We start from the raw sequence: 57,024 nt of genomic DNA on the forward strand, positions 1-57,024 counted from the left end.
TACAACGAAAAGCGGATCAAGATCTCCCTTGGCTCGCTCAGCCCCGTCGAATACCGGGGGAGCCTTGGACTTGCGGCATAAAACCAGTCCAAGTTTTTATCCGCACCCCCGCCGGGTCAGGATTGCATGGAACTCAACAGCGAAAAGCTGCTTTTGCTGTGGCAAGAAGAGTTGCAATGCTTCGGCGACCATGGCTACCACTCGCCATGGCTGCGACGCCCTCGGCCGCACTGGATTTCGTTCTCGCGCTGAGCGCGTGCATGCGGGTGTCGTCTTTCGTGTTCGCGATGGACCTGGCAGCTTTCACGGGCTGGACTTTGGAGACTTCACGCTCCTTCATCTGCTGGAAAGCCAGAGCGATGGTTGGCTTCCCACCCATGTGCTCGTGCGCATGCTCGGCCTTTCGGTGTTCGAACTGGTTCGCAGATCGTCCTCCTCGAGAAGACCGGCGTTGCGCCACGAGTGCCTAGGCCCGCCCTCGTCACGTGGTGCTGCGCCACGCAGGATGCCAACTGCTGCGGAGCGCCATGTGACCGTCGACGCACACTTCGAGGAACCGGGCGAGAGGTCTATGCGTCTGACCTGGCTTCCCCACATGCGACCCTGCTCTGAATGGCCGCTGACATGGACACGGGCGCGTGAGCGCTTTGCAAAGGTAGATGACCCGCTCACTTTCTCGGCGAAGCAATGAAGCGCCCGCGACGTTGTGCGTCTGCGGAGGGGAGCCGAAGTGATCAGAAGGCGACCACCGCTGGAACGTCGCCACGGCTCTCGGTCACCCCGTCAACCAGCCGACCATAACGGACTGGGGGGCGCGCCTCCCGAGGCGCCGAAGACTCATCCGCTCTTGCGAGAGAGGGCAAGGCTCACCAGTGGCGTTGGAGCGGATTGGTTGACAGCCGAGACCGGCGGATCCGCATCCCATACACTTCTCCCCATGTTCGCGTTCGTTTCGGAAGACAAGTTCGCCGCTGCCGGTCCCGCGGCCGCCGCCGTACTCCGGCACCGCGCGACCGACCCGGAGATCAAGGACGGCGCCTGGAGCTTCGATCGGGGTACCGCGTCCAGCGACGGCAGGTCCAGCGCCTGGGCCAAGTTTTCGCATGTCAGCGAAGAGGGGTGGTACCGCGACATGCTCTCGATCGTGGCGAACGAGCACAAGGGCGGGTGGACCGTCACGCACACCATCGTGCGGGCCAAGAACGCGTAGGCTCCGCGCAAGTCCGTTGTTCGTTGAACCGCCCTTTCTCGCATCAAATTGCGCTCTTGATGCCGGGATGGGACTGAATCAACGCGTTTGTCGCCTCGTTGCGTAGATTGGCTCGATTCGAACGCACTGCTCTCGCGCGGTGTCCACCGAACGGGTCGAGGAAAGCGCCTTCTTCAGCATCGGGCCCTCCATCCCCGCCCACGCTTGCTACGTCAACTGGCCGAGGCGCTTCACCCCATAGGGCGAAGTCCGAGGCCACCGGCCCAAGGAGAAGTCGCACAGCCGGTCGTGCATCGACTGGTCGGGTTTTTCGATGGCGAGGTGTGCCAGCAATCGTGAGGCTTCTTGCGGAGCCTCAGCCCTGCCACTGCCCACGCAACTGACATGCCTGCCTGGGGTCGGGCGCGATCGGACGCGTGGTTTGTGCCGCAGCGACGGCGCCTCCGCCTACGCCCGGCATCTATGGCGGCAAGCATGGTGAGTGCATGACCGATCCCCGCAATGTCGCGCACGACAAAAAAGTGCAACAGGAAAAGAAGCATCGTGGCGAGGAAATCGCTCCGCTGTCCGAGCACGCACCGCAACCAGGGCAGAAGCCAGCACTCAAGCCTGATGCGAGCAAGGATGAGACGGCCGATAAATCAAGCTCGCGAACCTGACGAGCGGCCGTCGAACCGCTGCTTCCGCACATCGAGCCCCACGACTGAGATCGTCACACGGAAAATGGAAGACGAGCTGAGATCCGCCTTGCTCTGGAGGCCCTTGGACGCCCCGTCAGTACCGGCGTAGCCGGGCCGTGCGAAAACACCGACCAAGCGCTTAAAAGCATCCGTTACCGCGGCGGCCGCAATCGGGCAAAGAACAGCGTCTGACCCTTCGCCCGACCGACCGGACTTGATTGATCGACAGCATTGCACCCCGTGAGCAGACGGCGAGCCACCTGTGTCGCCTGACCGCCAGCAGATTCAATCTTCGAACTGAAGCGAAGGGGGCACCTCGGCTCGCCCGCTCAATACCGCAGCCCAGGACCGCACCTCCGGCATAACGTAGACCAAACCCGGCCCTTTGCCCAGAGTCGGCTGGATGAAACGGTCATAGAAGGTGACAGGCACGTTGATACATCCGTAGGAGATGCGGTTGTCTTCCGTCGTCGGCGAGGCCAAGCGTTGCAATCGTCGCTCGGCCGAATTGCTCGTGCGGACGCGATGCATCGAAACCGCGGCGTCGTAGTCGATCCAGACGATGTCTTCGTTCTGAAGGTTTGTGCCGGGCTCTGTGACAAAGCGCCCGGCCGGTGTGGTGCGCTCATCCGGCCGGATATCCGCCATCTTGCGATCGCCGATGCCAGCAACGGAATCGTCACCTTTTGCCAAGCCGAGCAGCACCGGCGACGAAGCCTGCTCATTGCCCTGACCGTCGAAGAGGTGAACGCGCGCGGCGCGCTTGTCCACCACCACGAATGCCTGGCCATGGTTGTCGCCGGTCGCCTGGACCCAGGCCAACAGGGTACCGAGAGGCTCCTGAGCCTGAGCCTGAGCCTGAGCCGCTCCGGCCGCCGAGACGGCAAGAGCGGCGAGCCAGACGTGGACGCGACGAACAGGGCTTGGAACCACGGGCAAACCTAGTTCCGATCAGCGCGCGCCATGCGCGCGGTGCCGGTGCCGCCCGTCGAATTGTCGTTCGCCATCGGCGTGCTGGGCATCGCACTAGGCATCGCACTCGGCATGGCAGCTCCAGGTACTCCGGCGCCCGACGGAGTTGAGATCGAACCGGTCCCCTGCGTGGAGGGCAACGTGCCGGTGGTGCCCATCGGCGTGCCGGTCTGGCTCTGCTGGCCTGCGGCGGTTGCAGGGTTGGGGGAGGCGGTGTTGGGCGGCGTGCCCTGCGCCGACGCCAGCCCCGAGATCGAGATCAAGGCGAAGGCGCTCGCCGAGGTGGCGAGAATGCGCAAAATGGGTGAGCGATTCATGAAGTAGTCTCCGTTGCGTGTTGCACCTGACTGGCTGTCAGGCGACTCCACGGTAGGCGCTTGAGGCTGGCACCCCTGTCAGGAACGAGCGCGTGCGCAACCGGTTCTCAGCCTGCACTGCGTGATCCATCAACGATGGTCCAGGGCAGCTTGCGCAGCGAGCGCAACATGAATCGTCCGGACGAGCTCGTGGGAGTTCAATTTCCTCTTGGTCCTCTGAACTCTCGCGCTTGTGGCTGACATCACCGTGGCCGGAATCGACATAGGCTTTACTTGAACCACGCGCCGTCGCGCGAAACCGTCCATTCCGAAGTGGCCGGCTTCACTTCACCATTCCTGGACGAATATGACCACCGAAGCCTTGATCTTGTCAGCCCTCGCTCTGCTAATCGCAGGCGTTTGGATTTTCGACGCCATGACCCACCGTCCCCCTCCTACGCGCAAGCAGCGCCTGGCGGGTCAGATCAGACGGGCGAGAACCGCCGTTCCCGCCGACTGACGTCCTTGCTCCCACGCGTGCCATTCGAATGGCAGACGCCGCAATGGCTGAACGCGACGACCGCCTTCACCATTTGCGTATCGAACTTGTCCGGGCGGGGCTCGCGGTAGAGCCTTGCCGATGTCTCAATGCAGGCGCACCGATGCGCGCATTCCTCCACCTTTCGCATGGCACCGCAGTCGACATCGCCGGCACAGTTCGCTGATTCTTTTTGCAATGGGGGTGAGTGCGTCCAGCAACCGGCGGGAAGTCCCACTCAGGGCGAGACCGCGCGTCTGCGCGGCGTCAAAAAGGCCTGATCCGAACCCCTCCGTCGCCCGCGCAGGTTGCCGTCCTACAAATGGGCGGATGACCCTCTGCCCCAATCGGCGCGAGCACGCCTTCGTCGCGATTCACAACCGAGCGCCTTCGGCGTACCACGATGTCGCTCAAAACGATCCTTGTCGAGGACAGCGAGACAATTCGCGAGAATCTCATTCCGACCTTGGCGGAGATGGCCAACGCGCATGTGATTGCCGTCGCAGCGACCGCTTCAGAGGCGGTCGACGCACTGGATCGGCACGCGCAGGCGTGGGACCTGGCCGTCGTGGATCTCTTCCTGAAGGAAGGCACCGGGCTGACCGTGTTGCGTGCCGCGCGGGACCGGTTGGCGCACCAACACATGCTGGTGCTGACCAACTATCCCACTGCTGAAATTCGTCGAAGATGCCTGGATCTCGGCGCGGATGGCGTTTTTGACAAGTCACCGAGCTCGAAGCTTTCTTTGATCGCTGTTGTTCGTATAGCGCATAGCGACGGACCTCGAGTCGGGATTCCGGGGTCCATTTCGCCCGCGCAGAGGCCGGCCGACGCGCATTGCGCGATCGCCTTCGCGAACCCGATTCCCGACCCGATTCGTCCTGACCTGAAGCCATCGCCACTATCGGAGCGCGCCGTCGAGCGGAGCGCAAAGAGAGGTGCCAGGCTGTTCGGATGCGCACCGCCAGCACCGGGGTTTTTCAATCTCGCTGGCGGGCCCTTCGACACGGCTGGAGGCGGCGGATCTCGGGTCTGGCTGGCGGCCCCACCCGACCAAGTGGTGCGGCGCCCACCTGTCGCAGCAACAGTGCCATCTCGCCGGACATCTTCGGGCCGCCGCGCCCCACCGATCGACTCGGCGGATCGATTCCATATGGCCCTGACGTGAAAGTATATGTTCGCTACCGAACAGACATGCGCCCGAAAACTGGGTCTACTCGAGGTATTGCAGTGGGACCGCCCGTGTTCCCGTGGCCCGAAAGTGGAGTTCGTCGATGGTGCCCGTCTCAGATGTCGAAAGAAATGACCTGCTCGCGGCACTCCCAGACGCCGAGCTGAAACGTTGGCTGCCCCTGCTCGAACCGGTCGACCTGCCACTCGGCCACGCGGTGTATGAGTCGGGCGCCACGCTCAGCCATGTGTACTTTCCGACCACTGCCATCGTCTCGCTGTTGTACGTGCTTGAGAACGGTGCCTCGGCGGAAATCGCCGTGGTGGGCAGGGAAGGGATCGTTGGCATCTCCATCTTCATGGGAGGGGGGTCCACGCCCAACCGCGCCGTGGTTCAAAGCGCCGGCAAGGGGTTTCGGCTCAGCGCCAAAGCGCTGCAGGACGAGTTCAATCGGGCCGGACCGGTGTTGCACCTTCTGCTGCGGTATACGCAAGCGCTGATCACCCAAATGTCGCAGACGGCGGTCTGCAATCGCCACCACTCCCTGGACCAGCAGCTGTGTCGATGGTTGTTGCTGAGCCTGGACCGCCTGCAGGGCAACGACCTGGTGATGACCCAGGAGCTGATTTCCAACATGCTCGGCGTCCGGCGCGAAGGGGTGACCGAGGCCGCGGTTCAACTGCAGGCTGGCGGCCTCATCCGATACTCGCGGGGACGCATCACGGTGCTGGACCGGCCGGGACTCGAAAAGCGGTCCTGCGAGTGCTATGCCGTGGTCAAGAAAGAATACGACCGGCTCCTTCCCGCCAAGGAAGCGAAGTGACCGAGGCAATGCAATGACGGGCTGCGGAGCGCATACTGGATCACCCATCGAAACGGCATTTGACCCAGCGCTCCATTCAGTTCGCCCCGTCAATCGGAGGAGAACAACAGGAGAGAGCCGCTTGCCCGCCTTCGAGAACCACCTCATCGAGCTGCTACCCCAGGGTGATCGCCGCAAACTCTTGGCCCGCTGCGACGCTGTGCAGCTGGTCTTATCCGACGTGCTCTGCCTTCCGGGTGAGCCCACGCCGTACGTCTACTTTCCCGTCGACGGCTTCATTTCACTGGTCACGACGATCGACGGCAGCCCCGGCCTGGAGGTCGGCATGGTGGGCAGGGAAGGCATGGTGGGCGCGCATGTGGCATTGGGCGTGGAAACCGCACCGCTGCGAGCTGTCGTGCAGGGATCTGGATCCGCCTGGCGTGTCGCCGCGGACGTGTTCAAGGAACAAATCACGGGCAGCACGGCGTTAAAGCGCGTCCTGGACCGCTACGTCTTCGTGCTGATGGCCCAACTCACCACGTCGGCGGCGTGCCTTCGCTACCACGAGATCGGGCCTCGCCTAGCGCGGTGGCTGCTCATGAGTCAAGACCGCGCGCACTCGGACCGCTTCAGAATGACGCACGAATTTCTCGCCTACATGCTGGGCGTGCGCCGCGTCGGCATCACGGCGGCGGCAGGCGTTCTGCAGCACAACGGGCTGATCGAATACGCTCGCGGCGATCTGAAGGTGCTCGATCGCACCGGACTCGAAGCGGCGGCCTGCGGATGCTACGCGGTCGATCGAAAAAGTTATGCCGATCTGCTCGGGTAAGTCGTCGTGCGCCCGAACGGCGGTCCTCCTGTCGACTTTTCCGAGGTATGTGCGCTGCCGCACAGCACCGCACGCGCCGTGGCGATAAGGTGAGCCCTTCACTACTTGAAGGGAGGTCGGCGATGAACGAGAAAAACGGGCTGGCGCACTCTGATGGCGGGGAAATGCCCGCGCCGTCGGAGCAGCCGGCCACGATGAGCTTGCCTGGATGGACGACGCGCGTGGAAGCCGCGGCCGTCTGGAGCGACGGCTCGTGCTACCACGCCGATGTCTCGCGCAACGGCAGTCTCCTGTGCCGCGTCTCCGTGGCAGGATCGTTCTCAACGCGCGAGGCAGCTGCGTCGGCCCTCGAACGCAAGTTGTGGTGCTGGATCGCCGAGTTCGAGGCGCGCGACCACATGGGCAGCAACGCCGCCATGCTCCGGGCCACAGCGTGATCTTCGTCGTCGACGATCATCCGTTGATGCGCGACGCCATGACCATGGTGCTGGGCAGGCTTCGGCCTGGGGAAGAAATCCTAGAATTTGCGTGCCTGGGCGAACTCGCAACTGGCTTGCTCGCCCGCGGGTGTCCCGATGCCATCTTTCTGGATCTGAATCTCCCCGATGCATCTGGATATTCGGGCGTCCGCCAGGTCCGACGACAGTGTCCCAGTGTGCCTTTGGCCGTCTATTCGGCGACCCCCGCCGCCGAAGCGCAACACGAGTGCATCGAAGCCGGTGCCAACCTGTACATCGAAAAAACCGTGAATTCGCAAGGGCTCGCGGCTGCATTGGCGCATCTGCTCAAGGCAACCCAAAGGCCGGCGCTGGCCGAGCGCACCACTGACAGGCAGCATGCGCATTGGCGGCTCGCCCAACCCTGGGCTAGCTCCGCCGCCTGAAGCCAGGCCTCATGCCCCAGCGGACGCCGGTCGAGCGCCTGCGCTCGGCCGCATCGTTCATCCAACGGGTGACCGCTGTCGTCGGCGTCCCTGTGGAGCGCGAGACCGCCTTTACTTCGCAGCGAAGAGGGGCTGGATGGCCCCGCATCTTCAAGCGCTCGCAGAATGCAAGCTATACCCGCCGCCAGACTCGCCACAGCCGTCGAGCGTGCGACCGCAGCGCACCCCGCGCGTCAGCAATCCGTCGAGGAGGGCGTTGCGCGCCGCGATGCTGCCTTGGTGCGCGTGAGCTGCCCCTTCGTGGGGTCGCCGGCGGGCTTCCCCTCACCGCGGCGACCTGGTGCTGCACGCAACCCATCGGGCGCAGCGGCCCTCACCACCGATCATTCTTCACGCGCGCCTCTTCCGGCCGCTCGCGGTCCTGGTACGGGGAACTGCCGTCATGGCCCGATTCACCCACGCCGGCATCGCCGGGGCGTTTGCCCCGGCGCGGCGGGGCGCGGCTCGGAGCGGTCTCCGCGACACCACCGCTTTCGGCATCGGTTTTCGAGAACTGCTTCATCGCGTTCTCGGCCGGCGTCGGGCGCCGCGCGGCAGCGGCGGGGTCTGGGGTTTTCATCGGCTCGACCTCTTCCTCGTGACCGGCCCATGCCGGTCGGCTGCCAGATCAAACACCGTCGCGCCGGACGCAGTCCTGGTTGAGGCGGCCGGTTTTTCGTCGTTCATGTTGGCCCCGCCGCCGCGGGTGGCCGACCGCGTTCCGTCTCCGGTTCCTGTTAGCGAGGGTTCGCGCATTGAAAGCCCTTTCGACCATGACATCACCCTCCGCCCGCCTTGAGTGTCGCCCACGGGCGCGGGCTCGAGGCGCGGCGCCTTGTCAGACCGGAGGATGCGAGGGTTCTCGTTTCACCTTTCTCACCCTGAGGTTTTCGGCGTGGGCACGTGCTGCAGAGTCCTGAACGTCAAAACCACATAGGGCGGATGTGCGCGTCCCCGCTCGACGGATCCAGCGCCCTGTCGCGCGTCGCGACGGGCGCGACAGCGAACCGGGGGCCGTGGAGAATGCCGGGTGGTCCTCAGTGGTGCACTGCCGGGACCAGGACGGCGCGATGCCGACGCCCTGGCTCCACGAAGGTTCACCGTGACTGTCCGGACACGAGGCGGTGGAGGTACGTCGCGAGGCGGCCAGTGCCAATCAGCGACGCCGTGGACGCAAAGCCAGATAGGCAAGGCCGAGCAGGGCAGTGCAGGCCAGCACTTTTTTTGCCGCTCCCATGGGGTTGTGCCGCAGTTCAGCTGCTCCCCCCATCTCGCTGTAGACACGTGGCAATTGGCCGCTCGCCAAGTCCTCGATCAGGCCCTCACCGACGTCCACCCGATCGGCAAGAAGCAGCATCAGCCAGTGGCGAAGGTCGTTCTCGCTGAAGCCGAAGGCGCGTCGACGGATCGTGCCGCTCAGTCCCCGGGGAGGACACGTCGTTCCGAAGACCGGCGTTATCTTCGGACGCTCATTGGAAAGAAGGATCTCGACGCCTCGTCGTTGAGGCTCCGGTGGGTCCGTCCAACGCAGGGGACCCAAGCGGGGCGGCGTGCGTTCCATCGGGTACGCAGGGCGCTTCGTCCTGTCCAGATCGGCGCCCCAGCCGACGATGTGTGCATGGTGGTTCTGCATTGTTGCTCCTTGGTTCACGCAGTTACGCCTGGTGGAATCAGCACGGTCTTGATGCACCCATCGAGTTTGCTCGAAAACAGGTGGTAGGCGTCCGCGACCTCTTCCAGTGGCATGACATGAGAAATCACCCGATGAGGTTCGATGCGCCCCGCCTGGATATGTTCAATGAGCCGGGGCAGGTGGCGCTTGACGCTGGCTTGGTTCATGCGCAGGGTCAATCCCTTGTTCACCGCGTTGCCTATGGGCACTGCGTTGAAGGTCGGACCATAGACGCCGACGATCGAGACGTTGCCACCTTTGCGCACCGAATTGATGGCCCAGTGCAACGCGGTCGCTGACCCGCCCTGAAGCTTGAGCTTGACGCCCGTCAGGTGCTGCAGAGCACTTCCGGCGGCCTCACAGCCCACGCAGTCGATGCACACATCGGCGCCCAGCCAATCGGTCATCTTTTTGATGTGGAGGGCCATGTCCTTGACGGACTTGAAGTCGACCGTCTCGCATTGCGCGAAGCCCCGGACAAACTCGAGGCGGTACTCAACGTGATCAACCACGATCACCCGTCCCGCGCCCATCAGCCAAGCCGACTTCGCGGCGAAGATTCCGACCGGGCCGGCACCAAAGACGACGACGGTGTCGCCTTCCCGAATGTCGCCCATTTCGGCTGCCTGATAGCCGGTCGGAAACGCGTCGGTCAGCATGACCGCGTCTTCGAGCAGCAGCTCATCGGGAATCTTTGTCGGGCCGACATCCGCAAACGGCACGCGAACGAACTGGGCCTGCCCCCCCGCATAGCCACCGGCCGTGTGAGAGTAGCCATAGATCCCGCCCACCGCCGTCGCTTGTGGATTGGTGTTGTGGCAGTTCCCGTAGAGCTCGCGCTGGCAAAAATAGCACGTTCCACAGAACACGTTGAAGGGCACAATCACCCTGTCCCCAAGCTTCAGGTTCTGCACCGTGCTCCCCACCTCGATGACCTCACCCACGAACTCGTGACCGAAAGTGGTCCCGACTCGCGTATCGGGCACCAAGCCGTGATAGAGGTGAAGGTCCGAACCGCAAATGCAGGATCGAAGCACTTTGACAATGGCGTCGTTGGGGTGTTCGATGACCGGGTCAGGCATGGTCTCGGCGCGGACCCGATAGGGCCCTCGGTAGTTCATCGCAAGCATTTCGAGTTCCTTGTAGAGTGGCTTCTCTTTAGTTACAGATTGCACCGCTGCCGTACGCGCGCCAACAGGCGACGGTCAGGTATTCGGCTCACCGTTCTTGTTGCTCTTGGCAACAAACTTGCTCACCGTCACGGAGACCGGGTCGCTGGCGGGAAACGATTCCTCGACCCCCGAGTCCAGCGCGTCCTCGGAGGGCTCCACGAGGGTGGGTTTTTCTGGAAGAGGAGGGAACGTGTGGGAGGCAGCAGTCGGAAACGGCCAAGGGCTTTGAGGTGCTTGAGTCATGAAGGCTCCTGTTCGGTATGGGAAGTGACGCCCTGCAGGACGTGCCGTCGTGCACGCCATCCTGATCGCAATTCCATATCTTCAGTGCGACGCGCCACAGACCAAGCCCGCGTTGTCGCGACCGCACGTAGGTCAGCGATGACGCAACCTTATTCAAACCAAACGGGAGGTCCGCGTGGAGGGCCTGGGGCCAGCACCGACACAGGCGGTAAGCCAAGCCTTTCGAGAACGCCTCGATGCGATCACGCCGATTCGTCCGTCAGGTTCCGCGGCACGCCGGAAGTGACCATGCCTTCTTCGACATGCCGATGGACAAGGACGTCGGAGATCGCTGAAGCCAGCGATTCGAGCAGGACCTTGAGTGCCTGGAGGAGCCATGGGCGTTGAGGTTGGAATCGGCATCGCGAGTGTCAAGCCGCAGCGTCGATTCAGACCCAACGTTTCTGGTTCGATGCTCTCTCCTCAGATTCAGATTTTTCCTCGCGAGGGGCGAAGCCCGACAGGCGGAGAATTCGCTGGAGGCGTGACCAGGCTCCAGTGGACGCCAAACGGCCCCTCGGCCGTGAGGGTCAACCCCGACCGTCGCGGAAAGCCATCCAGCAACCCTCCTCCGGACCAAGGACCCGGCGCGCCGAGGTCGCATGGCGCCCTCCCCACAAAAAGAAAAAGATAAGGTGGGGTACCTGATTCAGCGCCAGATCCATCTTTCCGCGCTGGACGTGCAATCGGGCGCGAATGCACAGCTGCCGAAGGGCCGTTCGACGCGCTCTCCTATGACGTCTCGACCGACAGCAAGACGATTGCCTATTCCCGTTCGCGGAGGGGCTGTTTGCCCATGCCAGTGACTTGTGGCTATGCGATGTCGAACCCAAGACCCACCGCAGGCTGACTTGCGGGCACGCGTTCGTGATGCCGCCGACCTGGTCTCCGGACCAAAGCCATATCGCCTTCACCGGCCTTCCCGCCGCTGAGTCAGGGGCCTGGCCACCTCTTCCAATCGATGATGTCGCCCAACTGTCGGTGCCTGGCCCGTTCATCGCATTCACGAGATGGCGGTGCAGGACCGGGTGCCCTGTGCAGCTCCACTGACGTCGGAGCCCGGATTCCCTTGTCGAGTGCCGACAAGGCCCTGGTCAGCGCTAGCGGGCTGACTCCGCGGCTTCCCCCTCGATCGCGTCGCGGATGAGTTCGGCCCGTGCCCACCGCGCGAGACCGTGCTTTCCATCGGATCCCCATGCAAGTAGGGGAAGAACTACCAAACCAGCGCGTGTTGCCCGTTCAGCGCCAGCGAGGCGCTTCGGAGGGGATCATTGCCGCCGTGGCCCTGGCTCAACGGCGCGGGGCAGTCGGACCGCAAAGGTCGTACCTTGGGCGTCGGTCGAAGCCACGTGTATCGCCCCCCCGTGAGCCAGTGTGGTCTCTCGGGCGATGAACAGCCCCAGGCCCAGACTGGTTCGCGGTCGGCCAGAGTGCTCCCCCTCAACCGGCAGCTGCACCATGGCATTGAAGATCGTCTGGAGCGCGGCGGGGGGAATTGCAGGACCAAAGTTGGTGACCGAGACCACAACCTCATCACCCGCGCCGGCGACATTGAGCAGGACGCTTGTCTCCTTGGCCCGGTATTGAGCTGCATTGGCGAGCAGATTCACCACCACCTGCTGAACCCGCACGGGGTCGAAGATGCCCGAGAGATCACCGTGCGAGGCGTACTCGAAGACGCATTCGGGATTCGCCGACGCCGCGTCGTCCAGGGCTGCCTTTGCGATCTCTCCCAGGTTCGCCGGCACCGCCGAGATGGGCATCTTGCCGCCAAGCTGTGTCCGCGAGTATTCCAGCAGGTCGTTGACCATGCTCGACATCGTGGCAGCACTGCGGGTCAGCCGCTTGCCTATCACGGCATTGGCTTCCACCGACTTCGATCTGACAAGAAGCGCGCCCGTCATGCTGATGGCGGCGAGGGGCGTGCGCAGGTCATGACCGAGAATGGCAAGGAAACGCTCGCGCGTCTTGTCCGTGTGTTCGGAATAGGTCGCGGCCGACTCGGCCAAGGCCTGATCCACGGCTTCGTTGAAGCGCACCAGCTCCTCGTGCACCTCTTCATTGAACTCGCCGATCGTTGGCAGCCAGAGACGCAGCACACTTGCGCGCAACGCTCGGAACTCCGCCGTGAGCTGGACCAAGGAGAAGCCACTGACTTCGCGCAGCGTGCCGTGGACGGACGCTGCGCTCTGTGGCAGCCGGGTGGGGCCATCGCCGTGCGACTTGGCGATCTGCTCCCGCTCGCTTTGAACGCTTTCTATATCCAGCGCTATGGCTTTGATGATCTGATGCGCGTGGTCCCGCAGTGCGTCATTGGACATCAATGCAGCAGCGGGCTCCAGGGTCTTCGCGAAGGCCTCCCACTGCACCAGAATGTCCTCGGCGTTCTGTCGTAGGAACTGGGAAAGATTCATGTCGTCCCTTTTTGGCTGATCTGATGTGCTCCTGTGGATGCGGTCGCTGCGCCAATGGCCTGCCGCTCCGCGCATCTTCGATCATTTCGTGCGGTCCTGCCCGGACCGGATGTGCGTAGAACCGGTCCCGCAGCGTGAATGAAACCGAGTTTGCCCACAGCAAGCCAACACTCCCGGCGAGACGGCACAGCCGTTTTGCCGGAGCTCGACGGATACCAACGACGGTCGTTCACCCCAAGGGGATTGCAACCGATTGGGAGTCCGAGCGCTGGACCGGAGAAGCCCGTGCCCTCTATGCGACAGTCTTGGCCGCAGCCGCCCCCAGGGTCCGCACGGGTGCCTAGTGCGGTGGAGAAGAAAATTGCGCGCTGCCATTCGTGGCCGCATGTGGCCTTCGATGCGTTTCGAAGAATCCCGGGAACCGCGCAACTTCCACGCGGACCGATTCACCGAGTTGCTGCGTCGCTCTGAATCTCGCAATGAGGCGCCTGCCTCCGCATAGAAATGAACCAAGCAAACGAAGCAAATGCTGAATTGCTAGGCAAAGTGGCGGACAAGTAAAACGCAAGCGCCTGCAACGAGAGCGAGCACCGCAAAATTGCGCTTCCATCCTGCGACGAATTTCTCTTGTTGGAGTTGCTGCCTTTCGGTGGCCAGTTGCTCGTGCCGACGGGCTGAGGACCATTGGCTTTCGTGGCCGTTGAAGCTCTGTTTCATGTCATACATCGTTACGTTCGAGCTTCAGTATAGGTAAAAGGTATTCAATTGTGTCTGTGGGTTGTGTCCTTGTCAGCGCGAAGGCGCTTTCTCACATCTTTAGCGGTTCGAGTCGTCCTGTCGTGATGGCGCCCGGCAAGCGTGCGGCGCGCCAAACGCGAGGGACGTGCAGCTCGACGCGACGCGGTCGCCCAACCCTCCTACCCGTTTCGTGCGGCTTCGAAGGCGCGCGCCAGCATGGAATCGGGATGTGATGCGACGCAGTCTTGACGGGTCTGTCGCAGACCTACAAGGGGAGGGCGTCGCGGCCTAGCTGTCGCGCCGTACACCGGTACTACAACGTGAGGCTTTCGGATCCCAGCACGCCCGCTGCCCGTTCGCCAAAAAGGTCATCGCCCATGTCTCCTTCTTCCCCGTCCGGTCGCACGGTCTTGAATCTCGCACTGCAGGGCGGCGGCGCCCACGGGGCGTTTACTTGGGGCGTGCTCGATGCACTGCTCGATCGGCCCGACATCGAGATCGGCCGCGTGAGCGGCACGAGCGCAGGCGCGCTCAACGGCGCTGCGCTTGTCACCGGGCTGGTGAACGGAGGCCGCCAAGCCGCGAAGGACAACCTCGAACGCCTCTGGCGCAAGGTGGCCGAGGTGGGCGCGCCAATGACCTTCCTGATGCTGCCCTTACGCAAGCCCGGCCTGGGTATCTGGGACGACGCCCTGCCGCTATTGTCGCCTTACCAGACCAACCCGGTCGCACTCGCGCCGCTGCGGCACGTCCTTGGCACGGTCGTGGACCTGGAGGCATTGCGCACCCGCTCCGACCATCCACTTTTCGTCAACGCGGTCAACGTCCACTCGGGCTTGTCGCGCGTGTTCGGACCCCAGGACATGTCGATGGACGCGATCCTGGCCTCGGCCTGTGCCCCGTTGATGTTCCAGGCTGTGCAGATCGACGGCGAGTCCTACTGGGATGGAAGCTACGCGGGGAACCCCATGCTGTGGCCGTTGTACCGCGAGGCGCTCGACACCGACATCTTCATGGTCGAACTTACACCGCTGCACCGGGCAGAGACGCCGACCACGGCCAAGAACATCCTGAATCGCATCAACGAGGTCGCGTCGATCAACGGGCTGCTCGCCGAGCTCCGTGCCCTGGACACGCTCAACCGCACGGTAGCGGAGGCCGACATTCGCCTGCACGTGCTGAGCCTGCCGGACGCGGGCAGCGCCCTCGAGGTCGAGCCGTCGATCAAGCGCGCGGTCGGACCGGCGCTGTTCGAATCGTTGCGGCGCACCGGGCGAGCCGCCTGCGAGATCTGGCTCGAGGAGCACCATGGGCAGCTCGGCCGGCGCGCCACCGTCAACATCGAGCGCCGCTACTTGGCGCCGTACGCGCAACCCGGAGTAGCGGCGTGAAAAAAAGGGAAAGCGAGTCGGTGCAACTACGCCTGGCGACCGTCTTGCCGCCCGGGCTCCAACGTCGCGGCACGCGCAACGTCGACGGCGCTCAGTCGCCGTCCGACCGCCAACCGCTTTTGCTCGACTACAAACTCTGGATGGCGTGGACGGCGAAGGTGCTCTCCCGGCATCGATGACTTGTCCGATGCACGACAGGGGAACTATGGGTTTCCACTCAGAGGACGAGCGGACCCCGACAGCTGAACGGTGATCGAGTTCGCAAGTTTGTGATCGTACAGTTCGGCGTCGTGTGCCCCTCGCACATGCAACGTCGGCCCCCACTGAACAAGAGGCCGCGCCCGTGAGGTTCCGCTTGCCTGCAGCCAATGCTGTCCGCGCCCTGTCGGCTGTTCGTAGGCCCGCCCCGGGGTGGTCTGCGCAAACTCACAGCTAAGCGCGCGTGTGTGTTCACAACGGTTCGCCGAGAGACGTCGTCGTAGGCGACGATGCGCCCCGCGAGCCCAGGGCGGAGGGACGTCACCGCCACGTCCTTACTCGCGAACGTCGCTATGAAGCTGCCGCCCCCGCCACCTCTGCCATCAGTTCTTCCTTGCGGGTTTCAAGCTGCTCGCGCATGCCCACGAGATCGAGTCCGCGTGCCGCGCGTGCCTTGACGAACATCTCGTTGCGCTCTTCTTTCACGTGGTGGTCGATGTACTCTCCCAGCACGATCACCTTGGCGTCGAACTTGTCGTCCACATCGCTCGCTTCCTGAATCTGGGCGATCAGGTCCTTGGCACTGGCGTGCTCGACCTCGGCTTCGTCCAGCAAGTCGGTGTCCTTGATCGCCTGGCGCAGGGCCGGGTAAAAGATCTCTTCCTCGATCTGCGCGTGGATCGTCAGTTCCATGCAGATCTCGTTCGCGAGGTCGCGCTTCTTCTGGGAAGCGCTGGCGGCCCGGGAGCTTGTGAGCTCCTCATAGGCCTTGAACATTTTCTTGACGTTGCGATGGTCGGCGTCCAGGAGACTGCAGGCATCGGGTTCGGCGCGTTTGGTTGTGGCCATCGTGGGCTCCAGTGAGGTTCGTGGGAAAGCAAGATTGACCTTCGGGACTCCGGTAGCACGTAGGATGAAGCCGCCCAGACACAAAGGCAAAGCATGACGCGCACAGCTTTCGTGAGTTCTCGAACTCTGAGCGCGCACGAGTCGCCGCTGACCTGCGAGGGCGCCGACCTGCCGGTTGCATGCGCAGCGCCGGGTCTGGGCAGACATGTCGAAGGTTGACGCTCTTCGTGGATCGCGGGGCTCGAATCTTCACGGGACTGATGCACAACGGCCGACAAGCTTGAGAAGGCGCGCCACCGAAGGCAGGCGGGCTTCACGGTTCTGTACACGGGTGGCTCGCTGCCAGCCGCAAGTTGCGCGCCTTCAAGGTCCGACTTGTCGAACATGCGGGGCCAGGGCTGGCACCCATCGCGCCCATGCACCGAAGGCCAGGGCACCGCTCCGATGGGAGTCGGCGTGGGCGGCGCATTGATCCCTGGCCGACAGCGCACGCCTTCCCTGGCCGCGCGTTCGGCGGCGACTTGGTTCGGACAATCAAGTCCGCTTCTTCTTCCTCACCAGACGCGTGCGACGCTCGATCAGTAGGTTGCCGATCGCCAACGCGGCCAGCAACGCAACCCGTCGCACCAGCGTTCTGAAGGCATACGAAACGCGTCGGTCGATCTCTCTCTGGGTTTCGGCGGTTCGCGCGATGGCTGAATAGTCAGGCACATCCTGAGCGCCGAGAGGCACGCCCGAACGTGTCCCTTGGGGAGGCTCGCCTCCCGAGCGCTCCGACGAGACGGGCTTCCCTTCGCGCGCGGAAGCCGGCGCCAAGGAGCCGTGCTCGTCCGCATAGACTTTGGTGAACTCCGCACCTAGCAGAAAGATTTGCGCGGCGTAGTAGACCCAGGCCACCAGGACGACAAGCGAGCCCGCGGCGGCAAAGGATTCGGTGACGCCGCTCTTTCCCAGGTACAGTCCGATGAGCAACTTGCCCACCTCGAAAAGCACGGCGGTCACCGCCGCGCCGATCCACACGTCCCGCCACGCAATCGGGGTCGAGGGCATGAGCTTGAAGATCATCGCGAACAGCAGGGTCAGAATTGCGAAGGAGATGAGGATGTTCACCCCTTGGAGCAGCACCTCCCACCCCGGCAACAGTCCACCGAACCAGCCGTCAAAGGCCGACAGTCCCGCGCTCACCAACAGCGAGACCATCAGCAGGAAGGCGAGCCCGAGGATCAGCCCGAAAGAAAGCACACGCGCACGCACCACGGCCCAAATGCCAGACGGCTTCTCTTTCTCCGGCACCTGCCAGATGCGATCCAATGCACTCTGCAGCTCGGCGAACACCGTGGTGGCACCGAGAAGGAGCACGCCAAAGCTGATGATGCCGGCGATCAGTCCCTTGTCCGTGTCGGATGCTGCGCGCAACATGGCCTGCACGGCACTGGCACCCTCATCGCCCACCAAGCCGCCGATCTGACCCACGATCTGGTCTTGGACCGCATCGCGCCCAAACACCGCACCGGCGACCGCAATCACGATCACCAGCAAAGGCGCCAGCGAGAAGATCGTGTAGTACGAGATCGCGGCACCCATACTGGGCGCATAGTCGTCGACCCAGGTCATGACGGCCTTGCGGCAGAGTTCGAACAGGTGTTTCGGGGTCATGGCTGCTGGCCTCCTTGGAGCCGGGTTGGGGGGTCGGCCTGCCTGGCGCACGGGACCCGACACTTGACGCTGAACCGCGCCGCAGTCCGTCTCGGCGCCCGCGCTGCGTTGCTGAAATAGACGTCCTTGATGCGGATGGTCGGCGTCACCCCGAGCATCACGTGCAGGTCGGACATCCGGAGCTCACGTTCGGTCTTGCTGGAGATGTAGCGCTCAATCGGCGGCCGCGCCCAGTTCCAGTCAAACGGAAGCACGAACGCGATCAGCACGACCAATGCCGCCAACGCCGTCCAGATCGGTTGGCGCCGAACCGGGCCGTGAGCCTGTGAGGCCATGGAAACCTTCAAAGAATGAATGCAAGCGTCGAACGGCGGGCGATGACTGTGGAGGGATCCTCGCGTTTCCAGCAAGTCGACATGTCAGACAGCGCGCTGTCCTCGGGAGGCGGTTCCCTTACTCACCCGCGTCTGCCTCTGCGCCGCATCCTGACCCCGAAGAGGGGCACGTTGCCAACGTCCCCTTCCCCTGCTCGTCGAGATCGATTCCTCCGCCGGGGCGGGGCGCAGGATCCAACCTCGGTATGTAGGGGAGGCGGCGCGTGCGCGAGGTCGATAGCACATTCAAAGACTGCAGCCGTCGTGGCTGCGAACTCGTCGAGTCGTTCGATGGGAAAGGCGGCCGGTGTTAGCCGCAAAGGGCACGACGGGACCACGTCCGACGCGTTCGATCGAAGGAATCGGCTACGCTGCGCAGGCCTCACGTACCCCCATGCCGAACAGATTCAACGAGCCACCCGTGCCCAGCCCGGCCACCCCACCGCCGGACCGCTGGGCCGTGTCCGACGCGGACTATCGCGCTATGGTCGACGCCGTGCTCGACTACGCGATCTTCTTCCTGGACCCGACGGGACACATCCTGACCTGGAACGCTGGCGCAGCGAGGATGAAGAAATACACCGCTTCGGAGATTATGGGACGCCACTTCTCCCTGTTCTATCCCCAAGAACTGCTGGACAAGGGCTGGCCTGCCCATGAACTCAAGACCACCGCCGCGGAGGGCAGATTCGAGGACGAAGGCTGGCGACTGCGAAAAGATGGCACGCGTTTCTGGGCCAGCATCGTCCTGACTCGCCTCAACCATCCCGACGGGTCATTGAAGGGTTTCCTGAAGATCACCCGGGATCTGAGCGAGCGGCAACGGCATGAAGAGCGACTGCGAGCGAGCGAAGAGCGCTTCCGACTCATCGTGGATGGAGTCAAGGACTACGCCATCTTCATGCTGGACCCGGCGGGCTACGTGGTGAGTTGGAACACCGGCGCGCGCGCGACCAAGGGATACCAAGCGGCGGAGATCATTGGCAAGCATTTCTCCGTTTTTTATCCACCAGAGGTGGTCGCCACCGGGTTTCCAGATCGAGAACTGAAGTCGGCTCTGGAGGCCGGACGCTTCGAAGACGAAGGCTGGCGTGTGCGCAAAGACGGCACACGCTTCTGGGCCAGCGTCGTCCTGAGCCCGCTGTTCGACAAGACCGGCCAGCATCGCGGTTTCGCCAAGGTGACGCGAGACCTCACCGACCGCCGTCGGATCGCCGCTCTGGAAGACGAGGGCCGGCGGATCTCGACCTTCCTGGCTATGCTGGGACACGAGTTGCGAAACCCGCTCGCACCCATCGCCAACGTGGTGGCGATACTGCAACGTCAGTCCGACCCTCAGGTCAAACGGTTGATCGGCGTGGCGTCGCGACAGGTCAGGCAGATCACGCGCCTCGTCGACGATCTCCTCGACGTCGGACGCATCGCCAATGGCAAGATCCATCTGGAGCTGAAGCCGCTCCGGCTCGCCATCGCCGTGAGGGAGGCCATTGAAGCGACGAGGCCCATTGTGGCAGTCAAGCAGCACGTGCTCGATGTCGAACTCGGGGATGAGCTGCTGTGGGTCAGCGGAGACCACAGCCGCTTGGTGCAGGTCGTTTCCAACCTGCTTCACAACGCCGCGAAGTTCACACCCAGGGGCGGGCGCATCAAGGTTCGGCTCGAGGCGGGGCCTCTGGGCGCGAGCATCAGCGTGTCCGACAGCGGGCCTGGCATCTCGTCGACGCATCTGCCAGAGATCTTCAATCTGTTCGCTCAAGGCGACCAGGACATCGCCAGGACGCAAGGCGGCTTGGGCCTTGGCCTGACCCTGGTGCAAAGCATCGCCGTGCTTCACGGCGGCGAGGTGAGTGCCTTCAGCAAAGGCGTTCCGGGGGAAGGGGCTGAGTTCATCGTCAGTCTGCCCACCATCACTGCGCCGCTCGAGGTTCCCCGTGAGACGGGTCCCCAGGCCGGCAGGCGCATCCTCGTTGTCGACGACAACCGGGACGCCGCCGAGACCCTGTCGCTGATGGTGGAGGCGTTGGGCTACTACCCGACCGCCGTGTTTGACGGGGAAGCCGCGCTCCATGCTATCAAGTGCGCAAGGCCGGATGTCGTGTTGATGGATATCGGGCTGCCCGGGCTGAGCGGTTGGGAAGTCGCCCAGAAGGTCCGCAGCGAAATCGCAGATCCTCCGCCCTTGATCGCCGTCACGGGGTATGGCCAACCGTCCGATCGCGCGAAAAGCCTGGAGCTGGGTTTCCAGGACCATTTCACCAAGCCCATCGAGATCGAACAGCTCACCGTCACCTTAAGCCGCCTGCTTGGGCTGGCCTGACCGGGCATCGACTTTTCCGAGATGCGGCGAGATCCTTTGCATGCAAACGTTGGCAACGCTGAAGTCGACAAGCGGTCGCAGCGATGGCACGTCGTTTGCATGACCCAGCCAGCAGACGCTCATCGAGCGGCGCCTCCCGAATGGTGTCTCCTCCACCCGTGAGGGTGGTTGCTCCCGGGGCGCAAGCCTCGGGAGCCTTTTTCTCTACGGTCACGACGATGGAATCTAGCAGGGCCAATTGCGACTACGCCGCTGAACGGACAACCCCGCAGGGGGGGACGGCGCGGCCGCGCCGTGACCTTCACACTGCCGACCTCCTCGCCCGTTGCCGCGACCGGGCCGAGCTCCGTCCGAAGCGATTGATCAAGGGCTTCCCCATAGTGACGTGCCCCGCGGGCGACCGCTCAACAGATCTTTGATTTGTCCGCAGGATCTGCGCCGACCGATGGTCGCCGTCAGGTCTGGTTCAGCCCCTGACGGCGAGTTGCGGTTCTGATCGCGCTGCCTTTCGGCCTCTCCCGGCTGCGTCGTTCTGAACGGGCACCGAGCTTGCTCTGCTGCCATCGCCGTCCAGATCGCCTTCGGTGTCTTCCTTCGCGCGCCGGCTGTGCGGCCAAACGCGACCAGTCTGCACATCCGTTGCAACCACGCCCTCACCGTGGACGCTCGCAGCGAGGAAGCCAGCGCTTGGCACATGAAACTAAGACGCATCGTCAGCGCCGCGTCCCGCGCTCGCTGGCCGTCCTCGATGCGCCGACCCGGAAGACCGTTGGGTAACGGCCCCCTCAGCAGGCTCCCGTACGTCGCGATCATCGCGGGAGACAAGCACCTTGCGCCCCGGAATGGCGAACTCCACACCCAGGGCCGCGAATTCGCGCAAGAGCTGGAGGTAGAGCCGTTGTTGCTCATCCATGTAAAGTCCGTAGTTCGGGTCGGTGACGAAGTAGACCACTTCGAAATCGAGCGAGTTCGTACCCAGCGACTGGAAATGGACACGGTCCAGGCGCAGCGCGGGCCGCGATTCGATCAGTCGGCGCACGATGCCCGGGACGGCTTCCAGCTGCTCGGGGGTGGTGTCGTAGCTGACGCCGAACTTGAAGGCGATGCGCCGCTCGCCCATCCGCCGGTAGTTTCGAACGACCTGCTTCAACAGATCGGCGTTGCTGATGACGATCTCCTCGCCGCTCGTGCTGCGCACCCGGGTGGTTTTCAGACCGATGTGCTGCACCGTGCCGAAAGGTCGCCGAATCCGATCGCATCGCCGACCTCGAAGGGCTTGTCCACCGCGATCGACAGCGACGCGAACAGGTCGCCGAGGATGTTCTGCACGGCCAGGGCGATGGCGATGCTGCCGACGCCCAAACTCGCCACGAAGGCCGTGACGTTGACGCCGAGGTTCGAAAGAATCGCGAGTGCCACCACCGCCCACACGGCTGTTCGCAGCGTCCAAGACATGAGCGTTGCCGAAGCGCTGACTTGGGTCATGCCGGCGGAAGTGTGGCGCTCTTCGTAGCGGCGCAGGCCGATCGCAAAGGCCCGGTTCAGCCATAACCCGAGTTGCAGGGCGAGCGCGACGAACCAGAGCTGACCAACCCGAGCGTTCCAGCGATCGGAGAGATCGAGCATGCCCAGACCGATCAGCAAGGCGGCCAGCACCAGGAATGCGCGGTTGGTGCTGCTCAGCACGTCGATGGCGAGGTCGTCTACGCGATTCTCGCTGCGCTCGGCCAGCGACCGCATGCGGCTCAGTGCAAGGCGCAGGAGCAGGCTCATGGCCAGGAAGGCGAGCACGGCGGTAGCGAGCGCGAGGGTCAAGTCCGAAAGAGGAAGCCCAAAGAGCGTGGAGTCGTCGAAAAAGTCGAACACTGTGGAACACCCAAATGTTGTCGATGGCAGAGGCAGACCGGTATACCTGGCGGTCGTGAGGCGTGCGTAGGCGACGTCCTAACGATCCTGTGGGGCGCGCATCCTCGTGCAGGCCGATGGGACGCCAGGGGCCTGCTACGACGGGGACGCGCGGGCCCAGCCACCTGGGCCCTGCCTTCCCGGCGAGCGGCTTCGAGGTGTCGTAGGCGCAGCCTTCCGGGAAGCCGAGCCCTTCACGGGACCGCAACAGGAGGCGCATACATGCTGCACTGAAAGTTCACGAGCTACTTTCAGAAAACTCACAAGACCCGATCCTTGTCCAGGAGCGCGCTGCTCGCGCTGAGCATCGCCAACACGCTCGCATTGGGTGCCTGAGTAACCCCATCGTCGGTGACCACGGCGAACAACGAACCGGATTCGATGATCGTGCTGGTTCCAGTTGCTGTGCCGCGCCGTTGTGCATGCTGGGCACCTGGGCCGGCCCCACCAGCGTCAGCCTGTCGCCTTCGAAGTTGCGCTGTGAAGACCGGGGCGAGCAAGCTCAGCTGCAACTGACCACGCCGGGCGCAGGTCGCCGGCGTCGCATCGCAGGCGAGCGCCAGCCTTCGACGCGTGCGTCCAACACCCGCCCCGCCGGCTGTCGAGTGGTCATTCCGACCTACACCAGCCCGCACTGCCATCCTTGACAATCTGTAACCAAGGCTCCCTGACCGCCTTCCACAACGCCAACGCCAGTCCTTTACCGTGTCATCTCCCATCGATCCCCGAGCCCGCGTCGATGCCTTGCCGTCCCTGCCAGACCCCCAGGCGTTCCTGCGGCACGGCGGCGTGATGGGCGCGCGCATTGCCGAGCGCGACTGGTCCGCAACCTCGCTCGGCCCGGCCGCGGACTGGCCGGGCGCCATCAAGTCGGTGTTGGCCAGTTGGCTGGACTCTCCGCAGGCCATGTTCGTCGCCTGGGGACCCGATCTTCGCTTCTTCTTCAACGACACCTACCTTCCGTTTCTTGGCGCGCGCGGAGCCGACGTCGTCGGCCAACCGTTCCAGGAGGTCTGGCCGGACATCTGGAATGAGATCGAGCCGATCGCGCGTCAGGCGCTGGCGGGGCAGGGCCAGCGATTCGAAGAAATGCCGCTGTTGACGCAGCGCAACGGCTATCCCGAAGAGACCTGGTGGACCTTCACCTACATGCCGTTGCGCGACGAGCGTGGGCGGGTCCTCGGCATGATGTGCACCGCGTCCGATGCCACGGCCTCGGTCCTCGCGGCCCGCAAGGCGGAACAGCATCGCGCCCGGCAGAACAGCATGCTCCAGCAGATGCCGGGCTTCGTCGGCCTGCTCGAGGGCCCTCGGCATGTCTATGAGTATGTGAACGATGCCTACCGCGCCATCGCGGGCGAGCGCGACTACCTGGGACGATGCATCCGTGACGTCCTGCCCGAACTGGAGGGGCAGGGCTACTTCGAGCTGCTCGACCAGGTCTACGATTCGGGAACGTCGTTCATTTCCCATGCCATGCCGATCCGCTTTACCGGCGAGGACGACAATCGTCATATCGATCTGCTGTTCCACCCGCTTCGCAATGAGAGCGGCCAGGTGAGCGGCATCTTCGTGGGCGGCTACGACGTCTCGCGCCGCGTGACGGCCGAGCGCGCGTTGACCTCCCTGAACGAGTCACTCGAAAAGCGCGTGGACGAACGCACCGTGGAGTTGATGAGGACGCAGGAGGCCTTGAAGCATTCGCAGAAGCTCGAGGCCATCGGCAAGCTGACCGGTGGCGTGGCGCATGACTTCAACAACCTCCTGACCGTGATCGGCTCGTCGGTTGAGTTGCTGCGCCGGCCCCAACTGGCCGAGGACCGACGCAAGAAGTATGTTGAAACCATCGCCGAGACGGTGCGGCGTGCCGCGAAACTCACGAGCCAGCTGCTCTCGTTCGCCCGTCGCCAGGCGCTCAGACCCGAAGTGTTCGACGTGGGCCGGCAGGTCGAAGCCATCTCCGAACTGATCCGTCCCCTCACGGGCCCGGAGGTGGCGATCGAGATCGCGGCGTCCGAGGAGGCTTGGCTGGTCGAATGCGACGTCAACCAGTTCGAGACGGCCATCGTCAACCTGGCCGTCAATGCCCGCGACGCCATGCCCGCGGGCGGCCTTCTCACCATCGAGATGTCCTGCGCGGAGGGCATTCCGGCGGACGGCAGCCATGCTTTTCGCCCCGGCCCGTTCATTGCGGTTGCGATGCGCGACACCGGAACGGGAATTGCCCCAGAACACCTGGAACTGGTATTCGACCCGTTCTACACGACCAAGGAGGTCGGCAAAGGCACGGGCCTGGGCCTCAGCCAGGTTTTCGGCTTCACCCGGCAGTCGGGCGGCGACGTGCGCGTGACCAGCACGCCGGGGCAGGGCGCGACCTTCACGCTGTACCTGCCGCAGGCCGGCCCAGTGGGGGCGGGCGTGCCGACGGCCGCCCTGGGCGCCAGCGCCCTGTCTGACACACTCGCACTCACCATCCTTGTCGTGGAGGACAACACGTCCGTCGGTCGCATCTGCACCGAGGCGCTCAACGATCTCGGCCACACGACGCAGTGGGCCACCGACGCACAGCAAGCGCTGAGCATTCTCGAGCGCGGAGAGCTTCGTTTCGACCTGGTGTTCTCGGACGTAGTCATGCCGGGCATGAACGGCCTCGAGATGGCGCAACTCATCCGTTCGCGTCACCCCGGCCTGCCTGTGCTGTTGGCAAGCGGCTACAGCGACGTCATGGCCGACGTGGGGGTCCAGGGCTTCGAGTTGGTCCAGAAGCCTTACTCGGTCGACGCACTGGTGCGGTTGATGCGCAAGGCCCTGGAGCGGCCCGCCGCCTCGTCCATCCCCTGACAGTCGTGCGGCCGCGGAAACCGCGGCCGAGGGTGGGAGCGGTCCTACTGCGCGCGCGACTCTCCACCGACGCGGGCGCTACATTTTCGTCGCGATGCTGAACCGCACCGGGCGTTGTGCGTACCAGCAGCCTCCGGCCGCTGATCCTTTCCCACACGCTGCAGACAGACAAGAGGCCTCCCCATGGATATGCGCGCCAAAGCTCCGCCCGAACCCGTGAACACCCATTTTCCGATCACGCTGCGGGTCAACGGGTTCGCCCAGGCGCTTCGCGTCGAGCCCTGCGTCACCCTGCTGGATCTGCTGCGGGAGCAGTTGCATCTCACAGGCACCAAGAAAGGTTGCGACCACGGACAGTGCGGCGCGTGCACCGTGCTGCTGGATGGCCGGCGCGTCAACAGCTGCCTGCAGCTGGCGGTCAGCGTGGACGGGTCCGCCGTGCAGACGGTGGAAGGGCTGTGCGATGAGCACGATGCCGAAGCGCTCGACCCGCTCCAGCAGGCCTTCATGGACCACGATGCCTTCCAGTGCGGCTACTGCACCCCGGGCCAGATCTGTTCCGCGCGCGGCCTGCTCTCGGAGGGCCAGGCGAAGACCCGCGAGGAGGTTCGCGAGCTGATGAGCGGCAATCTCTGCCGTTGCGGCGCCTACACGAACATCACCGATGCCGTGATGTCGGTGCTGGGGCAAGAGGCGGCGAAATGAATCGGTTCGAGTACGCCCGGGCCAGCGATGCGTCCGAAGCCGTTCGATGGGCCGCCGCCAGCGGCACGCGCTTCCTCGCCGGAGGCACCAACCTCGTCGACCTGCTGAAAGAAAACGTCGAGAGACCTGTGAAGGTCATCGACATTCGCAGGCTCCCGCTGTCGGCGATCACGAACCTTGACGGCGGGGGACTGCGCATCGGTGCGCTGGCCACCAACGCCGAGACCGCCTATCACGCCGACGTCCGGGCACGCTATCCGCTGCTGTCCTCGGCCATCCTCGCCGGCGCCAGCGCGCAACTGCGCAATGCCGCCACCAACGGGGGCAACCTGAACCAGCGCACCCGGTGCTACTACTTCTACGACACTGCGGCCGGCTGCAACAAGCGAGAGCCCGGCAGCGGGTGCTCCGCGGTGGGGGGCGTCACACGCATTCACGCGATCCTCGGCGCGAGTGAGGCTTGCATCGCCACCCACCCCTCGGACATGTGCGTCGCGCTGGCGGCGCTGAACGCGACGGTCCGCGTGCAGGGCCCCGGCGGCGAGCGCCTGATCCCGTTCGCCGACTACCACCGCCTGCCCGGCAGCGACCCGGCGCGCGACAACACCCTCGCCGACGGCGACCTGGTCGTGTCGATCGACCTGCCAGCCGAGGATTTCACGGGCCACCACACCTACCTCAAGTTGCGGGACCGCCTGTCATATGCATTTGCACTGGTCTCGGTGGCGGCGGCGCTGCGAATCGATGGGTCGGGCCGCATCGAGGCGGGCCGCGTCGCGATGGGCGGCGTGGCCCACAAGCCGTGGCGGCTGCCCGAGGCCGAGGCGCTGCTGCAAGGCCAGACGCCGTCCCAGGCCTTGTTCCTGCGCGTCGCCGATCGGCTGCTCGCGGGTGCGCAGGGGCGCGGCGGCAACGACTTCAAGATCGAACTCGGTCGCCGCGCCATCGTCCGTGCCCTGCGGCAGGCCGCCGCCGGAACGCCCCAGTCCCAGTCCGACAAGCAGGTTGCGTGACATGATCCATCCCTCCTCGAGCGTCAAGATCGGCGACGCATTCAACCGCGTCGATGGCTTCGACAAGGTCACGGGACGCGCACGCTATGCGGCGGAGTTCGATGCGCCGGACCTCTTGCATGGCTGGGTCGTGTCGAGCGATATCGCCAAGGGGAAGATCGCCGCGATCGACGGGGCCGCCGCACGGGCGGTCGCCGGTGTCGTCGAAGTCATCACGCACCAGAACCGCCCGCATGTCGCCTGGCTGGACCGCAGTCATGCCGACGAGGTGTCCGTGCCCGGGTCGCCCTTTCGCGCCCTGTACGACGACGAGATTGCCTTCAGCGGCCAGCCGATCGCGCTGGTGGTCGCCACGACCCTGGAGGCCGCTCGGGAGGCCGCCGCTCTGGTGCACGTGGACTACATCGCGGCACCCCACAACACCGACATGCGCGTGGCCCTCGGCGAGAAGTTCAAGCCCCGGAAGAAGCGCAGCACCTTCGTCCCGCCCAAGGCCCGCGGCGATGCGAAGGCCGCGTTCGCTGCAGCACCCCTGAAACATTCGGCCAACTACACCTTGCCGATGCATTTCCACAACCCGATGGAGATGCACGCCACCACCGTGGTCTGGAAGGGCGACGGAACGATCGTCGTCCACGACAAGACACAAGGGGCGCAGAACGTGCAGCACTATCTGTGCTCGGTGTTCGGGTTCTCCGCCGCCGATGTCCGGGTCATGAACCCCTACGTGGGCGGCGCCTTCGGGTCGGGCTTGCGGCCGCAGTATCAGGTCTACCTGGCCACCCTCGCGGCGACGATGCTCGAACGCTCGGTCCGCGTCGTGCTGACGCGCCAGCAGATGTTCACCCATGTGCACCGCCCCCAGGCGGTTCAGTCGGTCCAGCTGGCCACGGACGCCTCGGGTCTGCTCCAAGCGATCGTCAATGACGCGACGACGTCCACCTCCCGCTTCGAGAACTACATGGAGGTCGTCTGCAACTGGGGATTGATGAACTACCGCTGTGGGAACGCCGCGGCCGCGTACACCCTGGCGCCCATGGACACCTACACGCCCGGCGACATGCGTGCCCCCGGTGCGGCCACCGGCATGACCCTGTTCGAAATCGCCATCGACGAGATGGCCTATCGCGCCGGCCTCGATCCGCTGGCCTTCCGGAGATTGAACTACTCCGACGTCGATGCGATGAATGACAAGCCCTTCACCTCGAAGTCGCTGCGCCAAGCCTATGACGAAGGCGCCGAACGTTTCGGATGGCACCGGAGATCGCATGCACCACGCTCGATGCGCGCGGGATGCGACCTGATCGGCTGGGGCATGGCGACCGGCATGTGGGACGCGCTCTTCATGAAGACCACCGCAAGCGCGCGCCTCCTGGCGAGCGGCGAGCTCGAGGTCGCGACGGCCGCGGCCGACATCGGAACCGGCACCTACACGGTGATGGCGCAGGTGGCTTCCGACACGCTCGGCCTGCCGCTGAGCCAGATCCGCGCCCGGCTCGGCGACAGCGCCCTGCCGGCATCGCCAGTCGAGGGCGGATCGTGGATGGCTGCATCAGCCGGCGCCGCCGTCCAGTTGGCCTGCCAGGCGATCGGCCAGCAGTTGCTCGCCGCTGCCGATCGCGTCGAGGGACGACCGCTCGGCCAGGTCAAACTCGAAGCGGTCGAATTCCACGATGGCCGGATGTCGGTACGCGGAAACCCCGCCCGGTCCGTCGCCATCCTCGACATCCTCGCGGCCTCAGGCCAGGAGGTGCTGGCGGCGCAGGCAACGGCCAAGCCTGGCGTGGGCGACCTGATCAGCATGAAGAGGAAGGCACGCAACACGCACAGCGCCATCTTTGCGGAGGTCCGCGTCGACGAGGAACTCGGAGTGGTCCGCGTCTCGCGCATCGTCTGCGCCGTCGCCGCGGGTCGGATCATCAATCCGAAGACCGCCCGCAGCCAGATCCTGGGCGGTGTCGTGATGGGCATCGGCATGGCGCTGCACGAAGAGGCGCTGACCGATCACCGGCTCGGGCGGGTCATGAACCACAGCTTCGCCGAGTACCACATCCCGGTCAACGCGGACATCGACACGATCGAGGTGATCTTCGTCGATGAACCGGACCCGGAGGTGACGCCGCTCGGCGTCAAGGGTCTCGGGGAGATCGGCATCGTGGGCACGGCGGCCGCGGTGGCCAATGCGATCTTCCACGCGACCGGCAAGCGCGTGCGCGCGCTGCCCGTGACCATCGACAAGCTCCTGTGAGCGAGAGAAACCCCATGAACACTGTCACGACGCCCACGCCGGTGCGCTATCACCCCGACGTGGAAACGCCTTCGGACGACGAGCCCGAAGTCTTCGCCGAGCTGCGGGAGACGTTGCTGGAGATGTCCCGGACGATGCTCGCGCACACCGGCCATGGCCTTCGCAGCGTGCACGCGAAAAGCTTCGCCCTGCTTCACGGCACCTTGGAAGTTCTTCCGGGCCTGCCGGCCACCCTGGCGCAGGGCCTGTTCGCGGCACCCGCTTGCTACGACCTGATTGCCCGGCTCTCCACGCCGCCGGCCGAGGAACTCGACGATCGCGTGTCGCTTCCGCGTGGCATCGCCTTGAAGATCATCGGGGTCGAGGGCGCCCGACTGGCCGGCACGGAGGATGACCGGACGCAGGACTTCCTGATGGTCGACGGGCCCGTGTTCAATGCTCCCGATACCAAGCATTTCCTGCGCAGCCTGAAGCAGCTTGCCGCCACCACCGACAAGGCGGAAGGCGGCAAGCGCGCGCTGTCGGTGATTCTGCGCGGCGCCGCCACCGCATTGGGTGCGGTCGGCATCGAAAGCCCCACGCTGGTGGCCCTGGGCGGGCACAAGCAGACGCACCCCCTGGGCGCGACCTTCTTCACGCAGGCGCCACAGCGCTACGGCGACTACATCGCCAAGCTGTGTCTGGTGCCCGTCTCTCCCTCGTTGACCTCGTTGAGGGACAAGCCGTTGTCCGACGACCTGGCCGATGATCCGGAAGGCCTGCGCCAGTCCTCGAACGACTTCTTTGCATCCGGGGCCGGCGAGTGGGAACTGCGCGTGCAATTGAACACCGACCTCGAGAGAATGCCGATCGAGGACGCGTCGGTCCCTTGGCCGGAGGACCTGAGTCCGTATGTCGCCGTCGCGCGCGTGCGCATCGGCAGTCAAACGGGCTGGAGCGAGGAGCGATCTAAGGCGGTCGACGACGGCTTGTCCTTCAATCCCTGGCATGGCCTCGATGCCCATCGCCCCTTGGGCGACGTCATGCGGGCGCGCAAGGCGGTCTACCCCGCGTCAGCGGCGTTCCGAAGCGCAGCCAATGGTTGCCCGCTGCATGAACCGGAGAGCGCTCAACAGGCATTCGGCTCGCAATCGGCCAGCGCCTCCCACGCCAGTGCCGACGCCGTCGCGCCGGTCAAGCCAAGTCGGGCGGTTCGTTGAGCCGTCCGCGCATGCGTGCGGCCATGCCAAGTTGCAGGGCAATCGGTATCCCGAAGTTCGATCAGCAGTCGTGTGATTGACCACCTCGCGCATCGTCGCCGTCAGGGTATCGTCCAATCCCGCGCCCGGGTCCCGTTCGCCTCAGCAACGCGATACTGCGCTTTCATGTCCCGACCAACGCCACGCTGTCCGTGATGCGGTCCCATGAGGCGGTCATTTGCACGTGTGGAGCGGAGCGCCGGACAGCGGTCCTCCTCTTCGCGCCGGGCGGGAGTCTCCAGCGCCGCTACACGCTATGAACACAAGGTCGGCAACAGGCGAGACGTCGTCGTGTCTACCGGCTTCTCGAAGGCGAAAAAGGGCGTTGGGGCAGCCACCGCCAAGTCCCCACGCCGGGACTTGACTACGGAGCCGTCAAGCCCGTTACCTCTGCGATCGATTCTTCCTTGCGCGCTTCAAGCCGCCCGTGCATGCCCACGAGGTCGAGACCCCGTGCCGGCGCGGGCCATGACGAAAATCTCGTTGCACGCTTCCTTCACGTGGTGGTCGATGTACTCCCCCGGCACGATGACTTGGTGTCGAATTTGTCGTCTACATCGGTCGCTTCCTGAATCTGGGCGATCAGATCCTTGGCACTGGCGTGCTCGACCTCGGCTTGGTCCACCAGTCGGAGTCCTTGATCGCCTGGCGCAGGGCCAAGCAAAAGATCTCCTCCTCGATCTGCGCGTGGACGGTCAAGACTATGCTGATCTCATGCGCGGTCGCGCTTCTCTGCGAGGCGCTGGCGGCCCGGGAGCTGATGAGCTCCTCGTCGGCCTTGAACAGTTTCCAGACACCGGTTTCGGCGCGCTTGGTTGTGGCCATCATGGGCTCCAGTGAGTTCGTGGGAGCGCAATTTGAAGCTGTGGGGACCGGCAGCGCGTTGGAACTGCCGCCCTCCCACTGCCGCAGAGTTTGACGCAGGCCGCTCTTCATTTCGGGCGTGACTTCGCTCAGCACGGCCCCGCCGATGCGTGATGACCCCGGGCGTGCCCCTTGTCCTACGCGGCGAGTGCCCGGCCGAGGGGGAGACTGGATCCATGAAGCCCTCTGTGCATGGCGCGCTTCGGATTCTCCAAGAGCTTGCCTACGCGCAACTGCTGAGTGAGCTTGACCGGTTCCAAAGGGATCGCCTCGGGAAACCCGCGGGCTTCGCGCTTCTGCTCAATGATCGGCTCGCCCGTTGCCAGAGGCAAGTCGCGCGTTTCCAGACGTCACTGTCGCACACGGAATTGAGCGAGCTCAGAGTGGCTCGAGCGGTCTACCTGCGCATGCTTCTCTCCAGTGCCTTTTCCAGACTGCGGGGATGGGAAACTCAGACGTGTCCCGCCAGCACCCCGATCTCTCATCTGCATGAGTGGCTCGCTCACGACCTCGAGCGGCTCGAACTGACCGAACTCGAAAGTGGGATGAGCTGCGATGAGCGGGACGCGTACCTGCGCGCAGTGCGACTTTCGGATGCCTGCGACTGACCATTCCGGAGCGCACCGCGTCGGACGTTTCGCGCCACAAGCTTGGGAGTCGGACGAGCGGAATTGACGACGCCCACCCCGGTGCTGGGTGAGGTCCTTGCGTGAGCATTTCTCCAGCGAAGGTTCCTTTGGCGCGCTCGCGGCAGCATTCGGAAAAAATAAAATCGACGACCGCCAGGCCGGTCACGGCGCGCCTGCGTTTCCACTGTCAACTAATGGGGGTCGATCATCAGATCCAGCCCCGGGGGAGATCGGTCCGCAGGAGGGGTGTCTCCGGCATGCGGCAAGGGAAGGCCCCGACTGGGACGACGCGGTCGCCAAAAAAACCCCTGTGCTTCTTCCGATCAGATAGGCATCTTCCCACGTCAATCGCCGCAATGCCGAACTTGACGGGGCTTTCTGACGCAGCAACGCTGAAGCGTCTAAGGAGATCCTGATGATCCAATCCGCTACCACCGCGACGCACCAGTCTGCGCAGCAAGCCCCCATGAGCCCCGGAGACGAAGCGCCCCCCGGAACGCGTGGCAGTGGCGAGGCAATTTGCCGAGTTTGTGGGGGGTCCGGGCGGGACCCTGAGCGGCGCCCATGCAACATCTGCGCCGGCACCGGCAAGGTGACAGTGGGCATCGGCGGCGCATAGCTTACGTTGGCTGCTCGCGACGCTTGGCCGTCGGCCCGTTCGCGTTTGTTGCCGACGGTCGGTGCGTTCGTCGCATGCCCTGCGCAATTCGAGGCGACACATCGCGAAGCCGCCTGCTTGGCCTTGGGGGCCATCATTGAGCTGGCCGTCAACGCCCGCCACACCTGCCCCGCGGCGGCCTCCCTCACCCTCGAGATGTCCCGCGCCGATGGGATGCCGGGGGACGGCAACCACGCTTTTCGCCCCGGCCGCTTCCTTGCCGGGTGCGATGCGCCACACCGGAACGGGGATCGCCGCAGAACAGCTGGAACTGGTGTTCGACCCGTTCTACACGACCAAGGAAGTCGGCAAAGGCACGGGTCTGGACCTTCGCCAAGTCTTCGGCTTCACCCGGCAGTTCGGGCAGCGACGTGTGCGTGGCCAGCCCCCCGGGACAGGGCTCGACTTTCACGCTGTATCTGCCGCAGGCCGGACCGGGGGGGCACCGACGCCCGCTCTCGGCGCCAGCGCTTCGCCTGACACGCTCGCCCTCACCAGTCGACGCGCCAGCGCGTCGCGTCGCAGCGCAATACCATGACCCCGAGCCCCTTGCATTGCCGAAGCGGCGCGGGAGCACGTCGCCTGTCGCAACCTGCATCGATGCCTGCGCAGGAATGATCCCGCTGCCCTCGCGGCCGGGCGCCCGCGGCCGAAGGTGCCAGAGAGTACGCAACCCCCGACGACGCATACAAGCCCACGGCGCGCTTCCATCATTCGAGCGCCATCAGGACGCTGGCAAGATGCGCGTCTTTCCCACGGAATACTCTTGCTTATCATCGGCCGGATGGCTTCCTCGCACCTGAGCGACTTCGGCGACCTGCTGCTGCGCCTCTACCGGCTATCGAAAGAGCAGCCCCTGCACCTGTTCCAGGACCAAGCCCTTGGCCTGGTCAAGGGCGTGGTGTCCTTCGAGTCGGCCATGTGGGGTACGGCCGCCACCGCGCCGCCCGGCGGCATCGATGTCCATACCCTGCACCTGCATGAGAAATCGCCGCAGATGATGATCGACTACGAGGACGTCAAGCACCTGGACACCGCAGCAGCGAGCCTGTTTGGCCTTGCGCGCGGCACTCGCGCCTTCAACACCGCGACCTGGTGGGGAGACCGCCGCGGATGGCAGTTCCGCGACTATGTCCAGGGCTACGAGCAGAACAACATGCTGATCACGATGGCCAACGACACCTCGGCCCAGTTCATGGAATGGATTTCGCTGTTCCGCGCCGATCCCGAACAGCACAACACGGAGGCCGAAACGAGACTGGTGCATTTGCTGTCGCCCCACCTGATGCAGGCATTGGGGTTGAACCGCGTGACGCAGTTGGAGCGTTCTGCGCCAGACTGGCGGCCCAAGCGCCGCGGCACGGCCATGGGCGACCTGATGGGCGTCCTGTACCACGTCGATCCGATCTTCGAGGCGCTGATGCGCAGCGAATGGAACGACTGGCCCGGCCGCGTCCTGCCGCGCGCGGTACTCGAACACTTCCTGCGTGGGCAGGGGCACTTCGTCGGCCGCACGCTGGTGGCGACGCACCATGTCGAGCACGGTCTGTTGTTTCTCAGGGCCCGGCCGCGGTACGGAGTGGACGGACTGAGCCCGCGCGAGCGCGTTGTCGCGCAGTTGTTGGCGAAGGGCAACACCCACAAGCAGATCGCACAGCAGCTAGGGCGTTCCCCGGCCACCGTGCGCAACCAGATCCGGTCGATCTACGAGAAACTGGGGGTGACCCACGTCGCCGGCCTGCTCAATGAATTGCGCCTGGCCCAGTGAGGCAGCCGATGTCCCGAGCCATGTCTCTCGCTCGCCCAGGCAGGTGGGCGTGCGCAAGCGATTCGATCAATCCGCCGGCGACCCGCCGCGGTCCAGCAAGGGCGCAAGGTAGGGCGCGGTGCGGCTCTCCACCGCCCTCGAGAGCTCGGCCGGCGTCCCAGCGGCCACGATGCGGCCGCCCTCGTTGCCGGCGCCAGGGCCCATGTCGATGACCCAGTCGCTCATGGCGACCACACGCATTTCGTGCTCAACCACCACCACGGTGTTGCCTGCGGCCACCAGGCCATCGAGTTGCGCCATCAGCTTGTCGACATCGGCTGGATGCAACCCCGTGGTCGGCTCGTCGAGTACATAGAGCGTGCAGCCGCGCTGCGCGCGCTGCAGTTCCGTCGCCAGCTTGATGCGCTGCGCCTCGCCGCCCGAGAGTTCCGTGGCGGGCTGCCCCAGTCGCAGATAGCCCAGGCCGATGTCCTGCAGCAGTTGCAGGGGCCGCTGCACGGCGCCTTCGTCGTTGAAGAACTCGAGGGCCTCGTCCACGGTCATCCCAAGCACCTCGGCAATGCTCTTCTCGCGCCAGGTCACCTGCAGCGTCTGCTCGTTGTAGCGCGCGCCATGGCAGGTGGGGCAGGGGGCGTAGACACTCGGCATGAACAGCAGCTCGACGCTCACGAAGCCCTCGCCTTCGCAGGTCTCGCATCGGCCCTTGGCCACGTTGAACGAGAAACGGCCGGCGTCGTAGTGCCGCGAGCGCGCCATTCGTGTCGCTGCGAACAGCCTCCGCACATGATCAAAGAAGCCCGTGTAGGTGGCCAGGTTGGATCGCGGCGTGCGGCCGATCGGCTTCTGGTCGACGCGAACCAATCGCCGGATCGCCTCCATGCCGCCGGCGATGTGGCCGGCCGTGATGCCGAGTGGCGTGGCTTCGAGTTCATCGCCTTCCTCCTCCGGCAACGCGGCTTCATGGCCCAGCTGCACCGAGACCAGCTCGACGAGCGCCTGGCTCACGAGGCTGGACTTGCCCGACCCGGACACGCCAGTGACCGCGGTGAATACGCCCAGCGGAATGTCGGCGCTCACGCGATGGAGGTTGTTGCGGGTGACACCTTCGAGCTTCAGCCACCCGGAAGGCGAACGCGGCGCCCTCGTTCGCGGTGACGGCTCGGCGAAGAGATAGTGGCCCGTCCGGGAGGCCACAACCCGGCGCAGCCCCTCGGGGGGGCCGCTGTAGAGAACCTGCCCACCGCGCTCGCCCGCGTCCGGGCCCACATCGACAATCCAGTCGGCCTGCCGCATGAGCTCGAGGTCATGCTCAACGATGAACAGCGAATTGCCGGAGCGCTTCAGTCGCTCGAGCGCCACGTGCAGCGCCTTGCCATCGGCCGGATGCAATCCCGCCGAGGGCTCGTCGAGAACGTACACCACGCCGAACAGATTCGAGCGGATCTGGGTCGCCAGCCTCAGCCGCTGCAGCTCGCCGGGCGAGAGCGTGGGCGTGCTGCGATCGAGCGACAGGTAGCCGAGGCCGATATCGTCGAGGGTCTTCAGGCGGTCGATCACATCGTGCGCAATGCGCTGGGCGGCGATGCGCTTTTCCTCCGAAAGGTTGCCGGTGCGGCGCACATCCCGCGCACCCTCGTGGGCGGAGCCGCCCGCCGCGACCCTGCGTGCGGTGTCCCTGCGTGCCGCCGCGCGGTCGAGCGGGGCTGCCTTTTCCTCGCGCGCAAAGCGCCCCTCGGCCGCGGGCGCCAGGACTTGCATCAACCGGGCCAGTGGCAGCTGCGAGAGTGCACTGATGTCCAGGCCGGCGAAAGTGACGCTGAGCGAAGCGGGCTTGAGGCGTTTGCCCTGGCATGACGGACAATCCTGACCCACCATGAAGCGCGAAACGCGCCTCTTCATGAGCGCGCTTTGCGTGGTCGCAAAGGTCTGCAGCACGTACTTGCGGGCGCCCGTGAAGGTTCCCTGGTAGCTGGGCTCCATCTTGCGACGCACCGCGGCCCGTGTCTCGGCCGGCGTAAAGCCCGCGTAGACCGGCACCGTGGGTTGCTCGTCGGTGAACAGGATCCACTGGCGGTCCTTGCGGGGCAGGTCGCGCCAGGGCGTGTCGATGTCGTAGCCCAGCGTCACGAGGATGTCGCGCAGGTTCTGTCCATGCCACGCAGGGGGCCAGGCCGCGATCGCCCGATCCCGAATGGACAGCGAGTCGTCGGGCACCATCGACTTCTCGCTCACTTCGTACACACGGCCGAGGCCATGGCAGTGGGGGCATGCCCCCTGCGGGGTGTTGGGCGAAAAATCCTCTGCGTACAGCATCGGCTGCCGCGGCGGGTAGCTGCCGGCGCGCGAATAGAGCATGCGCAGCAGGTCCGAGAGCGTTGTGACGCTGCCGACCGACGAGCGCGTGCTGGGCGCGCCGCGTTGCTGCTGCAACGCGACGGCCGGCGGCAGGCCCTCGATCGAATCGACCGCGGGCACCCCGACCTGATCGATCAGCCGGCGCGCATAGGGTGCCACCGATTCGAAGTAGCGGCGCTGCGCTTCCGCGTAGAGGGTGCCAAAGGCGAGCGACGACTTGCCCGACCCCGAGATGCCGCTGAACACGACCAGCGCATCGCGGGGAATGTCCACGTCGACGTTCTTCAGGTTGTGCTCACGCGCACCCCGCACCCGGACAAACTTCGCCTCGTCCCGTGCCTCGCGCTCAGGGGGCGGGTTCATCGGGTCATTGCCCGAAGGCCTTGGGGTCCGGCCTGCGCCAATAGGCTGACGGGATGCGGTCGATCAGGCACGGGGGCTCCTTTTGGTTCGAAAGGCTCGTGGGTTCGACGGCGCCACCCTGTCAGCCAATGTCCTTGCGGTGGGCAGGATGGCGCCTGCTGACGCCGCGCGGGCCAGAGCGGGCCCGATTCTTCGGGTGAGTGCGACTGCTCGCCGGAAGCGCGACGATTCATGGTCCGGTGACCTCCGACGTGCGTGTCGACCCAAAGCGGGCGCGTCATGACGGCTCGACCCGACAAGCCTCGCGCGACCGCGGAGAGACCGTGCGACCGGGGGTGCGACGCCTCGGCCTGCGTATGCGCCATGCCGCACATCAGAACAAGGGCGCGAGGCTTGGGCCCGCGATCAGGATGCGGGCGCAGTGGTAAGGGGGTGTCGCCGTCAGTCGTGTCTACTTGGCAGAGCGCCTGCCGCGCCCCGCGCGGTCGCCACCCATCGCCAGCCCCCGGCGCGTGACGAAGGCAGCTCGTTGGTGGAGCGCGCCTGTGGCCACGAGCTTCAGTCGAGACGACGCCTCGAGGGCTCTGATCCGGGTCCCGCGGGCGCGGAACATTCCCTACAGGGCCGTTCGATGCGGGCCTACCCGTGCCGTGAGAACGGACGCCTAGGGTCATTGGCGGAGCGCCATTGCTCCGATGACCTGTGAGGCATTCCATGGCAAACCAACCTGATCAAAGCGCACCCCGTCAACCGGGCAACCAACCCGGACAGCAACAACAGACCGACCCCGGCAGGTCACAGCCCGGGCAAGGGACCCCGAGCAACCCCGGGCAACAACAGCAAGACCCCGGGCAGCAAAAACCAGGGCAACAACCCGGGCAAGGCAACCCGCAACAACCGGATCAGAAGCGCTGAAAGCTAGGCAAGGCCCCTGAATTGAAGAAGTTGCCGCGCGTGGGTCAGTCAGGGCAGGCCCCTGCGGTCCCCGCAGTCGCGGCTCCCACGGGCGCGTCTCTACTTGCGCCCAGAGGAGGCCCAAGCGGGCTGCAGCATCTCCCTGCAATGCCGCTGAGCGATTCAGCACCGGTCGGCCATCCTTTCTCAAGCCCGCTTCCAACTGGCATCTCGGGGCGGACTATCCCTTGCACTTCATCCAAGCCCGTGTAGGACACGGGCCACCTTCGCTCGCGCCTTATGCTGCACCGCCGCAATGACCGAGGCGGTCAGGCTGCACCCCTCCGGCGTCCATTCGGTCGAAGCGTTTCCAGCTTCGAACGGGAAACCGGCAATTTGAAGACGCGCCGTCTGCCGCGATCGAAGGACACCATGAAACAACTGACCTGCTCGAAGTGCGGCAATCGCGTCTTCTTCGAGAACCTCAGCTGCGAGACCTGCGGGTCGACGCTTGGCTATGCACCGGACGAGCAACTGATGTTTGCCTTCGAGACCGCGGACGAGGAGGCATGGCGCAGGCAGGGCCCGCCCGGGGTCGACTACAAGCCTTGCGCGAATCGCAAGCGCGGCGTTTGCAACTGGATGCTGCCTTGCGCCAGCTCACATCGTCATTGCCTATCGTGCCGCACGACGCACACCATTCCCGAACTGGCCAAGCCGGAGAACCACGGTTACTGGGCGGCGCTCGAACAGGCCAAGCGTCGCCTCTTCTACACGCTGGTCGAACTGGTCCTGCCGACACCCAACAAGCTGGAGGATCCTGCCAATGGGCTGTCCTTCGAGTTTCTCGAAGAGGTGAATCCCAGGCAAAGGGTGCTGACGGGCCATGACGAGGGCGTCATCACCCTCAACATCGCCGAGGCCGACGATGCGCGTCGCGAGCACATCCGCCTCTCCATGCATGAGCCCTACCGGACGCTGCTGGGTCACTTCCGGCATGAGGTCGGCCACTACTACTGGGACCGGCTGGTGCGCGACACCCCGTGGATCGACGAGTACCGGTCGCTCTTCGGGGATGAGCGGGCGGACTACGGCGAGGCCCTGAAGAAGCACTACGCCTCACCGGTGCCGGACTGGCCCCAGCGCTTCATCAGCGCCTACGCAAGCTCGCATCCCTGGGAGGACTGGGCGGAGACATGGGCCCACTACCTGCATATGGTGGACGGCCTGGAGACCGCGGCTGCCTGGGGCACCCACCTCGACCAGGCCTTGCCCTCGGGTCCCTCGCTGAAGGTCAGAGCGCTCGACCTGAACGCCGAATCGATCCGGGACGCCGTCATTGAACAATGGCTGCCGGTCTCGCAGTTCATTAATGCGATGGATCGCAGCCTCGGCGCCCACGACAGCTATCCGTTCATCGTGGTCGAGCCTGTGATCGAGAAACTCGACTTCATCCATCGCGTCGTCAGGGCGGGGAGTTCCGGCAGCGTTGCGATGAACTTCCTGCCACGTGACCGGGCCCGCGGCGCCGAGTCTTCTCTTGACTCATCGGAGCGTCAGGAAGCGGCCGACCGCCTTTGAGCCCTGGCGGGTGGCGCGGGATCGCACCGCATCTCAAATCGCCCTCATGAAAGCTGCTCTGGCCACGTTCGGTTCTTCCCGCTCGGCGGGCTTTTTCTTGGGCCTGCAGTCTCACCGGCGACGCAGCACCATCCTGAGCGAAGGCAGCACGGCGTTCGAGCCTCGAGATGGATCGTGAGCGTCGAGCTCGGGAGCACAGGCGATGCGTCTTCGGCACATGCCATTGCTGGAAGGGCCCGATGGAGCGACGGGGGCACTGGCCACGTCGTACCAGGAGCCGGTGAGCGCGCGACCACGCAGACCCAATGATCACCCGGCGCACCGATGCGGTTGCCGCAGCCGGCCCTCAAGCGTCTCCACGTCCGTCACCACCTCGCGCGTTGGCCCATTTCATCGCGAGCTCATTGGCGCGTTCAAGCGCCTGCTGCGCCGTACCGAATTTCTCAGGGTCCAGAACCAGGGTCCGGATGTCATCGCTGGGCGGCGCCTTGTAGCGGACGGTCGCCTGGTAGGTTCCCGAGGGCAGCCGCTCGCCGCTGCACAAGAACTGCCATCCCAGGTACTCGAGGGTCTCCATTGCGTCCATCTTTGCCTTTCGATCCGACAAGCGCAGGGGGTGGTAGGGCGCTTCGGCGCACTAGCATGTCACCGCGCGAGTGCCTGTCGTGTAGGTCCTCAGGCCACATCGGCGACAGCGTCGTCGCGCTCCTGCCGGCGCCGCTGCCCTGACCGGCCGGGCCCACAAGGGGCAGCCGCGCCAAGGCGCCGAGGAGGGCGGCGGCACGGCAGGTTGCCCCCGCCAGGGCGGCGCTGTCTGATTCGCTGCGGTTGTTGAACCCCACACCCACGAGCGGCCGGCGAACATAGGGCGCGCCGGTCGCTCCCTGACCTTGCGGGGAGGCTCGGCGTCACGGTGTTCGGTGGCCAACGGACGCCCATCCGCGAGAGCGGCACTATGATCCTTCGATACTGTTCCAGACCTTCTCGCCATGCAACGCTTCACGATCTCGCTGGACGACGACCTGGCGGCCCAGTTCGACACGCTGATCGCCGACAAGGGCTACGTCAACCGCTCGGAGGCGGTGCGCGATCTGATCCGTTCACAGCTAGGCAGCGTGACCCTGGGCCGCGCGAAACGGGAGGCCAGTTGGTGCGTCGCCAACGTCAGCTATGTCTACGACCATCACGAGCAGACGGTCACATCCCGCGTACTCGACCTGCAGCACGAGCACCACGACCTGGTGATCACCAGCCTGCACACCCACCTCGACCATGACCACTGCCTGGAGACGGTGATCCTGCGTGGCCCGCTGGCGGCAGTGCAGGCCTGTGCGGACCAGCTCGTGGCGTTGCGAGGCGTGCGTCACGGCAACATCCATTTGGTCCCGCTCGAGGCCGCCAGCAAGCGCCACTCGCACCCTCACGCCCACGGCGGGGATCACGGACACCTGAAACCCGTGAACTGAGTGTCTGCGCCGAACGGCGTATGCGGCCGGCGTGTGACGGTATGAACAATTGAAAATTTGTCATACACAATGGTGCAAGCGTCTCCCCCGCCGCCTACCTCGCGCCTTGGCCATCGCCGCCGCTTTCACCGGCGGCGCCTCGGCCCAGGAGAGTCATCTGCCCGAAGTCGAGGTGCGCGGACCGCGTGACGCCACCATCGGCTCGGCCGACAGCGCCAGCGAAGGCGTGGCGGAGCGCGAGGTGTTCCAGGCCCGCCCCAAGCTGCGCCCCGGGGACATCATCGAAGCCGTGCCCGGCGTGGTCGCGACCCAGCATTCGGGTGACGGCAAGGCCAACCAGTACTTCCTGCGCGGCTTCAACCTCGATCACGGGACCGACTTCTCGATGAAGGTCGACGGCATGCCGGTGAACATGCCGACCCACGGCCACGGCCAGGGCTATGCCGACCTCAACTTTCTGATCCCGGAACTGGTTTCGGGGGTCAGCTATCGCAAGGGGCCGTACTTCGCCGACAACAGCGACTTCGCGCTGGCCGGCAGCGCGGCCATCGACTACCTGAGCGCGCTCGACGCGCCTTTCGCCGAAGTGACTTTCGGCTCCAACAACTACCGCCGCTTGCTCGCGGCCGGCTCGCGCACGCTGGACGACCAGACCTGGCTCGGGGCCGTGGAACTGGTCGGCAACGATGGCCCCTGGAACGTGCCGGAGAACCTCGAGAAGGTCAATGCCGTGCTGCGCTATTCCCAGGGAACGCCGACGCGCGGCTTCAGCCTCACGGGCATGGCTTACAAGGCCCGCTGGAACGCCACCGACCAGGTGCCCGAGCGGCTGATTGCCAGCGGTGAGTTGCCGCGTTTCGGATCGCTCAATCCTACCGATGGCGGCGAGAGCCAGCGCTACAGCCTGTCGGGCAAGTGGTTCGGCAAGCGCGAGGCGGGCGAGACGACAGCCAACGCCTACGCGATGGCTTACCGGTTCGACCTGTTCTCGGATTTCACCTATTTCCTGAACAATCCGGTCCACGGTGACCAGTTCGAGCAGACCGATCGTCGCCATGTGTTCGGAGCCGAGGCGGCGCACCAGATGCCCAGCAAGCTCGGCTCGCTCGATGGTGTGCTGCGCTTCGGCGCCCAGTGGCGCGGCGACCGCATCGGCGAAGTGGGCCTCTACACCACCGAGGCGCGCGAGCGAATCTCGACGGTTCGCAACGACAAGGTGTCGCAGGACCTGCTTTCGATCCATGCGCAACAACTCGTCTATCTCAGCGAGCGCTGGCGCGGCTATGTCGGCCTGCGCGCCGACATGCTGCGCTACGAGGTGCAAGGGCGCGAGCCGGTCTACGGCCCCCTCAACAGTGGAAGCGGCCACGATTCGCTCGCGAGTCCGAAGGCGGGCCTGATCTTCACGCTGTCACCCCAGAACGAGTTCTATCTCAATGGTGGTGTGGGCTTCCACAGCAACGACGTGCGCGGCACCACCATCACGCTCGATCCCCAGACCGGTCTCCCGGCCGACCGCGTGCCGGCACTGGCCAAGGGCAACGGTGCGGAAGTGGGATGGCGTTTCCAACCGAACGACAACGTGATGGCGACGGCCGCGCTCTGGCAACTGCGGCTCGACTCCGAACTGGTCTACGTCGGCGACGCCGGCTCGACCGAACCGGGTCGCGCGAGCGATCGGCGCGGCATCGAGGCTACGCTTCGCTGGAACCTGTCGAACGGCTTGCGGATTGACATCGACGCGGCCTATTCGCGCGCGCGCTTTCGCGGTACGCCGCCCGAAGGCGAAGGCCACTACGTCGACAACGCCGTGGAGAGTGTGCTGGCCACCGGCCTCACCTACATCCGGGGCCATTGGACGGGCTCGCTCTGGCTGCGCTACCTCGGTCCGCGCGCGCTGGATACGCGGAACACGGTGCGCTCGCGCAGCAACACCCTGCTGAACCTCGGCGCGCGCTATGCGGTCAACCGAAACCTGACGCTGGGACTTGACGTCTTCAACCTGGCGGGCAGGAAGGGCAACGACATCGAGTACTTCTATGCCTCCTGCACGGCTGGCGAGATCGCGAGCGGCGCCTGCGGCGCTGGCATTGACGATCGGCATGTGCACCCGATGGAGCCGAGAAGCGCGCGCGTCAGTGCCCGGTGGGCGTTCTGACGAAGGATGCGGCGATCCTCGTCCTGTTGTGTTCAACGCTGCTGCTTGCCACGAGGAAGCCGCACCTGGATTCGGCCGCGCGGCGGCCTCGGCCTGAGTCCTCGATGCCGGCGGACCGCCAGTCATCAGGTGCCATGTCGCTCTGGCAGGTGAGCCCTTGCGGCGCATCTGGGCGAGCGGCTCTGCGCTAGCTGTCGATCCTCGCTTCGCGTCGCCAAGTGCCCGGCGGCGTGCCCATGCTCCGGGCGAAGACGCGCGTGAAATGACTCTGATCCGCAAACCCGCAAGCCGCGGCGATCTCAGCGATCGGCCGCTCGAAATCCATCAGGAGCACGCGCGCGCGTGCCAGCCGTTGGGCGATCAGCCACTGCAGGGGCGTCTGGCCCGTGGTCTCTCGGAACGCGTGCGTGAAATAGCTGCGCGACAGGTTGCAGTCGGCCGCGATGTCGGCAATCGCTATGCTGCCATCGATCCGGCTGCGCAGCATTTCCTTCGCACGCGCCTCCTGCGAGCGCGAAAGGAGCCGCCTCCTCCTCATGTCGGTCCGTGGCGCGCCGCCGTACTTCTCGAGGAGGTAGGTCCCCATCGCGACGCTGATTTGATCGACGAACAGCAAACTCGCCTCGGCGGGCCTGTCGAGCGCCGGCGTCAACGCCATGGCGAGGTTGGCGAGCACCTCGTCCTTGCCGCCCGTGACGCGCGCCAGCCCACTGACTCGGGGGCCCTCCCTGTCCTCGATCGCACGCTCGATGGCTGCGGGAGAAAATTCGAGCACCACAAAATCGAAAGAAGACTTCATGTCGGCGCGATAGCGATCGCAGAAGTCCCGGATGTAGATGGCGCCTCTGTTGAAGGCGTGGCTCGCCGCATGGTGCTCATGCAAAATCCGCCGCTCGTGACCATCACGCAAAGAAATTCCGACGAGTACGCCACGGCCGGTGGCCGGCGTCTCCACGTACCCGAGCCGTGCACCCTCGGTCGTCTTGCGATAGATCCTGACGCCGCCTGCCGACAGTTCCTGGTCCCTTTGAAGACGACTGAACGCGCAACCCAGCGTGTCCTTCGCACCGGTCGAAGGCTCCATCATGGGCGGTGGCGCCGTTGGCGAGAGAGCTTTCGTATCGCTCCGAGAGCGCTGGCGAGGATGCATGACATAACCAAAAAATTGCGCGGAGCCCAGCGCGTCGACACAGGCGCGTAACGGCTCTGCGCAGCATTTGGCTAAGGGTATACCACTATACCCGCCACACCGATCGAAGAATCGCTCGCGGTTTACCTGGGGCTGCACTGCTCAAGAGACGCCTGTGCCCACGACGCATCTGTTGATCGGCGGCCTTTCCGGCATCGATCGCTGGAGGCGGCCGTCGCGAAATAGCGCGCGCCCCATGGTCTGGCCCTTGCTTCGCCGCCGGCGTAGACGATGATGCCGGTGCCGTTGCCGGCATCCGAGACTCGGAAAACTTGACGGACTCCGCCTGGATGACTTGCGAATGCCTGCGTCATCGGCTTGGGCGTGCAGCCCTGGGCCGCCAACCCTTATATGAACGGTGGGTCGTGATCGGGGTCAGCGGCTTGATGGAACCCATCCAAGGGGACCGTGCGCGCGGGCGGAGCGATTACATTGCAGACCAGGCGAAACGCGGCTGGTGTCTGAACGCCAATCCAATCCAACCATGGGAAAAGCAGTTGACGAAGAACCGTCTGAGCTTCCCGCAACCAGTCGATGTCACGCAGTCGCTGGTTTCGAGAGGCTGGGATTGGCGCCGCCGGGCTTGGGCACAACGATGGGAGCATCAGCCATGCATTTCGATCTGTCGCGTCGTCGGGTCGGCCGCTGGGCCGGTGCTGTGGCCCTCGCGCCATGGCTCGCCTCGTGCGGGGGTGGCGGCTCGGGCGACTCGGGCGTGCTGGCGGGGCTGGCGGCGAATGCCCGCGAAGCCCGTTATGTCGAGGCAGTCGACAGCCTCTTCGCGACCTATCACCCGCCGGGCATCCTGGCCGGCGTGAACGTGGCCGGCCAGACGCCGTGGAGGCGAGCCTTCGGTCAGGCCGACGTCGCCCGCGCCACGCCGATGGCGCTGGACAGCACCTTCCCGATCCGCAGCGTGACTAAATCCTTCACCGTGACGCTGCTCCTGCAGCTGGTGCAATCCGATCAGCTTGCGCTCGACCACAAGATCGGGCGCTACATCGCGGGCGTGCCGAACGGCAACCTGATCGACCTGGCCGATCTCGCCGGCAACCAGAGCGGACTGGCGGACTACTCGATGCAGCCGGGCTTCTTCGAGGTCTTCGTCAAGGACACGCTCCATGTGTGGACGCCGCAGGAGCTTGCGGCCTTCTCCTTCGCCGTGACGCCGGCCTTTCTACCCGGCGAGCAATACCAGTACAGCAACACCAACACAGTGCTGCTTGGCATGGTGATCGAAGCCGTGACCGGCCAGCTGCTGGGCGACGCTCTGACCACGCGAATCTTCAGGCCGCTCGGACTGAATGGCACGAGCTATCCGTCGTCGGCCAACCTGCCGCCGCCGACACCCACGCCCTATGCGGTCGATGTCGCGACGGGTGACGCCGACGATCAGCCGCTCATCAGCCCGACCTCGCTGGCGGGTTCCGGCGCCATGGCGTCGACCTTGTCCGACCTGCTCGTGTGGGGCGATGCGCTGGATCGCGGCTCGCTTCTCAGTGCGGAGCTCCAAGAGCTGAGAAAGTCGCGCGCGCGGATGGTCACCAACGGCCCCGAATACGACCGCTACGGCCTGGGCATCGGTCAAATCGGCAACTGGTGGGGGCACACCGGCAGCGGTGTCGGTTTCCAGGTCGCGACCATGCACCTCGCGTCGCGCAACGCAACGGTCTCGGTGATGGTGAACGCCACCCCCGAAGGCGCGCGTCGCGACCTCAACCTGGCGCAGGAACTCTTCGAGAAACTGGCAGCAGTTGTCGAGGCGGGCTGAATCGCGCGCTATAGGCGGTGCAGTTCAGGCTATGCGCGCCACTCGCGACGCGAGTGGAGACCGGCCGCCGCCTACCTCGACAGTGTGGCCTGGGCGGCAGGGCGGACCAGCGTGCGCACGAAAGAGGTCGAGCATCACCACCAACTCGCGGCCGTGCTGGTTGCCCAGCAGGTATCGCAGCGGCGTGGTGGGTGCTTCGCGGTCCAAGGTCTTCCATCGAAGTGCTGGCTGACGCGTCCGCCGCATCGCGATTCGCGCAGCAGCTGAGCAAGGCGCTCAAGGCGATGCGCAAGGCGCCGGCGTGAGTCGCTCGCCGTAGGGTGGATGTGACGGGCGCAGTCGCGCGCGCCGCGTGCGAGAGTCCGCAGTGGCGCGCCGAGCGGGACGCGGCTGGCACTGGACACCTGACGGGAGGAGATCGGCTCACGGTCCACTTTTCAACGACGTACCGCCGAGGCCAACGCCGCCCACAGGTCCACTCTTGCCTTCGCCAGGCAGCGCAACCGGTCGTGCACTTCCGTGGATCGGCCCTTGAACTCCTCGTTCGCGAAATGTCCGGCGTGACCGAATGTGCGGCCGCCAGGCTGTTCGACCTTGGCGATGGTGGCGTCGCGGTACGCTATGGGCTCTGACCAGGCTGTCATTGTTCCCTCCCTCGTCACCGACGCGAACTGAAGGCGCCCCAGGCTCGGCTCCACCGGGCCTTCTACCCACGACCTGATGCATGCGGCAGCGGCTGAGTGTTCGTGGGAATCACTGAGAGTGCGAGCCTGATCGCCGCTCGCGGCAGGTCAGGTTCTGAAAATGTTTTGAACCGATGGACCAAGGTCCAATACCGTTGGGGCGGCCATGGATGCATCATGTGCGGCTAAAGCGAGGACTCCGCCCTATGGTTAAATCCGCGGCCGATCTGGACGTCTACGTGGTCGACGATGACGCGTCGGTCCGGAGCGGTCTGGCCCGCCTGATGCGTTCAGCCGGTCATCGCGCGTTGACCTTCGATTGCGGCGAGGCGTTCCTGACGCAGGCGGCCCAGGGCGCTGTCGGGTGCGTGGTGCTGGACATTTCCATGCCTGGCATGAACGGGCTCCAGGTCCGGGAGCGGCTCATGCGGGCGGCGGTCGCCCTGCCTGTGATTGCGCTGTCGGCGCGCGACGACGACGAGACCCGCCGCTTGGCGCGCGCCCTGGGCGTCCGGTTCTTTCTTCGCAAGCCGGTCGACGACCAGGCCCTGCTGGACGCCATCGACTGGGTCACCGGAAGCGGTGAGGTCGCGCCTTCGCCGGCCCCCCCGCGTTGACGATCAGCCTGCCTGTGCACCGCCTGCGCGGCGCTGCGCTGTCGCCACGCCGGCGACGTTGTGGCCGCCGCACCGGCTCGCCAATTCGGCTGCCACCGAGCGCACGCCCATCTTCAATAACCCGCGCCCGGTGCTCCTTGACGGGCCTCTCGGAGATCTCCATGTCGGCGGCGATCTGCTTGTTGAGCCGTCCGAAGAGAACACCGTCCACCACCTCGCGCTCGCGCGGCGAAAGGCTGTCGAGATGAAACTGGACGCTGATGCGCCGCGCCTCGCGCTCGCCCTGCGCGGCATGACGCTCGAGCCCAAGCCGCAAGGCACGATCAGGAGTTCGTCATCTACCGGCTTGGGCAGGAAGTCGAGCGCACCTTCTCAACGATGCGGCACAGGTCGGCATGTCGCCCTGCCCGGTCAGGAAAACGACCGGCAGGTTCCAGTCGCGGGCGGATCCCATGTCCAGAAGCTCGATGCCGGTGGTGCCGGGCATGTGGACATCGAGCAACAGGCAACAGCTAGCCCCCTGGAGCAGGCGTTCGAGAAACGCTTCCGCCCAGCCGCTCCGTGCGGGTGAGGTCCGCCGGGTCGTCGTCGATGACGAAAACGGCGGGACAGGCAGTGGCCATGCGACGTCTGCTCTTGAAGTGAGGGACTGCGGAATGGTACGTTGCTCTACCTTTTTCCGCTGTCCCGGCTCGCGGCTAGGCTCGAGGCGATGAGTGAATTCTTCGTTTGACGCTGTGCGCCCTGGCGGGCGTCGTCGCCTACGCAGCCCTGCACAACGACATTGTCGGCCTGCAGCGGCCGGTGCACCGCACCCATCTGCTGTTCGCGGTCGTCTGCGCAGCCATCACCGTCTAAGTCGGCGCCAAGACCGGGGCCTACCGCGCCTCGACGGCCGAGGGACTGGTCTCGATGCGCAGGGTTGAAATCGGCGCCAGCATCGTTTTTGCGGGGTTGCTCCCCTGGTTTGTCGGCGCCTACCTGAACATTAGGGCTCGCCACCTGCAGGCCGCAATGAGCTTCGTCTGCGTCTTGTTTTTCGTAGCCAACCTGTGGTCCCCTTGGGGCTTGGCCTTCGCCGCCATGCCGGCCGCAGCCGGGATCACGCTGCCGTGGGGCGAGCGCGTGACCGACTTGCGCGTCCTCAACCCGACGCCACTGTTCGTTGTTGGCGTGCTGGGCTACTACCTCATCTTCGGATGGTGCGCCTTTGCGGCGCTTCGGCGGTACCGAACCGGGGAAAACCGGCGCGGCAGCCTGACGCTGGCCGGGTGCGTGCTGTTGCTGATCGGTGGCATGTTCTACGACCACCTCGTCAACCTCCGATGGATCCCCGGCGTGCACGTCGCCGAGTTCACCTTTCTCGCACTGGTGGTGCTGCTGGATTTCGAACTCGCGCGCGAGCGGCGCCAGAGCCGCGACCGGGTGCGCGGCATCCTGGACAACATGCCCGCGGCGGTGTACGTGAAGCTGAAGGACGGCCGCTACCTGATGACCAACCGCGTCTACGACAAGCTGTTCGGCCTGGCGAGCGGATCGGCGATCGGCAAGACCGATTCCGAGCTTTTCGCGAGCGGCCAGGCCAAGGCGACGCTGGCCAGCGAACGCCGCATACTGCAGCAGCGCGAGGCGGTGCGCAGCGAGGAACGCATCGGCATCAATGCCCGCGGCGAGCCGCGCCTCTTCGCCTCCATCAAGTTTCCGCTGCTAAACCGCGACGGCAGCGCAGATGCGATATGCGGAGTCTTCACGGACGTCACCGACTTGCGACGGAACGAGAGCGAGATGTACCTGCTGCGCCGTCAGGTGTGGCATGCCGACCGGGTGGCGCGCACCGCCGTGCTGGCAGCGTCGCTGGCACATGAACTGTCGCAGCCGTTGACCGCAATCCTGAGCAACGCGCAGGCCGGCTTGCGCTTCCTGGCCCGGAACCCGCCAGACCCGACTGACCTGAAGGAGATCCTGCAGGACGTGGTGCGCGACAACAAGCGCGCGACGGCGGTCATCAACGGCCTGCGCACCATGCTTCGGCGGCAGGAGACCGAACGCGCGCAGGTCGACGTCGGCGCCTGCGTCCAGGAGGTGATCGAGTTGATGCGCAGCGATTTTCTGGAGCGCGGCGTCGACGTGACGCAGTCGATGGCACCCGGTTGCGTCGTGCTCGGCGACAAGGGACAGCTCCAGCAGGTGGTGCTGAACCTGGCGATGAATGCCAACGAGGCCATGACCGCACAGCCCCGCGGGTCCCGCTCCGTTCACGTATCGGTCGCGCCGAGCGACGGCCGGCGGGTCCGGGTGGCCGTCAGCGACAGCGGCCCGGGCATCGACGAGGCGCACTTCAACAAGGTTTTCGATCACTTCTTCACGACCGAAGCCAAGGGCCTCGGCATGGGCCTGGCCATGTGCCGCTCGATCCTGGAAGCGCACGGCGGCACGCTTGACGTCGAACGCAACCAGGGCCCGGGCCTGACCTTCTGCTTCGTGCTGCCGCTCGAGCCGGCCGTCCAGGCCGACGGCGCAACCTGTCAGCACCTGGAGCCCGCGCCGAATTTGAGGTCGCCCATCGCGACCTTGTCGGGCGGCGCGTCGTCGCGCGCGTAGCTCGGGTGACGGTAGCCGAATCATTCAGCGCCGTGGGGGCGCAAGCTGGTCGCTCGCTTGCGATCGCCTGCCAATCTGGACATCGAGGCACCGTCGCCGACATTCAGGTGGCCGCGCAGCGTCCACTTGTCTCCGACCCACGATGGCGCACGCCGACGTTGCCGCCGGTCGAGCTGTCCGACTCCGCGATCTGGCCACCGAGCCCGCGCGAACTCGCCGCGAGGTCGACGCTGGTGCATCGATATTGCCCCCGCCGCCAGCACGCCAACGGCCGCCGTTTGAACCCGGCCAGGTTGCGAAGGTCTGCCCCAGCTCCGACGCCGAGTATTTGCGCCGCAGCGCCTCGCTCAAGCAGTCGAGCCCGGCAGGCTGCTGCCAGCGGCAGTCCCGTGGGCCGCGCTCAAATGCCAGGGCCGCTCGTTGTGGCCTGGCCTGCTTCTCCGCGGGGGAGCAGTTGCCACTTGCTCACCAGAAATTCTTGCTAGAGCTTCGTCAGCCCAGGCATCCTGTGGCGCTGCTGGCGCAAAAACGCAGCGCCTGCCTTTGAGCCGTGCGAGTCAATGCGCGTTCGGTTGCGCTGTACGCCGGTGGCTGGCGAACTGCAGGCTTGCAACGCACACGCCCAACCACGAAAGCCCGGAGAACAGACCGGCGGCCACGTCACTTGCAAAATGGACCCGAAGAAAGACGCGGCTGCACGCAATAGTCAGCACCAGGGCCACTGCTGCCATTGCCACAGCAGCGTGCCATCGCAGCGGCAGCAAGCGGATCGCGAGATATAGCAGCATGCCGTAGGCAACCATCGCGCCCGAGGTGTGCCCGCTGGGGAAGCTGTAGCCAGCGATGGGCGTCGTCCCCAGGTCGTGCAGGGGCCGTGCGCGCTCGAACACCTGCTTGAGGAGCGGATTCAGTATGGCATTTCCGGCCAGCGCGATGATCCAGCCCGCCGAGAGCAGGCGCTCCCGTCTCAGCCAGAGCAACACGGCCACCGCCGCACCAAGCACGGCCAGCATGAGCGGGTCGCCGAGATGGGTCAGCACGCCGAAAGCACGCAACGCTACGGCGGGCGTGTGCCTTCCCATCGCATCGGCAAGCGCCTGTTCGGCAAGACCCCAATGCCTTCCCGAACTGATCTGCTGGCCGATCACAGCGACAAGGCTCGCTGTGCCGAGGATGAGGGCGAATCCGATTGCATAGCCGGCCAGCAGTCTCGCGAGCGTCGGCGCAATGGCATCGCCTGCGTCGATGCACCGGGCATGCCGGCGGTGCAGTAGCGCGCAACCCAATCCGCTCGCAGCCATCGCCACGAACAATCCGATCGCGAACACGGCCAACGCATGCTGACCCAGAAGCTGTGCCGCCGACACCAAGGGCGCTGCTTCAGCTTCCATGCTCGAAGGGAAGCTTCTCGCCCAACGGCAACGTGTCCGTGGCGGCCAGGTCGAAGCGCGCTGTACCGGCCACGCAATCCCAGCGCTCGACCACGCAGCTGCGGGGGAGTCCTCCGCTCCAGCGAATCAGATTGACCGAATTGGGCGCGCCCCTGCGCAGACGCGTCGAGACGGCCGTACCGGCCTGCACGGCCCACATCCGTCGATGGCTGCTGGGCAACTCCTGTGGGAGCGATCGCACGAACGGCAGATGGATGTGCCCGCCGAGCACCAGATCCGCATTGGCGGCGCTCCAGCGTGCGACCGCGACGTCGCGCCCGAGCAGTCGATTCGACGCATCCTCCGGCAGCGTCACTGCGACGGGCTGGTGAACAACGACCACGCGCAGTTGCTGCGGCGTGGCGAGCGCGAGCCGCCGCGCGACGCGCTCCACTTGCGAAGCCGAGACTTCGCCGTTCTTGTGGCGGTACCAGCGGGTCGTATTGACACCGAGGACCAAGCAGTCGACCGATTCGAACATCGGTTCAAGCGTTGAGCCGAAGGCTTCACGGTAGCGCCCATAAGGGTTTAGAAGCCGCGTGCCGAGCGCGAACAACGGAATGTCGTGGTTTCCAGGGATCGCGAGCAGCGACGGCGCCGCGAGCCTGTCAACGAACGCGCGCGCCAAACGGAACTGCGCCCGGGTCGCGCGCTGCGTGATGTCGCCCGAAAGCACCACCAGATCGGGGCGCTGCGTGCGGGCCAAAAGCTCCAACGCCCGCACAACGGGCTCCTGCTCCGTGCCGAAATGGGGGTCGGAGATCTGCAGCAGCACCGTCATTGTCGCGTCGCCTCCAGTTCCGGCGCCACGTCGGGGCGAATCAGCCAGAGCGGCTCGAGCGAGACCCGGAAGTCCAGAGGCATGTCGAGCCAGCCGATCTCGCCATCGGTGGCGACCTTGACGCGCCGGCGACCGCGCATCGGACGCACCTTCATCGATTCGAACGTGAAGCTCACGAGACTCTCGGCCTCGCCCAGACGACCCAGGGCACCGCGCGCGAGCAACGACAGCATGGCAATGGCGCCCTGGGGCTTGAGCGCGATCGCTGCCAACTGACCTTGCTCCGGCGCATCGGCCTCCGCCAAACCGACACGATGCATTTGCAGCGCATTGTTGGCGACAAACAGGGTCTGGGTGCGGATGTCGCGCTGCTGCCCGTGCCAGGACATGTGCAGGTACCAGGGCCGCGCGCCTCGCAGGATGGTCAGCAGACCCGAGCAGAAGGCCACCCAGCGATGCCGGCCATACTGGGCCTTGAATGCCTCACGGTCTTCCAGCAGCTTGGCATACAGGCCGAGGCTCGCGTTGACCAGGAAGACGCGCTCGTTGACCATGCCCACCTGCACCGCCCGCGGGCTCTCGTGCAGCAAGACCTGCAACGCCTCGGCCGTGTCGGAAGGAATGCCGTGCGTGCGACTGAAGTAGTTGAAAGTGCCCTGCGGCAAGACGCCGAACGCGCAGCCGCTGCCGAGCGCCGCCTGCGCCACGGCGTTGATCGTGCCGTCGCCGCCCGCGGCCACCACGACGCCCCGCAGGATGCGGGCACGTTTGACTGCCTCGCGTGCGCAGGTGTGCAAACGGTCGGGCGCTTCGACCTCGTACACGTGGAAGTCGCGCTGCTCCGCGGCGCAGCCAGCCGCGATGACACCCCGGGTGCGCAAGGCCTCACCGCTACCGGACCCGGCGTTCAGGACGACCAGCAGGGGCGAGCGGGAAGAAAATTCAGGTGGAGTCATCGGCGAATGTGTGCCCACTGTTTTAACGGATAGGGCGCCAGCTTGGGACGCCTACTGGCATTGGCAGGGACGTTTACAGACGATGAATGGTGCGATGCGTGGGTTCGGTCCTCGATCTATGGCTGAGGGACACTTGACGCGGGTTCAATGAACGAGGCGCATCCGGCGCCAGACACATGCGCATGCCGTTTGCCGTTTGCCGTTTGCCGACCGCCCTACGCTTTTTCGCCGCACAAGTTCTCGTCCTGCTTCCTGATCGTCGCGATGGCTGCGTGCCTCGCCTCGATCAGCGCCTGGTCTTTGGAGCGCGCGCCCGTTTCTGAGTTCTCGACGGCCAGGTCGTCAATCTGGAACAACCTTGCCCATCCAGTCAGTACCTGCCAAGCCTTGATCTCGACTTGATGCCCGCGGTGCCCGAAGCTCGAATCCGACATTCCTTAACCCAAACAGCGGTTGATCAGCTCAGACAGCCAGCTTTCGTGGCGGCTGAGTTTGCGGCATTGGTTGAGTGAGCCCCTGGCCCTGGACTGCGGCCTCCGCCCTGCGTGCAAATTGGCTGTAGCCCGCCACAGCGAGAAGGATGACGATGACTGCCAACAGGATCCAGCGATACGCCCGCCTGTTATGCCGGGTCGCAGATTTCAATTGCCGATGAGATTCCATAACTGACTTTCAAACGGAAAGGGTGCTCCGCCGCGCAGTTTCAGCTTGTGGGACAAGGCCGCATCGTCGTGTGCAGACTTACAAGGTGCGGATCCCGATCGCGGTGGCTGCTCGCCTGAGAGGGGAGAGCACGTAGCGAGCGACGTATCACGTCGGCCCAGCGCGGTCTCGGTGCGTTTCATTGCCAGAGCCGGGAGAAGAAGGCATCTCCTGAATAAGAGGGCGATGCACAATCCTGCTATAGTCAAGCATCCCGGATACGCTCAGGCTCATTTCGGATGCCTGCGCAGGCAAGCCGACCACCCAACGGCGCGTCGAAGTCACCACGACGAGAAAAACCAAAGGTGACTTTCGCAAGTGAATATTTGCCGTAACGTGGGCCGCGTAAGTGCTCACGGCCACCTTCCGATCGAGCCGCCATCAGGCGGCTTTTTTCATGCGCTGCGCACTCCTAAGTTGCATCGCGGCCCGCATGCGAATCGTGTCCGATGCGTTCTCATGCGCCCCCTCTGCGATCAGGCGAGTTCGCATCCAGCTCCGCCCCCGCCAGTCATGAAAGCACACCCAGTCACGCCTGCATTCGCAAGGATGCCAAGTTGGTCGTATGGGCATCCGCCTCTTACAACGTGTTCACAAGGCCGGCCAACTTCACAAGCCTTGAGGGCAGGCACCTGGAACCTCGATTGCTTATGACCATTGGACGAGAGGCGCTGATGCGCCAGAGACATCGGATACGCGCCCTGTTCAACGTGTCTCGTGGGTCGTTCAACACGCGATCCAACTTGGCAATTCCAATGATCAATCCCTGGATGGCGTGCTCTCTGAGAGTTTGGCGCAACACCGTCAACCAGATGCTGAGCACGGCCCATGCCTCACGTCGACCGCAGAACGAGTCACCACCACTTGCAGAGGGACCGATCCTCGTCCTGACGCCCTTGGGCGTTGGAGTGCTTTGGAACTGCGGGTTGACCTGACATCAAGGAGCGCCTCCAGGTGGGCCGACGCCAGCTTCTTCCGTACATGCGAGTTTCGGCCCCGCAGCGCGGCGGCAGCTATCGTGATCACAAAGTATGGAAGGCGCCCATCAGCCAATGACCCGCAGGGTCCGCCGTTGACGGATGCGGTGGCGCAAGAGCGGTAGCTGGCGGTGCCCTGCAGCGGGCCGTCCGTCGGCGGCGGGCGCGATCGCCGAGGCTGTGCGGGTCGAGGTGCTGGCCCACTGGTCCCGGGCCGGGCGCGCTACGGCAGGAGCCGCCAGCTCGCGCTAGCCTGTTCGAACTCCCGCGCCCTCTGGGCGTCGATCTTTCGTGCCGCGAGCTGGGCGCACATCTCGAGCTTCTTGAGATCGCGCTCGGTCAAGGCCAGGTTGGCCGAGAAGCTGAAGCAGCAGAAGGTGCCGTAGACCCGCCCGTCCGTCAGCACGATGGGCGCGCTCATGTGGGCGCCGATCGGGAAATCCGTCGGTGGCAGCTCGGCCTTGTTCGGTAGGGATGTCACGTCATGGATCAGGCGCGGCAGGCGGCCGTCGACCACGCGCTGGCAGAAGCCCTGCTCGAGCGTGGACGAGCCGCCTTCCGAGATCACCGCGGCCTCGGGGCGGGTTTCCACGCGGCGGAAGACACGGCGGCCATCGACGAACTCGGAGACGAATACGACATCCATCCTCAGGTGATCCTTGACGAGCCGCAGCACCTCGGAAACGGAAGGGTCAATCAGCGCGTCCGCGCCGTCGGAGGTGGCGACCAGGAGCTCGGAGATCCGAACCTCGAAGGCGTCGGGGGCAAGGTAGTCAAGGGTGTCGAAACTCATCTGAAGCTGGATTCGTGGACAAGAAGAGGAGGAGGGACGTTCGAGCATAGAACAGTCGTAGAAGAACCCAAACTGGCTTACACGTGCCGATTTGTCGTGAACGCCACCCCAGCCCCATCGAGGGCCGCCAGCAGACGGTTTTCATCGCCCGACCAGATGGCAGTTCGACCGGTTAATGCAACGCGATGATCGACCAGAATAACCATTGCAGCCTCGTCGCCGACAAGGACGTGAACACAGTGGGGCGGGCCAACTACGAGAAGGTTCTGACCCCTCGACATCTGGAAGAAATAGCGGTGATCGCATCCGGTGGCGTGACATTTTGGGTAACGTTCACACGACAGCGGACCGGCGTTGCTTTACCCAAGGCAAGCAGATCCAGGCCGGGAGCTTGCGGGAATGCTATCGACAGGCCCTCGATCGCGATAGATGGATGCGTAGCGTAGCCCGAGAGTTCATGCAGACGCTCGAGGTCGAGGAGATCTGAACCCGCGGCTACGCGTCCCATGCGAGCGGTTGAATCCATTCGCCGCCGCGCGTGGTCGGTCACAGACGGCCTCCCACGGCGCGCTGTCCTTCAGACAAGGCCCGTGCACGCCTGCACCGGAGCGAGACGACGTTTGCGCACAATTTGACCAAACTTCCAATAGCCCCGAACCATGTCAACAGATCCAAGCACTCCAATTTCCGATGGCCACTCGCTTGGATACCGAGGCTTTCGCTTTGAGCTCCGCGCAGAGCCGGTGCGCGGCGGCTATCGGCCCATCGTCATCCTTGTGCGAACACCTGCGGACGAGGAGGAGACTCGACTGCCCAACGACACCGAGGAAATCGTGTATGGGACAGAATCGGAAGCGACTCGGCACGGCGAGCAGCAGGCGATGCGATGGGTTCATGACCGCACCGGCGATGGGCAGGCCCAATTCTGAGCAGCGCTCGCCGGAGGCCGCGGCGGGTAAGCTGAGTGATCGCCGGATGCTCCGTAATCGACGACCTCCAATCACGGGCTCACGGCCCGGCGACCTGCGCCGTCGACGATCCATTCCCAAGCACCGGTAGCCGCTTTTCGCCGCCGGCCGGTTTACGGTCCTCGGCGCCGCCTAGTCGATCGGATTGGCCGGTGCGGGCACGCCGCTCCGAGCACCCCCTCCCCTCAAGGCGGCGGGGGCCGCCGCCTCTCGGTGACAGCATCCGGGGCCCACTCGGAGGGGCTCATCGAACGACGAGTTCTTCTTCTGCAGCAACATCGACGCTATGCGAAACGTATATACTTCATATACGTTTCATACAGAGGTAGCAGATGGGTATCGTAAAGATTTCAGAGCTGATGCACGAGAACCTGCGCGTCG

General features: G+C 65.0%; 51 protein-coding genes (1 of these 51 only partly in view). 27 read left to right on the forward strand and 24 right to left on the reverse strand.

The genetic code is table 11. The annotated features are described in order from the left end of the window. The 3 genes from QTI45_RS35470 to QTI45_RS35030 all read left to right on the forward strand — a co-directional run. Positions 1-81: IS3 family transposase (locus tag QTI45_RS35470; RefSeq protein WP_353621352.1), on the forward strand; the 81-nt coding region annotated here is incomplete at its 5' end. 856 nt (positions 82-937) lie between these two features. Further along, the gene (locus tag QTI45_RS35025; RefSeq protein WP_286657638.1) at positions 938-1,210 is read left to right on the forward strand and encodes a hypothetical protein; all 273 of its coding nucleotides are present in this window, start codon (positions 938-940) and stop codon (positions 1,208-1,210) included. 485 nt (positions 1,211-1,695) lie between these two features. After that, complete coding sequence (locus QTI45_RS35030; protein ID WP_286657639.1) at positions 1,696-1,869, forward strand: hypothetical protein; 174 nt, start codon at positions 1,696-1,698, stop codon at positions 1,867-1,869. 306 nt (positions 1,870-2,175) lie between these two features. Here QTI45_RS35030 and QTI45_RS35035 read toward each other — a convergent pair whose 3' ends face one another. Beyond that, the gene (locus tag QTI45_RS35035) at positions 2,176-2,712 is read right to left on the reverse strand and encodes a L,D-transpeptidase (protein WP_286657640.1); all 537 of its coding nucleotides are present in this window, start codon (positions 2,710-2,712) and stop codon (positions 2,176-2,178) included. Between the two features lie 141 nt (positions 2,713-2,853). Between QTI45_RS35035 and QTI45_RS35040 the strand changes: the two genes are divergently transcribed. The 6 genes from QTI45_RS35040 (at position 2,854) to QTI45_RS35065 (ending at position 7,387) form a co-directional block, all read left to right on the forward strand. Further along, positions 2,854-3,186 (forward strand): hypothetical protein, encoded by a 333-nt coding sequence (locus QTI45_RS35040; protein ID WP_286657641.1) that lies wholly within the window; start codon positions 2,854-2,856, stop codon positions 3,184-3,186. Positions 3,187-4,099: 913 nt separating this feature from the next. Then, the gene (locus QTI45_RS35475; RefSeq protein ID WP_353621386.1) at positions 4,100-4,864 is read left to right on the forward strand and encodes a response regulator transcription factor; all 765 of its coding nucleotides are present in this window, start codon (positions 4,100-4,102) and stop codon (positions 4,862-4,864) included. A 106-nt stretch (positions 4,865-4,970) separates the two neighbouring features. After that, positions 4,971-5,690: a Crp/Fnr family transcriptional regulator gene (locus QTI45_RS35050; RefSeq protein WP_286373837.1), complete on the forward strand. Its 720-nt coding sequence runs from the start codon at positions 4,971-4,973 to the stop codon at positions 5,688-5,690. A 121-nt stretch (positions 5,691-5,811) separates the two neighbouring features. Then, entirely contained in the window at positions 5,812-6,504 is a 693-nt protein-coding gene (locus QTI45_RS35055) for a Crp/Fnr family transcriptional regulator (RefSeq protein WP_286657642.1), read from the forward strand. Positions 6,505-6,698: 194 nt separating this feature from the next. Next, the gene (locus tag QTI45_RS35060; RefSeq protein WP_286657643.1) at positions 6,699-6,941 is read left to right on the forward strand and encodes a hypothetical protein; all 243 of its coding nucleotides are present in this window, start codon (positions 6,699-6,701) and stop codon (positions 6,939-6,941) included. Further along, a complete protein-coding gene (locus QTI45_RS35065; RefSeq protein WP_286657644.1) occupies positions 6,938-7,387 on the forward strand; it encodes a response regulator in 450 nt (149 codons plus the stop codon). The genes QTI45_RS35060 and QTI45_RS35065 overlap by 4 nt, the downstream gene beginning before the upstream one ends. Before the next feature lie 373 nt (positions 7,388-7,760). Here the strand turns inward: QTI45_RS35065 and QTI45_RS35070 are convergent, their stop codons facing one another. The 6 genes from QTI45_RS35070 to QTI45_RS35095 all read right to left on the reverse strand — a co-directional run bounded on the left by QTI45_RS35070 (position 7,761) and on the right by QTI45_RS35095 (position 13,683). Then, positions 7,761-8,006, reverse strand: coding sequence for a hypothetical protein (locus tag QTI45_RS35070; RefSeq protein WP_286657645.1), 246 nt, complete (start codon positions 8,004-8,006; stop codon positions 7,761-7,763). Positions 8,007-8,582: 576 nt separating this feature from the next. Next, positions 8,583-9,059, reverse strand: coding sequence for a hypothetical protein (locus tag QTI45_RS35075; protein ID WP_286657646.1), 477 nt, complete (start codon positions 9,057-9,059; stop codon positions 8,583-8,585). Positions 9,060-9,073: 14 nt separating this feature from the next. Beyond that, positions 9,074-10,228: a zinc-dependent alcohol dehydrogenase gene (locus QTI45_RS35080; protein WP_286373832.1), complete on the reverse strand. Its 1,155-nt coding sequence runs from the start codon at positions 10,226-10,228 to the stop codon at positions 9,074-9,076. 75 nt (positions 10,229-10,303) lie between these two features. Further along, a complete protein-coding gene (locus QTI45_RS35085) occupies positions 10,304-10,513 on the reverse strand; it encodes a hypothetical protein (RefSeq protein ID WP_286373831.1) in 210 nt (69 codons plus the stop codon). A 1,307-nt stretch (positions 10,514-11,820) separates the two neighbouring features. Further along, on the reverse strand, positions 11,821-12,966 hold the full coding sequence (locus tag QTI45_RS35090; protein WP_286657647.1) for a sensor histidine kinase: 1,146 nt from the start codon (positions 12,964-12,966) through the stop codon (positions 11,821-11,823). 537 nt (positions 12,967-13,503) lie between these two features. Continuing rightward, positions 13,504-13,683: a hypothetical protein gene (locus QTI45_RS35095; protein ID WP_286373829.1), complete on the reverse strand. Its 180-nt coding sequence runs from the start codon at positions 13,681-13,683 to the stop codon at positions 13,504-13,506. Between the two features lie 398 nt (positions 13,684-14,081). On the opposite strand from QTI45_RS35095, the gene QTI45_RS35100 reads away from it, so the two are divergent. Together QTI45_RS35100 and QTI45_RS35105 are read left to right on the forward strand one after the other, a co-directional pair. Continuing rightward, positions 14,082-15,095: a patatin-like phospholipase family protein gene (locus QTI45_RS35100; protein ID WP_286657648.1), complete on the forward strand. Its 1,014-nt coding sequence runs from the start codon at positions 14,082-14,084 to the stop codon at positions 15,093-15,095. Beyond that, positions 15,092-15,274: a hypothetical protein gene (locus tag QTI45_RS35105; RefSeq protein WP_286657649.1), complete on the forward strand. Its 183-nt coding sequence runs from the start codon at positions 15,092-15,094 to the stop codon at positions 15,272-15,274. The genes QTI45_RS35100 and QTI45_RS35105 overlap by 4 nt, the downstream gene beginning before the upstream one ends. 370 nt (positions 15,275-15,644) lie before the next feature. Here the strand turns inward: QTI45_RS35105 and QTI45_RS35110 are convergent, their stop codons facing one another. The 3 genes from QTI45_RS35110 to QTI45_RS35120 all read right to left on the reverse strand — a co-directional run bounded on the left by QTI45_RS35110 (position 15,645) and on the right by QTI45_RS35120 (position 18,133). Beyond that, a complete protein-coding gene (locus tag QTI45_RS35110) occupies positions 15,645-16,142 on the reverse strand; it encodes a hemerythrin domain-containing protein (RefSeq protein WP_286373854.1) in 498 nt (165 codons plus the stop codon). A 534-nt stretch (positions 16,143-16,676) separates the two neighbouring features. Continuing rightward, the gene (locus tag QTI45_RS35115; RefSeq protein ID WP_286657650.1) at positions 16,677-17,798 is read right to left on the reverse strand and encodes a YihY/virulence factor BrkB family protein; all 1,122 of its coding nucleotides are present in this window, start codon (positions 17,796-17,798) and stop codon (positions 16,677-16,679) included. Then, positions 17,795-18,133: a hypothetical protein gene (locus tag QTI45_RS35120; protein WP_286657651.1), complete on the reverse strand. Its 339-nt coding sequence runs from the start codon at positions 18,131-18,133 to the stop codon at positions 17,795-17,797. Before QTI45_RS35120 ends, QTI45_RS35115 begins: the two co-directional genes overlap by 4 nt. Before the next feature lie 433 nt (positions 18,134-18,566). On the opposite strand from QTI45_RS35120, the gene QTI45_RS35125 reads away from it, so the two are divergent. Beyond that, complete coding sequence (locus QTI45_RS35125; RefSeq protein ID WP_444813346.1) at positions 18,567-20,489, forward strand: hybrid sensor histidine kinase/response regulator; 1,923 nt, start codon at positions 18,567-18,569, stop codon at positions 20,487-20,489. 700 nt (positions 20,490-21,189) lie between these two features. Here the strand turns inward: QTI45_RS35125 and QTI45_RS35480 are convergent. Continuing rightward, the gene (locus tag QTI45_RS35480) at positions 21,190-21,717 is read right to left on the reverse strand and encodes a mechanosensitive ion channel family protein (RefSeq protein WP_353621387.1); all 528 of its coding nucleotides are present in this window, start codon (positions 21,715-21,717) and stop codon (positions 21,190-21,192) included. After that, entirely contained in the window at positions 21,699-22,355 is a 657-nt protein-coding gene (locus QTI45_RS35485) for a mechanosensitive ion channel family protein (protein WP_353621388.1), read from the reverse strand. The genes QTI45_RS35480 and QTI45_RS35485 overlap by 19 nt, the downstream gene beginning before the upstream one ends. A gap of 744 nt (positions 22,356-23,099) precedes the next feature. Between QTI45_RS35485 and QTI45_RS35135 the strand changes: the two genes are divergently transcribed. The 5 genes from QTI45_RS35135 to QTI45_RS35155 all read left to right on the forward strand — a co-directional run bounded on the left by QTI45_RS35135 (position 23,100) and on the right by QTI45_RS35155 (position 30,400). Then, positions 23,100-25,235, forward strand: coding sequence for a hybrid sensor histidine kinase/response regulator (locus tag QTI45_RS35135; RefSeq protein ID WP_286373822.1), 2,136 nt, complete (start codon positions 23,100-23,102; stop codon positions 25,233-25,235). Between the two features lie 183 nt (positions 25,236-25,418). Next, positions 25,419-25,940: a (2Fe-2S)-binding protein gene (locus QTI45_RS35140; RefSeq protein ID WP_286657653.1), complete on the forward strand. Its 522-nt coding sequence runs from the start codon at positions 25,419-25,421 to the stop codon at positions 25,938-25,940. Next, positions 25,937-26,953: an FAD binding domain-containing protein gene (locus QTI45_RS35145; RefSeq protein ID WP_286373820.1), complete on the forward strand. Its 1,017-nt coding sequence runs from the start codon at positions 25,937-25,939 to the stop codon at positions 26,951-26,953. The genes QTI45_RS35140 and QTI45_RS35145 overlap by 4 nt, the downstream gene beginning before the upstream one ends. 1 nt (position 26,954) lies before the next feature. Further along, the gene (locus tag QTI45_RS35150; protein WP_286657654.1) at positions 26,955-29,201 is read left to right on the forward strand and encodes a xanthine dehydrogenase family protein molybdopterin-binding subunit; all 2,247 of its coding nucleotides are present in this window, start codon (positions 26,955-26,957) and stop codon (positions 29,199-29,201) included. 14 nt (positions 29,202-29,215) lie between these two features. After that, positions 29,216-30,400, forward strand: coding sequence for a catalase family protein (locus QTI45_RS35155; protein ID WP_286373818.1), 1,185 nt, complete (start codon positions 29,216-29,218; stop codon positions 30,398-30,400). A 621-nt stretch (positions 30,401-31,021) separates the two neighbouring features. Here the strand turns inward: QTI45_RS35155 and QTI45_RS35160 are convergent. Then, a complete protein-coding gene (locus QTI45_RS35160; protein WP_286657655.1) occupies positions 31,022-31,264 on the reverse strand; it encodes a hypothetical protein in 243 nt (80 codons plus the stop codon). Positions 31,265-31,479: 215 nt separating this feature from the next. Here QTI45_RS35160 and QTI45_RS35165 point away from each other — a divergent pair, with 215 nt between their 5' ends. Next, positions 31,480-31,911 carry a hypothetical protein gene (locus QTI45_RS35165; RefSeq protein ID WP_286657656.1) on the forward strand — a complete coding sequence of 144 codons (432 nt, stop codon included), beginning with the start codon at positions 31,480-31,482 and terminating at the stop codon, positions 31,909-31,911. A 1,463-nt stretch (positions 31,912-33,374) separates the two neighbouring features. After that, positions 33,375-34,358, forward strand: coding sequence for a helix-turn-helix transcriptional regulator (locus QTI45_RS35170; RefSeq protein ID WP_286657657.1), 984 nt, complete (start codon positions 33,375-33,377; stop codon positions 34,356-34,358). A 66-nt stretch (positions 34,359-34,424) separates the two neighbouring features. On the opposite strand, the gene QTI45_RS35175 is transcribed toward QTI45_RS35170, so the two are convergent. After that, positions 34,425-37,076: an excinuclease ABC subunit UvrA gene (locus QTI45_RS35175; RefSeq protein ID WP_286657658.1), complete on the reverse strand. Its 2,652-nt coding sequence runs from the start codon at positions 37,074-37,076 to the stop codon at positions 34,425-34,427. 1,326 nt (positions 37,077-38,402) lie between these two features. On the opposite strand from QTI45_RS35175, the gene QTI45_RS35180 reads away from it, so the two are divergent. Beyond that, positions 38,403-39,551 carry a zinc-binding metallopeptidase family protein gene (locus QTI45_RS35180; RefSeq protein WP_286657659.1) on the forward strand — a complete coding sequence of 383 codons (1,149 nt, stop codon included), beginning with the start codon at positions 38,403-38,405 and terminating at the stop codon, positions 39,549-39,551. 346 nt (positions 39,552-39,897) lie between these two features. Here QTI45_RS35180 and QTI45_RS35185 read toward each other — a convergent pair whose 3' ends face one another. Further along, on the reverse strand, positions 39,898-40,137 hold the full coding sequence (locus QTI45_RS35185; protein WP_286657660.1) for a hypothetical protein: 240 nt from the start codon (positions 40,135-40,137) through the stop codon (positions 39,898-39,900). Positions 40,138-40,540: 403 nt separating this feature from the next. Here QTI45_RS35185 and nikR point away from each other — a divergent pair, with 403 nt between their 5' ends. Both nikR and QTI45_RS35195 read left to right on the forward strand, forming a co-directional pair. Next, positions 40,541-41,017, forward strand: a complete 477-nt coding sequence (gene nikR / locus QTI45_RS35190) for a nickel-responsive transcriptional regulator NikR (protein WP_286373812.1) — start codon at positions 40,541-40,543, stop codon at positions 41,015-41,017. A gap of 106 nt (positions 41,018-41,123) precedes the next feature. After that, positions 41,124-43,175, forward strand: a complete 2,052-nt coding sequence (locus tag QTI45_RS35195) for a TonB-dependent receptor (RefSeq protein ID WP_286657661.1) — start codon at positions 41,124-41,126, stop codon at positions 43,173-43,175. Positions 43,176-43,362: 187 nt separating this feature from the next. On the opposite strand, the gene QTI45_RS35200 is transcribed toward QTI45_RS35195, so the two are convergent. Further along, a complete protein-coding gene (locus QTI45_RS35200; RefSeq protein WP_286373810.1) occupies positions 43,363-44,262 on the reverse strand; it encodes an AraC family transcriptional regulator in 900 nt (299 codons plus the stop codon). Positions 44,263-44,932: 670 nt separating this feature from the next. Between QTI45_RS35200 and QTI45_RS35205 the strand changes: the two genes are divergently transcribed. Further along, positions 44,933-46,135 (forward strand): serine hydrolase domain-containing protein, encoded by a 1,203-nt coding sequence (locus QTI45_RS35205; protein ID WP_286657662.1) that lies wholly within the window; start codon positions 44,933-44,935, stop codon positions 46,133-46,135. A gap of 437 nt (positions 46,136-46,572) precedes the next feature. On the opposite strand, the gene QTI45_RS35210 is transcribed toward QTI45_RS35205, so the two are convergent. Then, positions 46,573-46,779, reverse strand: a complete 207-nt coding sequence (locus QTI45_RS35210) for a hypothetical protein (RefSeq protein WP_286657663.1) — start codon at positions 46,777-46,779, stop codon at positions 46,573-46,575. A gap of 245 nt (positions 46,780-47,024) precedes the next feature. Between QTI45_RS35210 and QTI45_RS35215 the strand changes: the two genes are divergently transcribed. Then, positions 47,025-47,435: a response regulator transcription factor gene (locus tag QTI45_RS35215; protein WP_286373808.1), complete on the forward strand. Its 411-nt coding sequence runs from the start codon at positions 47,025-47,027 to the stop codon at positions 47,433-47,435. Here the strand turns inward: QTI45_RS35215 and QTI45_RS35490 are convergent. Both QTI45_RS35490 and QTI45_RS35495 read right to left on the reverse strand, forming a co-directional pair. After that, positions 47,389-47,649 (reverse strand): LuxR C-terminal-related transcriptional regulator, encoded by a 261-nt coding sequence (locus tag QTI45_RS35490; protein ID WP_353621390.1) that lies wholly within the window; start codon positions 47,647-47,649, stop codon positions 47,389-47,391. The genes QTI45_RS35215 and QTI45_RS35490 overlap by 47 nt on opposite strands. A 120-nt stretch (positions 47,650-47,769) precedes the next feature. Next, positions 47,770-47,922 carry a response regulator transcription factor gene (locus QTI45_RS35495; protein ID WP_353621389.1) on the reverse strand — a complete coding sequence of 51 codons (153 nt, stop codon included), beginning with the start codon at positions 47,920-47,922 and terminating at the stop codon, positions 47,770-47,772. A 242-nt stretch (positions 47,923-48,164) separates the two neighbouring features. Between QTI45_RS35495 and QTI45_RS35225 the strand changes: the two genes are divergently transcribed. Together QTI45_RS35225 and QTI45_RS35230 are read left to right on the forward strand one after the other, a co-directional pair. Then, positions 48,165-48,293, forward strand: coding sequence for a hypothetical protein (locus tag QTI45_RS35225; protein WP_286657665.1), 129 nt, complete (start codon positions 48,165-48,167; stop codon positions 48,291-48,293). A 54-nt stretch (positions 48,294-48,347) separates the two neighbouring features. Beyond that, positions 48,348-50,036 carry a two-component system sensor histidine kinase NtrB gene (locus QTI45_RS35230; protein WP_286657666.1) on the forward strand — a complete coding sequence of 563 codons (1,689 nt, stop codon included), beginning with the start codon at positions 48,348-48,350 and terminating at the stop codon, positions 50,034-50,036. Positions 50,037-50,593: 557 nt separating this feature from the next. Here the strand turns inward: QTI45_RS35230 and QTI45_RS35235 are convergent. From QTI45_RS35235 to QTI45_RS35255, 5 genes are all read right to left on the reverse strand, one after another. Beyond that, positions 50,594-51,427 carry a phosphatase PAP2 family protein gene (locus QTI45_RS35235; RefSeq protein WP_286657667.1) on the reverse strand — a complete coding sequence of 278 codons (834 nt, stop codon included), beginning with the start codon at positions 51,425-51,427 and terminating at the stop codon, positions 50,594-50,596. After that, positions 51,417-52,247, reverse strand: a complete 831-nt coding sequence (locus QTI45_RS35240; RefSeq protein WP_286373803.1) for a metallophosphoesterase family protein — start codon at positions 52,245-52,247, stop codon at positions 51,417-51,419. The genes QTI45_RS35235 and QTI45_RS35240 overlap by 11 nt, the downstream gene beginning before the upstream one ends. After that, positions 52,244-53,203, reverse strand: a complete 960-nt coding sequence (locus QTI45_RS35245) for a diacylglycerol/lipid kinase family protein (RefSeq protein WP_286657668.1) — start codon at positions 53,201-53,203, stop codon at positions 52,244-52,246. The genes QTI45_RS35240 and QTI45_RS35245 overlap by 4 nt, the downstream gene beginning before the upstream one ends. Before the next feature lie 215 nt (positions 53,204-53,418). Further along, on the reverse strand, positions 53,419-53,637 hold the full coding sequence (locus QTI45_RS35250; protein ID WP_286657669.1) for a hypothetical protein: 219 nt from the start codon (positions 53,635-53,637) through the stop codon (positions 53,419-53,421). Between the two features lie 1,468 nt (positions 53,638-55,105). Next, complete coding sequence (locus QTI45_RS35255) at positions 55,106-55,675, reverse strand: GAF domain-containing protein (RefSeq protein WP_286373800.1); 570 nt, start codon at positions 55,673-55,675, stop codon at positions 55,106-55,108. Between the two features lie 1,300 nt (positions 55,676-56,975). On the opposite strand from QTI45_RS35255, the gene QTI45_RS35260 reads away from it, so the two are divergent. Further along, positions 56,976-57,024, forward strand: partial view of a ParD-like family protein gene (locus QTI45_RS35260; RefSeq protein ID WP_286373798.1) — the beginning only. It continues 206 nt past the right edge of the window; the window shows 49 of its 255 coding nt (coding positions 1-49); the start codon lies at positions 56,976-56,978; the stop codon falls past the right edge of the window.

It is taken from the genome of Variovorax saccharolyticus (assembly GCF_030316765.1).
Classification (GTDB): domain Bacteria; phylum Pseudomonadota; class Gammaproteobacteria; order Burkholderiales; family Burkholderiaceae_C; genus Variovorax; species Variovorax saccharolyticus.

What these genes read in the sequence shown, in the direction of transcription:
- QTI45_RS35240 (WP_286373803.1), bottom strand. Translation starts at nt 52,247, where the DNA reads ATGACGGTGCTGCTGCAGATCTCCGACCCCCATTTCGGCACGGAGCAG.
- QTI45_RS35495 (WP_353621389.1), bottom strand. Translation starts at nt 47,922, where the DNA reads ATGCCCGGCACCACCGGCATCGAGCTTCTGGACATGGGATCCGCCCGC.
- QTI45_RS35210 (WP_286657663.1), bottom strand. Translation starts at nt 46,779, where the DNA reads ATGACAGCCTGGTCAGAGCCCATAGCGTACCGCGACGCCACCATCGCC.
- QTI45_RS35100 (WP_286657648.1), top strand. Translation starts at nt 14,082, where the DNA reads ATGTCTCCTTCTTCCCCGTCCGGTCGCACGGTCTTGAATCTCGCACTG.
- QTI45_RS35475 (WP_353621386.1), top strand. Translation starts at nt 4,100, where the DNA reads ATGTCGCTCAAAACGATCCTTGTCGAGGACAGCGAGACAATTCGCGAG.
- QTI45_RS35060 (WP_286657643.1), top strand. Translation starts at nt 6,699, where the DNA reads ATGAGCTTGCCTGGATGGACGACGCGCGTGGAAGCCGCGGCCGTCTGG.
- QTI45_RS35250 (WP_286657669.1), bottom strand. Translation starts at nt 53,637, where the DNA reads ATGTCGGATTCGAGCTTCGGGCACCGCGGGCATCAAGTCGAGATCAAG.
- QTI45_RS35075 (WP_286657646.1), bottom strand. Translation starts at nt 9,059, where the DNA reads ATGCAGAACCACCATGCACACATCGTCGGCTGGGGCGCCGATCTGGAC.
- nikR (WP_286373812.1), top strand. Translation starts at nt 40,541, where the DNA reads ATGCAACGCTTCACGATCTCGCTGGACGACGACCTGGCGGCCCAGTTC.
- QTI45_RS35180 (WP_286657659.1), top strand. Translation starts at nt 38,403, where the DNA reads ATGAAACAACTGACCTGCTCGAAGTGCGGCAATCGCGTCTTCTTCGAG.
- QTI45_RS35145 (WP_286373820.1), top strand. Translation starts at nt 25,937, where the DNA reads ATGAATCGGTTCGAGTACGCCCGGGCCAGCGATGCGTCCGAAGCCGTT.
- QTI45_RS35150 (WP_286657654.1), top strand. Translation starts at nt 26,955, where the DNA reads ATGATCCATCCCTCCTCGAGCGTCAAGATCGGCGACGCATTCAACCGC.
- QTI45_RS35235 (WP_286657667.1), bottom strand. Translation starts at nt 51,427, where the DNA reads ATGGAAGCTGAAGCAGCGCCCTTGGTGTCGGCGGCACAGCTTCTGGGT.
- QTI45_RS35080 (WP_286373832.1), bottom strand. Translation starts at nt 10,228, where the DNA reads ATGCTTGCGATGAACTACCGAGGGCCCTATCGGGTCCGCGCCGAGACC.
- QTI45_RS35040 (WP_286657641.1), top strand. Translation starts at nt 2,854, where the DNA reads ATGCGCGCGGTGCCGGTGCCGCCCGTCGAATTGTCGTTCGCCATCGGC.
- QTI45_RS35050 (WP_286373837.1), top strand. Translation starts at nt 4,971, where the DNA reads ATGGTGCCCGTCTCAGATGTCGAAAGAAATGACCTGCTCGCGGCACTC.
- QTI45_RS35165 (WP_286657656.1), top strand. Translation starts at nt 31,480, where the DNA reads ATGAAGCCCTCTGTGCATGGCGCGCTTCGGATTCTCCAAGAGCTTGCC.
- QTI45_RS35255 (WP_286373800.1), bottom strand. Translation starts at nt 55,675, where the DNA reads ATGAGTTTCGACACCCTTGACTACCTTGCCCCCGACGCCTTCGAGGTT.
- QTI45_RS35110 (WP_286373854.1), bottom strand. Translation starts at nt 16,142, where the DNA reads ATGGCCACAACCAAACGCGCCGAACCCGATGCCTGCAGTCTCCTGGAC.
- QTI45_RS35200 (WP_286373810.1), bottom strand. Translation starts at nt 44,262, where the DNA reads ATGATGGAGCCTTCGACCGGTGCGAAGGACACGCTGGGTTGCGCGTTC.
- QTI45_RS35025 (WP_286657638.1), top strand. Translation starts at nt 938, where the DNA reads ATGTTCGCGTTCGTTTCGGAAGACAAGTTCGCCGCTGCCGGTCCCGCG.
- QTI45_RS35115 (WP_286657650.1), bottom strand. Translation starts at nt 17,798, where the DNA reads ATGACCCCGAAACACCTGTTCGAACTCTGCCGCAAGGCCGTCATGACC.
- QTI45_RS35070 (WP_286657645.1), bottom strand. Translation starts at nt 8,006, where the DNA reads ATGAAAACCCCAGACCCCGCCGCTGCCGCGCGGCGCCCGACGCCGGCC.
- QTI45_RS35095 (WP_286373829.1), bottom strand. Translation starts at nt 13,683, where the DNA reads ATGAAACAGAGCTTCAACGGCCACGAAAGCCAATGGTCCTCAGCCCGT.
- QTI45_RS35140 (WP_286657653.1), top strand. Translation starts at nt 25,419, where the DNA reads ATGGATATGCGCGCCAAAGCTCCGCCCGAACCCGTGAACACCCATTTT.
- QTI45_RS35230 (WP_286657666.1), top strand. Translation starts at nt 48,348, where the DNA reads ATGCGCAGGGTTGAAATCGGCGCCAGCATCGTTTTTGCGGGGTTGCTC.
- QTI45_RS35175 (WP_286657658.1), bottom strand. Translation starts at nt 37,076, where the DNA reads ATGAACCCGCCCCCTGAGCGCGAGGCACGGGACGAGGCGAAGTTTGTC.
- QTI45_RS35125 (WP_444813346.1), top strand. Translation starts at nt 18,567, where the DNA reads ATGCCGAACAGATTCAACGAGCCACCCGTGCCCAGCCCGGCCACCCCA.
- QTI45_RS35085 (WP_286373831.1), bottom strand. Translation starts at nt 10,513, where the DNA reads ATGACTCAAGCACCTCAAAGCCCTTGGCCGTTTCCGACTGCTGCCTCC.
- QTI45_RS35170 (WP_286657657.1), top strand. Translation starts at nt 33,375, where the DNA reads ATGGCTTCCTCGCACCTGAGCGACTTCGGCGACCTGCTGCTGCGCCTC.
- QTI45_RS35245 (WP_286657668.1), bottom strand. Translation starts at nt 53,203, where the DNA reads ATGACTCCACCTGAATTTTCTTCCCGCTCGCCCCTGCTGGTCGTCCTG.
- QTI45_RS35155 (WP_286373818.1), top strand. Translation starts at nt 29,216, where the DNA reads ATGAACACTGTCACGACGCCCACGCCGGTGCGCTATCACCCCGACGTG.
- QTI45_RS35215 (WP_286373808.1), top strand. Translation starts at nt 47,025, where the DNA reads ATGGTTAAATCCGCGGCCGATCTGGACGTCTACGTGGTCGACGATGAC.
- QTI45_RS35185 (WP_286657660.1), bottom strand. Translation starts at nt 40,137, where the DNA reads ATGGACGCAATGGAGACCCTCGAGTACCTGGGATGGCAGTTCTTGTGC.
- QTI45_RS35090 (WP_286657647.1), bottom strand. Translation starts at nt 12,966, where the DNA reads ATGAATCTTTCCCAGTTCCTACGACAGAACGCCGAGGACATTCTGGTG.
- QTI45_RS35030 (WP_286657639.1), top strand. Translation starts at nt 1,696, where the DNA reads ATGACCGATCCCCGCAATGTCGCGCACGACAAAAAAGTGCAACAGGAA.
- QTI45_RS35160 (WP_286657655.1), bottom strand. Translation starts at nt 31,264, where the DNA reads ATGGCCACAACCAAGCGCGCCGAAACCGGTGTCTGGAAACTGTTCAAG.
- QTI45_RS35120 (WP_286657651.1), bottom strand. Translation starts at nt 18,133, where the DNA reads ATGGCCTCACAGGCTCACGGCCCGGTTCGGCGCCAACCGATCTGGACG.